The following is a 56,423-nucleotide window of genomic DNA, read 5'->3' on the forward strand; positions in this document are numbered from 1 at the left end:
CAGGGTCAGGCTGCCCGCCAGGGTTGAGAACCAGGCACCACGCGAGAAGGTCAACAGCACATACACCAACAAACCTGCCAGACCGACCAGTACAGGCAACCAGACCCACGCCTTGAGTTCACGTTCCACCAGGACGCTGAGCAGCAGCACGGCGAAAATCCCGTAATAAAGGCCAGCCGGGATGGGGTATGAGAAATCTGCGAAACCATGCCAGCCCAACTCTTGCAGCCGACCGGTGCTTCTGAGTACCTCGTAGGCCAGCGGCTTATCCAGAACGACAAACTGAACCATCAATGTCAGCCAGGCAAAACAGCAGGCGAGCAGCACCGCGAGAGCCAGGGGGATTTCGACCACGCCCTTGCGGACCAGATGAGCGACTGCAAACACATAGAGCAAGATCAGCAGCGCCACCTTCAGCAAGTAGCCAGGCGCCTTCCAGGAATCGTCAAAGCAGCTCCGTAGCACCACCCAGCCCAGCAGGGCCAGCAGTATCAGAGCACTGGGTTGGCGCCACAAGGAGAGCGCAAACCGCTCGGCGATCAGCAGAATCAGCGCCGGTACGAACAGCAACAGGTAAACCTGCGTGGCCTGGCGACTGCCATCGTTATTGAATAGAAAACCGCTCAGTTGAACGAACAGGCCCAGGGCCAACAACGCAAGACCAGGTCGGGACAGCAGAGTACGCAAGGATTCACGAAGCATGACGGCTCCTGCTTTCAGCACTGGGTTCTGGCCTTGGCCCGCGTCGCAAGCTTTATACGGGTAACGGCCAGCAACAGTAAGTAGATGCTGTTGCTACGCACGTAGCGCCAGAGCAGGCGACGAGGCTCCAGCACCAAGCGGAACAACCACTCCATGGCAATCTTCTGAACCCAGCGCGGCGCCCGAGGCAACTGGCCGGAGAGCACGTCGAACGAGCCGCCCACCCCCATGCCCACCCGGACGCCCAGGTTCGGCCAATGGGTTTGCAGCAGCAGTTCCTTTTTGGGTGAGCTGATGCCGACAAACAGGATATCCGCACCGCTGGCGCGCACATCCTCAATCACCTTCGCTTCTTCGCTGGCCGTGAAGTAACCATTGCGCAGGCCGGCAATGCGCAGGCCGGGGTAGCGGGCCAGCAAACACTCTGACGTCGACTCGACCACTTCCTGGCGCGCTCCAAGCAGGTACACCGAAGCACCGCTCTCGGCGGCCATTTCGCACAGCCGCCCCATCAGGTCGATACCCGCGCAGCGCGCTGGCGCCTCGACCCCCAGCGCCTTGAGTCCCAGGGCAATGCCCGCGCCATCGATATGGACACACTCCGCCTCGTGCAGCGCCTGCATCAGGAATGGGGTGGCGCGCGCGTCGACCAGCTTGGCGACGTTGAGCCCCTCCAGGCGCAGGCGACGGCCATCCGTGATGGCGTGCCGAGTCTGCTCGATCATCTCCTGCGGGCTGAGCAGGTCCAGAGGACATCCCAGAAACTCAATGCGGCGGCTATCCGGAGTGCTGTTCATCGATGATGGCTTCTGAGTGGTAGCGAGTGGGCGAGGTGCTGCGTAGCGTGGCTCCGCAAAGCAGCCAGAAGGCGCCAGTGCCGGAGACGGTGAGCAAGTGCTCGGAACTGATCAAGGTGGTGGCCAGGCCCAGCGTCAACCAGAACATCGCCAGCAGCATGGGCTCAGGGTGCCGACGATAACGGTTCCACAAAGTCAGGGCCATGTTCAGGTAGAACCAGAGAAACAACAGGGCAGCGGGCAGGCCCAGTTGGAACGCAATGCTGAAGATTGCCCCTTCGCCGCCACCGATCAACGTCTGTTGCTGCTGGGCCGCCTGCGCGCCCTGGGCGCCGAGCCCGGCCCCCAACAACAGCACCCTCGGCAGATCCAGCAGGTTTTTCTGCAACGCCTGCCAGTGGCCGATGGTTGAGCCATCGAGAAAATTGATGCTCATCTGCACGATGCTGTAGGAGACCATCGCAATCCCCCCGCAGACGCCAGCGGCCACCAACCAGCGTATGGCGCGGTAACGGAACAGCGAGGTCCCCGTGGCCAGGTAACCGATCAGGGCCAGGCTGCCAGCCAACATGGCACCACGCGTTCCCGACATCCAGATTCCCACGAACAGCAAACCACTGAGCAGCAGGCTGAGATAGCCAGCACGTCGCTCCGACCAGGCGATGGCAGCCACAGCCACGACCGCCAGGAACATGCCCTGCGCCAGGGGGGACGCCAGCAGACCCGCAGCCCGCCGTTGCAGGTCGACGCCACCGTAGAAATTCCATGGCAAACCGCTCTCCCAATTGGCGCCCAACATCATGCCCTTGATATCGCGCATATAACGCGGATAGCCAAGGGTCTCGGTCCAAAACGTCGTGTGCTGCTGCTCCCAGGCGCCAAACAATGTGCTGGCAATACCCAGTAGCACCAGCAAGGCGACGCAGCTGCGCAACTGTTCAGGGCGGCGCACGCAGTAGAAACCCAGCAGAAAAAACAGCACGGGAATCATCAGCGTGCCGTAGGACCCCAGCAGGATGCTCGGCGTCATGCTCGCCCGGTTGACCAGCAGGTAGCACAGCGCCAGGGCACTGTAGGCCACCAGCGGCAGCAACAGACGGCTCGGCAAACGAGTGCTGAGTAGACAGCAAGCGGCAAGCACCACCACCAATCCATCACGCAGGTTGCGCAGCAACCCCACGCCCGGCCAGGCACCGTCGCCATACAGCCAGGCACTGCCCAGGTCGCCCAGGTGCACCCAGAGGATGATCAGCAACACAATCCTGAACCTCATCGCCGCACCTGCTCTGCACAGTGACGACGATACTGCCGCCAGCGCTGCCACTCGCCTAGCAAGCCCGGCCCCAACACACGCATGGCCATGGCTTTGAGCAGCGCCTTGATCCAGTCCCTGTACCCCCAGCCGACCCGTGAAATCCACTGATCGACAGCCTCCACCTGCTGTTGCGCCGCCGGCGCCACAGGCTGGCTGACCGGCGTCGTCGGGCGCAACGCCTCCAACCACAGCGTCCCCGCCAGCGCACCGACCGGATGGGCGCCGCAGTACAACACCTGCAGACCGGCCGCTTCGGCCAGGCGCCGCAGGCTGTCGGCGCAGAAGTAACTCAGGTGTGCCGGATGGACGAACAGCCGGGTCTGCCAGTCGCTCATCAGATCCGGCACCTCCAGCCACAGGCGCCCTCCATCGCGCAGTTTTTGCACGGCCTGCTCAAGGAAGTCGCGGGGGTCGATCAGATGTTCGAGCACATGGAACGCCACCACCGCATCCAGGCTCTGTTCCGGCAGGGTTGCCAGGCTCTCGACAAAGCGCACCGATGCCTGCCCGAGCAGGGCCTGACGTTGCGCAATGTCCGGTTCGCTGGCGCTCAACTGCAGATCGGCCCGTTGCTGCGCGGCCTGCCCGAGAAAGGCGCCGAAACCTGCGCCCATTTCGAACAGTTGCCCTTGCGGCGGCAGGTTCGCGTCGATCAGCGCAAACCGTTTGCGCGCCACGTCGGCATCGCCGCGCCAGGCAAAAAAACGCGCCGTGCTGCGCCAAGGGACTTCGGCTGGAAACAGGCGGCGATACGGGCCGGTATAAAAACGCTGCAGCCCGGCCGCGCTGAAACCGGGGGCCAGGTACACCGTGGCGCAATGGCCACAACGCATGAGGGCCTGTCCGGAATGGGCATAGACCTCCGGCCAGAAGTAGCGCTGTGCGACGCTGCTGCCACACACACGGCACTGGCCGGTATCGGCCGCCAAGCCCCAGCCGTGGAAGCGTTCAGGCATAGATGCTCCGGTACCAGAGCGCTACTGACAGTGCCAGCCACAGCGTGCTGTGACATTGCGGCCTGGCCAGATGCCGGCGCAGCGCATTCAGGTCGACAAAATCATTCAATTCCGGGGGCAGATCCTCCAGCAGCTCACGCCAGGGCAACTGCGGCACCAGGAACTGTTCGGCATGGCCGAATCCGGTACTTTTCGGAGTGACCACCAGCCGATTCGGCAAAATCCCCTTGAACGCATCGCGCAGCAGGGACTTGGAGAGCCCGGCCCCTATCCGCTCCAGGGCCGGCGTACGGAACGCCCGCTCGACCAGGCGATGGTCCATGAATGGACTACGCAGTTCGATGCCGGCACTCATGCTGTTGCGGTCGGCCATACGCAGTGTCATGGGCAACAGATTATCCAGCTGGTCCTCGCGTATGCGCTGTTCCAGAGGACTGGACATACGTTGGCGCACTAGCGCCAGGCGTTGCTGCTGAGCCTCCCACAAACCGGCGCTCATCACCCCGACACTGGGACGATGGCGGCGCAACAGCGGCCCTAACAGCGCCAGCGGCAGGTCCCAGACCAGGCGGTTGAACAGCGAACTGACAGGAAACGTGCGCAGTCTCAAGCGCTGGACCACCTGCATCAGGTGCCCGGACCACAGCGCATCCCGGGCAGCCAGGGAGTGATAACGGGCCGAGTATCCACCGAACAGCTCATCGGCCCCTTCGCCGGAGAGCACCACCTTGAATCCCTGTTCGGCGATGGCCCGGTAGGTTCTGAAACTGGCCAGCACCGAGAGCGTACTGAAGGGCTCACCTTGCACCCTGATCAGGCTCATCAGCTCATCCGCCGATGGGATGGGGGCAAAGCGCAGCACGTGATGCCGGTCGCCATGGCCACCTTCGGCCATGAACAGCGCGGCTCGCGCCGACTCATCGAACCCGACCTGCTCGGCATCACGGTAGCCGTAGGTGAACGCCGCATCGAGCCGCTGCCGAGGCTGCTGGCTGGCGTTAAGCGCCACCTGGGTAATGATGGAGCTGTCCAGGCCACCGGACAGCAGGCTGGCCACCGGCACATCCGCCTGCAGACGCAGGTGCACCGCGTCCTCCACCAATTCCCGCAGTTCCCCACGGGACAGCGGCTCGGCACTGCCGGGTTCGGGCCACTGGTGATAGGGCGCCTGACTGAATCGGCCGGTTCGGCTCATGCGCCCGACCACGCCAGGAGGAACGGCGCGCACCCCCTGGAAGAAGGTGGCCGTGCCCTGTTCGGAAAAGCCCGTGATCAGGAAGTCGAACAACTTTTCAGGATTCGGGGCCGGATAACCGCCGAGCATCTGGGCAATGGCGCTGACCTCACTGGCCAGCACCATCTGCTGACCGTCGTGATGCAGGTACAGGGGTTTTACCCCCAGCCGGTCACGGCTATACACCAGGTCGCCACTGGGCGCATCCCAGACCACCACGGCCCACATGCCGTTGCAGCGGGAGAAAATCCCCTCGCCCCAGACACGCCAGCCGTGCAACAGCACCTCGGTATCACCATCAGTCACGAAGACACAGCCAAGCGCACGCAGCTCATCACGCAGCTCGACAAAGTTGTAGATGGCGCCGTTGAACACCAACGCCGTGCCAGTAATCGGGCACCGCATCGGCTGCTCGGCGGCGCTGCTGGTATCGAGGATGGCCAGGCGGCGGTGCCCGAGCAGCGTCGGTGGCGCCGTCTCGACCATCAGCAGCCCCTCGGCATCGGGGCCGCGACGGGCCAGGCTGGCCAATGCCCGACTCGCCCGTTGCTGCAGGTCGGCTGCCGCGCTCAGCGCGCGTACGGCGATCAGCCCGCACATGGCCGGTACTCATGCCTGTTCATCCATCACCCCTGTACGACGTAGTTCGAGATAGCAAGGGCGCCGGCCCAGCAAACCGATCAAGGCCGGGACCGCCAGCATAATGGCCAGGCCAGTAACCCAGCTCGTTTGCGCCGTCGCGCAGGTTACCAACGCACCCGACAAAGCGAGCAGGCCCCAGCGCCCGGGGCGCAGCCTGAGCATGACCAGCAATACGCTCATTACCAACAACATCCCCACAACCCTGGCCCACAACACGGATGCTGGCGCGTCGCTCCAGGCAGCCATGAGCTGCAGCACCGCGCTGGCACCGAGCCCCAGGAGGAACGGCCGCACAAACTGCCCTTCGCGACGCTCGCCAATCAGCAGCAGCACGAGAAAACCGCTGGAGGCGGAAAAGCCCCAGGCCAACACCACCAAGCCTGCCAACGCCAGCCACTGACGCGACTCGATCGGCAGATCCAGACATTGCGCCAGTGTGCCCAGCAACAGCACGTTGACGGTCGCCCAAGCCAGCCACGAAGCCACCGCCACGATCCGCTGGCGACCACCCGCGCTGCTGGCCTGGCCCAGCAACAGGCGGGATAACTGGCCCTGTACGCCAGAAAGGCCACTCAAGACATGGTTCAGCAGCAGAAAGACCGGCATGAACCCGGGTACCAGGGGCGCCAGCAGAAAAGGCGTGAGCCGGTCATGCAAGGTTCCGGACACGCTTAATGCACACAGGTGCAGCGCCGCCCTCAACTGGCCTTTGCCCAACAACGGCAACCACAACAGCCGCTGACCGCTCATGGCGAAATTGACGATGGCCTGGGTGAGATACCCCAGGCTGACCGCCAGCCCTGCGCTGGCAGCCGCTGATAGGGGCAGGCCGACGCTGACCGGCCACCACAGCAGCAACCCGGCCGGCCAGGCGATCTGCGCCGCCACCAGCCCGCGCAGACGCTGGCCGGCCGCGATCAGCGGCGCGGAAAAATTGAACAACGCAAACAGACTGGCGGGGGCGGCGCTGAACAGGTATTGCCGCCCGGCCTGGTCATCGCTGTAGAACATCCAGCCAGTCAAGGCCAGGCTCATCAACACCAGGGTCGCGAGCAGCCGCTGCCCGAGCGCGCAACGCCAGGTCACCAGCCAATGGCTGGCATGGCGGTCTTCTCGCAGGAACAACGAGGCGTAGCCCAGGTCGGCCAGAAAGATCAGGGTCAGCAGTAACAGGTGCGCCAGGCCGACCACTGCGTAGGTGGTCGCTCCCAGCGACTTCAAGAGAACGATCTGGAACGTCAGGTTGGCCAGTTGACCGATGGCAAAGGTCACCGCCGCCAGCACCAACGATTGGCTGAGCGACCCGCCGTTAACTGCGGGCCCCTGTCGCTCTGGAGAAAAGGACGAGCGCGGTCGCGTCGGCCCCACGCTTACGGCACCTGGTCCGGAAACACGACCAGACGCAGGGCCTCGGCAAACGCCAGGCGGGGCTGCCAGCCCAGCAACTCCAGGGTGCGGCGAGGGTCGCCCAACTGACTGGGGCGATCGACCCGCCGTTGCCGGGCCGGATCAACGCCTACCTTGACCTGCACGCCGACGATGTCACCGAGTTGCTGTACCAGCTGCTCGACGGAATGCTCCACCCCGGAGCACAGATTGAACACGTCGAATGACACGTCTGTACGCGGATCGTTCAGCATGGCGATCAGGCCGCGAGCGATGTCATCGGCATGCAGGTAGTCGCGTCGGGGCGTCAGGTTGCCCAGGCGTATGCAGCCATCGCTCGATTGGCGCAATTGCTTGAGCACATCGGGGATCAGATGAGCATTGGGGTCATCATGGCCCACCGCGTTGAAAATCCGCGCCACCCGGCCGATATGCCCACCGCGTCCGCTCCAGAACTGCAACTGTTGCTCGTTGCAGTGCTTGGACAAGGCATAGTTGTCACAGGCTGCCAAGGGGCTGGACAGCTCCGACAGCGGCCCTTCCCGCCACGCGTAGACCGCCCCACTCGAGGCAATCACCACGCGGCTTACCTGCGCCACTTCGGCAGCGGCCAGCAGCCTTTCGGTGCCTACCACGTTGACCTCCAGGCAATGGGCACGCTGATTCTCGCAGGTGGGAATGTGGTGCACCGCCGCCAGATGCAGGATGGCATCGGGGCGCCAGGATGCCAGCAGGTCGGCCAGTACCTGGGCATCGCGAAGGTCACCCTGGACCGACCAACTGGCCTCAGGCGGCATCGAAAGGCCGCTGGAGAGATTATCCAGCACCGCCACTTCACCACCGGCAGAACGCCATTGCCGAACGACACGACGCCCCAACATACCGGCGCCGCCGGTCACCAGCAGGCGCATCACGGCCTTGGCTCCACAATCAGCCGGCTGCGGATCGGGCGTGGCAACCACAGCAGCACAGCGCGCTCCTTATGCAGCGCCACGTAAAGCGCCAGTAGGATGGACAGCGCCACGAACACCAGTAGGAATGCCGCGACGCCCATTATCAGTGGGTTACGCATCGACACTGGCGCCGTGGAAATCGCCGAACGTGTCTTGATGCCGATGGCTTGCTGGCGGGACTCGGCCTGGGTGAGTTTGAGGTTGATGTCCTCGGCGGCTTCCCGAGCGCTGGCGTCCATTGGTGCGGCGTTGGCAAGCAACTTTTCGCGGTTGCCCTTGAGCTTGTCGAGAATGACCTGCCCCGAGGTCGCGTTGCGGATCGTTTCGTCCATGCCAGCCAGCAGTCGCTCGGTCCAGTCGAGCTTGTCCAGTTCACGCTGGGCCGCCCGCGCCTTGGCCTGCAGTTCGGAAACCGTGCTTTCCAGGGCCACGATCTGCGGCAAGGGCGACAGGTATTTGCCACCGCCGTCGCTGACCGAAAACAGGGTGCTGGTTTGCAGATGGCGCAGATCCGGATAGCGCTCCAGCAACTGACGCATGTCAGCGATGCGCTGGCGGTTCTGTTCAATCTCGAACTCGGCCTTGAGCACATCCAGCTTGAGTTGCGGACGATGATCGAGAGCAGCCTGGCTGGTCCTCACCAAGTCGATCAGGCTGTTGGCCAGAAAGGCTTCGCGCACTTGTCGAGCGATGGCATTGATGGTCAGGCTGGCCTGCTCCTCGTCGGGCACCCGCAGGGCGAACTCCAAGCCAAGCCCCGTGCTGCTCTGGATTTGTGCAACAGGAATATCCCGGGCGTCGTCCCGATTGAGAGAGGAGCGATAGCGCACGGTCTGGGCCCAGTACTCGGGATTGAGCGCGCGGTTGCGCAACTGCAGGCGCTTGTGGACGACGTCTTGCTGGTCGTCGCCGAAGGCGTGATCGACCCAGCGTTTGTCCCAGAGAAACGACTGTGCCTGCCGCCATTCTTCAAGCGTTACCTTCGGCACCTCGAGCAGCGCGGACACGCTATACAGCGGGCGACTGCCTACCCAGGCAGCCACGGCAAACGCCGCCAGCAGCGCCAAAAGCAGCAGCAAGCGGCCAAATCGCTGATAGAACTTCAGGGCTCGCAGCGCCAGCTCCGCCAGCGAAATTTCGTCGTAAGGCCCGATAGGTCTTGCTGTGGGCGTTGTATGCATCATTCCAACCTGATGGGCCTGCCTGCACAAACATGCAGGCGGTCTGCTAGTCACGGGGCAAAGTGCGAGAATTTGACACAGCGCCCAGGCCGCTGCAATGCGCTGGCGGTGTTTGATACAACCGATGAATAGAGACAGGTCGTTACCCATTGTCTTGCAGACTGCTAGAGTGCTGCCTCTTTTACGGACTCCTTCGACTCAACGCGGGAACAGGCATAGATGGCATTTTCTCTGCTCAATCAGCTTCGCCAGATCAACCGGCATCTCGTCGAACTTCCCTGCCCTGGCTGCGGGCAATACGATCCACAACTTATCTGGCGATATGACCGTTATTTTCTGCGAGTCAATCTGTCGATCTGCCGACATTGCAACCTGGTTTATCTGGCGCGAGGGATGAAGGACGACACCCAAGCGCGCTTCTACGGCCAGCTCTACCCCCGTCTGATGCGCCAACCACCCACCAGCAAAGCGATGTGGAACTATCGGCTGATCGCAGGCTATCGGTTTAGCGAGATCAGCGCCGTGGTTGGTCAATGCCAATCGGTACTGGATATCGGTGCCGGCCTGGGTTTTTTCCTGGATGCCTGTCGCGCCCACGGCTGTGCACACTACATGGGCCTGGAGCCAGGCGGCCCTCAGCGCGATCATGCGGTACAGGTGCTGGGCTTGGGCGAACACGTTCGCCCAGAGGAGCTCGACGAACAGACGCAAATGCCTTTCGCGCCTCGACTGGTGACATTGTTCCATGTTCTGGAGCATCTTCAGGAACCGGGCAAAGCACTGGCTCGGATAGCCAAGCTGATGGACCCGCAGGGCTGGCTGGTGATCGAGGTTCCGGATATCGAGGCTGACTGGCCCGAGCTTGGCCTGTCGCAGGTGCATGTTTCGCACCGCAGCTATTTCTCTGCGCAAACCCTTGAGACGTTGTTGAACGCCAATGGGTTTTATGCCCACCACTGGCACCAGGAAACTCATGGAATCTACGAAGGCAATCTGCGCGTGTATGCACGGCTCAGCGCTCCGGCCACACCTGCCGTCGCGCCGCCACCATCAGCGGGCAACATCCGCGCTCACATCCTCAAACAGATTCGGCCTCTGAGTCTGCGTAACGGCTATCCGCGGCTGGCGTGGCGGCTTGCTCGTCTCTAGAGGGGGTCGAAACCGTTACACGTTCCGGCTCACTGCGCCCATGACCGCTGCGCAGTAGCGCCATGGGTGTGGCTAGCAGGATAAACAGATCCAGCCAAAGCGACTGGCGCCTAATGTATTCCAGGTCATCGCGCACCCGTGAAACCATGTCGGATACGGCGCGGGTTTCCCCTCGCCGCCCACGAATCTGGGCAAGCCCAGTGATACCGGGCCTGGCGGCCTGCCGCGCGGTGTAACCACAAACCTTGGCGCCGTAATGCAGGTCATGAGCGACCGCGTGGGGCCGTGGGCCGACCAAGGACATATCACCGCGCAACACATTGATCAGCTGTGGGAGTTCATCAATCCCCCAGTGACGCATCCACTTGCCGAGCGGCGTGATACGCGGGTCATCGCGGCACGCCTGTGGCGCTAGCAGGTCACTACCGGCGGCCACCCGCATGCTGCGGAACTTCAGCACGGTAATGATCGCCCCCTGCAAGCCGAGGCGCTGCTGACGAAACAGCGCCGGCCCGCCGTCCTGCAGGCGAACGATCAGCGCGATCACCACCAGCAGCGGCGCACAGCCGCAGAGCAGCAAGGCCGAGCCAAATAGATCGAACAAGCGCTTGGCCGCCGCAGCGCCTGGCGAAAAAGCATGCACATTCTGCAAGGGCGGCGTGGGGCACCCACGTTGTACGCCCTGGAGCGGCGTTGCGTGCAGGCAAGTATCGAAAATCACCACTCGCTTTAACGGCTGTCGGGTTGGCTGCTGCGTCAGCAAGCCCAGGACGTCTTCGCGCGACAAGCGAACGGCAGCCTGCCCAAGCTGTTCAGTGAACGGGCTGACATGTGGGCAAGCGCCTGCCAGCAAGACGTTGGGCATGCCGGGACGCCAGGCTGCGACACGATCATTGCCCACCTCGAGCAAGGCAAGCATGACAATGGCCAACAGCAGCCAGCCCAGCGACCACGACACCGATAATGAATAGCCGAACAGCCCCGCCAGACACGCCAGCACGCCAAGCCCAAGAAGCAGTTGCCCCACGGCCGTTGCCAGGCGGTCGGCCAGGCGATGGTGGGGACGTATCAGCACCCAGTCCAGCCCCATGAACGGCAGCCCAGCCACCATTGCCAGGGCCCAGGTGCCTGGCCAGCCCCCCTCTGAATCAACGACCCAGCCTGCCAACAAAGCGCTGGCGACAACGCTCAGGCCCCGAGCCAATAAACGCGAAAGCGGGATGGCAGAAATCAAACTTCGTGCCCCCGCCGGCGCAATGCCAGCCGGAAAAGACGCACGAACGGATAGAAAAAGCTCAGCCCGCGTGGCAGTGCCAGCCACTGTTGGTCCTTTGCCGTTGGGCTCAACCAGCCCGACAGCGCCTGCCAACGGGCCGGCAGCGTGTCCTGCAAGGCGATGTCCAGGCTCACGCGCTTGAACAGGCCCTGAGCCGTCGCCACCTGGTCATCGCTCAGTGACATGCGCAGCGCATCCAGTGCCAGTTCGACCATCTCCCTGCTTGCCCGGCAAGGCCGGCGTACCTGCTGCAGAGGCGCCGGAACCTGCAGGTCGAACAGCAGGGTCAGCAGGCTGAGGCAGGTATCCAGCATGGCGCAGGTGCCGCTGCGCTTCACCTGGCTGGCGAGTAGCTCAAGGTCCAGGTCGGCGCGCAACAACAGTGCGTATATATCCATCAGCCAGATCAAGCGGCGAAAACAGTGCTGGTTGGCGTGGGCAAGCAAATACGGCAGCGCATAGGCCGGTGCCAGGCAGGTGACGTCGGTGCCTTGCAGGTCGAGCACCTGGGTTAATTGCTGCGGGGCGTGGAGCAAATGCTGGTGACGCAGAAGGCGGCGGTGCAGTTCGATGCGCGGCTGCTGCTCGTGCACCAGCACCAGTTCATGGGTGGCATCGGGCAGGGGCCACTGTTGGCCAGGGGCCATGTGATAGCCCATGTCCCGCAATACACCCAGGGCCTCGGGCCACTGCTCGGCCGGCAGCAGCACGTCCAGATCCACACCGCCCCGTGCGCCGAGATTGCCGTAGGCCTGGACCGCCAGTGCCGGCCCTTTGAGTGCCAGCGGCTGCAGGCCTCGCGCGGCAAATGCCGCGACCAGGCGCTTGAGCCCGGCCCCCAGCGCCAGGGCCCGTATGGCAATACGCTGGCGTTCGACATTCAACGCTGCCATGCAAACGGGGGGCACACTTTGCACCCTGTCGGACTGCAACAGGCCCGCCACCCCATGGTGGCGGATGAACTGGCAAAGGGCGGGTACGGCGGGAGCAGTGAACGGCTGCTCGAACCCCATCAAGAACAAGGTTGCCAGCAGCAGTTCGGCGCCATCGCCATGAATGTCATCAGCGTTCTGCCCGGCGGCACTGGCAGTTAAATGAGCATGAGGTAAGGCCATAACGGGCATATATCCAGTGCACTACTCAAGCGGCTGAGGTAGTTGGCAACTCAGCCGCCTAGCTGTAGCGTGGCGAGCATCAGATAAATCGGATATTACCCCATGAAGTTATCCGACTGGCTACGAGATTCTTCCATGGAGTACGTTGAATACATGCGTCAGCAGTTTGGCTCGGATGCGGCAGATGTTCGCCATGAACTGTTCTACCTGCACGCAGGAAGAAGCCAGGTTGCAGCCGGGATTCGCGCCCTGGCAGCCTTGCTGCGTGATTCCTGGCTATTGCTCAGGTGCACGAGCGCCGGCCTCGGTGCGCAGGGGCACAAGCAAGCCATCCTGTTGACCACTCTGGCAGGGGCCAGTGGCTGGAGCACCCTGCAGCGGACACTGCCCGCCCTGGCAGCAGCAGGCTACGCGCCGCTGGTGGTGTTGCACCCACGCTTGGCCATCGATGATATCTCCCCCGCCCTACCCTGCATCCGACCCGCACGCCCCGGCTTGCAAGCTTGGCGCTCGGCCTTGCGCGTGTTCATCGCCACGCTGAGGCAAGCGCAGCCACTGCTGCTCGCCAGTTGCCTGGCCCGCCGTGTGCTCTGGTCCTCCAGCTTGCGGCGTACCCTGGCAGGCAGCCGTGGCGTCGTGCTGCTGCACAACGATTTCGATCTGATGAGCCGCGCCGCGATTGGTCAGGGGCTGACCAGCATCTGTGTGCAACACGGCATTGCCACGGATGAGTTCTTCCCGACCCAGGCCGACTGCTACCTGGTATGGGGAGACGCCAGCCGTCAGGTGTTCGAGGCCAACGGCACCCCGAGCGCACAACTGGTCGAGGACGCATTGGGTCGGGGTGAGCGGACGGAGCAGGCTACGCGCGCCCCCGAAGGCATTGCCCTGCTCTCGCAAACCCATGCCCGGATACTGGGCGAGGGCATTGGCGAAGCCCTGGCGACCTTTGCCCATGCGCTACTGCAAATCGCCCCGGATGCGCGCATTCTGCTGCACCCCCAGGAAAATCAGCCCTATAGCGGTGCGGCAGCGCGCGCCACTCGCCGCCCACCGCACCCGGAGCTGCGCCCCGGGGCCGCCTTACCGCAACTGGTGGTGGGCTACTGCTCCACTGCCATGCTGGAGGCCGCACTGGCCGGACATTGGGTGGTCGCATTGCAGCTGGAATTGCCGGGAAACCGGGCGGTACGCCAGGCAATGGCGGCGCCTTTGCAGGCCGCGACAGCCATGCAAGTGGCCAGCCTCTACCAGCGCCTGCGTGATGACCCGGCCTTTCGCCAGGCCACCGGACAGGCCCAGGCCCAATGGTTGCGCAGCCACTTTGCCAGGCAAACCAGCGGGCTTGCCGGCTTGCTGCAACGGTTTGAGCAGCCGGCAAAGCTGGAGTCCGTGGCATGACCGTACGAGTACTGCATGTCAGCAAGGAGTTCGAACCCCTGTCCAGCGGCGTGGCCCGTCATATCCAGGGGCTGGCGACGGCGATACAGGCCGATGACACCGCGCGCATCACCATCCTTGCCCCACGGGTCGATGTGGCCGGCGGCGGGCTCGACGTACGCCAGGGCGGTTATCGAAGCCTCTGGTCCGCCCTGGCCGAGCACGACCTCGTGCATGTGCATGGCGCCCGTACACCAATTGCCGCATTCGCCGCCCTGCTGGCCGTCGTCCGTGGCCGGCCGCTGGTGTACACCCCGCACTGTTACTACGACACGGGCTCCAGGTGGCGGCTTCTGCTCAAGCGCCTGTGGGACAGCAGCGTCGAGCGCCTGATGGTCCGCGCCGCCAGCGCGGTCGTGCTGCTGCACAAGGGCTGGGAGGCCGACCTTGCCCGACGCGGCTTGCAGCCCACGCGGGTGCTGATCATTCCCAACTGTATCGATGATCACCGCCAGCCTGTCGTTGCCAACCCGGTGCCGCTGGAGGGGGCGCCGGCCTTGCTGTCCATCGGGCGCCTGGATCCAGTCAAGCGCCTCGAGGATGTGATTGCTGCGCTGCAAACGCCCACCCTGAGCAAGGCCGTTCTGCACATCGTCGGTCAAGGCAATGACCGCGCGCGCCTGGAAACCTTGGCGGCACAATGGGGCCTGTCCTCGCGTGTGCGCTTTCATGGCTGGCAGGACGATGCCGTTACCCAACAGATGATGGCCGGTTGCAAGGCGATGGTGCTGGCCTCCGAGCGCGAAGGCATGCCGACGGTCATCCTTGAGGCATTGCTGGCCGGTGTACCCATCGTCTGCTCGGATATCGAGGGGGGCCGCGCCATCACCGATGTCGTCGGTTGGAACGGTGTGTTCGCCATGGGCGACATCCCGGCCCTGGGCAAGTGCGCCGCTCAGTACGCGCAGAGCCACGTACCGGCCAGCGTGGTAGAGGCCGTTCGCCAGGGCTTCACCTGGCAACGCAAAGCCGCCGAGCTGGTGGACTTCTACCAGCAGGCCGCGCGGCGCTCGCGGTCTACCGGCTGGATGAAAAGCCTGGCGCGCCATTTGACCGACTACGACGACCCGCGCGCGCTCGGTACGCGGCTGCGTAGCCGGCGTATCGGGCCACTGCGGGACATGATCGAGCAAGCCTACGCCCGCCACGGCCATGTCAACCTGCTGGATGTCGGTGGCACCCAGCGCTATTGGAACATCCTGCCGGCGACCTACCTGGCCTCACGCCGCGTGTCCATCACGCTGCTCAACACAACGCCTGTCAGCCAGCCTCCTCGGCCTCCATTCAGCGCACTGTGCGCCGATGGCTGTGACCTGAGCCAGTTCGAGAGCGGCGCCTTCCACATCGTGCACTCCAACTCCGTGATCGAGCATGTGGGCAGTCCGGAGCGTGTCGAACGTTTTGCCCGAGAGCTGGTACGCGTCGCCGAACGCTACTTTGTCCAAACACCGGATTTCTGGTGCCCCCTGGAACCGCACTGCATGACGCCATTTTTTCACTGGCTGCCGCGTCGCCTCAGGGTCGGACTCGTACGTCATGCAGCACTGGGGCACTGGCAACGCGCGGCGAATCACGAACAAGCCGAGATCCTCGTCGATAGCGCTCGTCTGCTGACCCGACGACAGATGCAGGTTTTGTTTCCCTCTGCCCGCATCATCCGCGAACGAATCCTGGGCTTGCCCAAATCCTTGATTGCCGTCAGCCCATGAAACTTGTGAAGCCCTTTGCACTGTTCGACCTTCCACCACGGGCACTGGCCTTCGTCAGACGCTGTGGCGCCAGCACGTCCAGCATTGTGTCGATGCTGGCGCTGCTGCTGGGCAAGGCTGCCGTCGATACGTTCTGTGCGTTGCTGGTGGCGATCCTGTTGGGCTCGCTGCTACCGACGGGACGCACGTCCTCCGGCTGGTATGCGCAGCTCGAGACGCAGTGGTCAGCGTTTGCCGGTAGCGGCGTATCCGCGCTGCCGCTGCTGGTGGTGGCCCTGGTGTTGGGCAAGGGCGTGCTGGCGCCGCTGCTGTCTGCCGCGCGCAGCCGGCTGATCGACGCCTGGACGCTGATGATCTCATTGAGCATTTTCCAGCACGAACTGACCCGCCCCGTCGCGCAGCTCTCAAACACAACGGCGCAGGGCAGCAATGTGGCCGTCAACTACATGGCGCCCAGAATTGTCATAGGCACCCTCTTGCCCAGCCTTGAGCTGCTCACCGAAATGTTGGTGGTCGCTCTCCTGCTCTGCGTTTTGCTGGTCCTGGAGCCTCTGGCGACAGCCATGCTGCTCGGTGCATTGCTGCTGGCCGCCGGTGTTGGCGGTGCCCTGTCGGTGGTGCTCAACGACATCAGGGAAACGCGCAGAGGCGAAAGTCAGGTGCTGATGCAGCGTTGGGTCGCCGACAGCATGGCCTGCCTGCGCGAAATACACCTGTATGGCCGTGTTCAGGCGGTGCTGGAACGCTATTACCCGGTGGCCAAGCGCTTCGCCCGCGCCACGGCCCGCGAACGCACGCTGATGGAGGTCCAGTCCCCCATCATGGAGCTGTTTTTCCTGATGATGCTGGTGCTGTGCGTACTGGTAGCCAGCCAGGGAAGCGGGCAAACGGACCTGCACGCAATGGCCTTGTTTTCAGCCGTGGGCTTGCGTTTGCTGCCAGGTTTTCGGCGTGTGCTGTTCAGCCTGCAGACGCTGCGCTTGTCACGCCCGTATTTTGAGGAGTTGACCTCGCCCGACTCGCCTTCCCGAACAGCTCCAACGGCTGCCCAGCAGCACGCGGCACCGGCTTGCGCCCCACTCCAGCCGGTGCTGCTGTGCAAGGCCCTGGAGTACCGTTACCCCCAGGCCAGCCAGGCGGTTATCCACAACCTGAACCTGAGCATCGACCAAGGGGAGTGGCTGGGCCTGGTCGGCGAATCGGGCGTGGGCAAATCGACATTGGTGGATGTCCTGATCGGTGAACTGCAGCCCAGCCACGGCTCGCTACAATGGCTCGACCTACCAGCCGAGCGCCGGACCATCGGTTATGCCGCCTCTGGCACCACGCTGATTCCAGGCACGCTGCGCGACAACGTGGCCTTTATGGGCAGCGGTGCCGATTCGGTGCTCAGCGAGGCACTGACCATTGCCGGTGTCGACACCCTGCTGAACCGCCTTCCCCAAGGCCTGGACACTCCAATGGAGGCGTTCGAGCAACAGCTATCAAGCGGCGAGCGGCAACGCATCGGGCTTGCTCGCGCGGTTGCCCATGCCCGGGTGATGCTGGTTCTGGACGAGGCCACGGCAGCACTGGATCAACTGAGCGAGAGCCGCTTTCTGCAAGCACTGCGTGCCGCCAGGCCCGAGCTTGCCGTGGTGCTGATCACCCATCGCCTCACCGCTCTGCGCCATACCGACCGTAACGTGCTCATGGCCGACGGCGCGCTCACAGACTTCATTTGTTCGCCCGAGCCCGATCCGGCTATCGACTTTGCAGAGCGGTCCCACTCATGCATCTAGCGTTTGTATTGGGCACGCGCCCCGAAATCATCAAGCTTTCCTCGATGATTTGTGCCTGCCTCCAGCGCGGTATCCGCTATACGCTGATCCACACCAACCAGCACTACACCGCGACCATGGACAGGCTGTTCTTCGAAGAACTCGAACTGCCACTCGCGCATTTCAATCTAGGGGTTGGGTCTGATGTCGCTGGCTTGCAAGTGGCGCGCATGGTCATGGGAATCGAACCGGTATTGCGGGCCGTGAAGCCGGACTATGTGATAGTCCAGGGCGACACCAACAGTTCGCTGGCCGGAGGGCTCGCTGCGCGCAAGGCCGATATCCCGATTGCCCATGTCGAGGCTGGTTTACGCAGTTTCGACAAGTCCATGCCGGAAGAAACCAATCGGATACAGCTGGACCACATGTCCAGCTTCTGGTTTTGCCCTTCGACACTGCAAGTCGAGCTACTCGCCAGTGAGGGCATCCACGGCGCCAATGTGCATGTCACAGGCAACACCGGCAACGATGCCACTCTGCGCTATGCGCACACCTCCCGGGCACGCTCGGGAATCCTGGAGAGCCTGGGGGTGCAAGCCGAAGGCTACCTGCTGCTGACCTGTCACCGGCCTTCCAATACCGACGACACCTCGCACTTCGCCAAACTGATCGAAGCCGTGCAGCGCCTGGCTAAAGCGCGCAACAGGCCGGTGATTTTCCCCGTCCACCCACGGCTGGGCCTGGAACACTGGAAAATCATCGACAGCTCGTCGCATATAAAGACCACAGATCCCCTTGGCTATATCGACATGCTGGCCTTGCTACAAGGCGCCGATCTGCTACTGACCGACAGTGGCGGCCTGCAAGAAGAGGCCTGCGTGCTGCAGCGCCGCTGCCTGGTGCTGCGAGCCAATACCGAGCGACCGGAAAGCCTCGACAGCGGAGGCGCCAGGCTGGCGCCCGTGGTGACGGAGAACAGTCTGATCGAGGCGGCAGATGAGCTGCGCCATTCAAGCGTTACCTGGAACAATCCATTTGGCGACGGTCTGGCCGGGCAACGAATTTTGCAGATATTGCTGGACGACTTCGGCACAGGCCGGGCATAGCGCCAGAGGACTCCAGCGGAGAACCCTGCAGTTCAAGGCTGCGGATAAGCGCTATCGCGCCATGTTCGATGAGGCAAAGGCTGCTGGCCGCTTGCGGTAGATACCGTCATCCCCCGGTACACCGGGCAGCAGGCGGTCGTCTCGTCCGTAGATCGGCGAACCCAGCGCCGCCTCGCCGCGCAAGCACTCAAACAGGCCCGCCACACTCGTGTCGCCGAAACGGAAGTTGGCATGGCGGATCACCAGCAAACCACCCGGCTTGAGCACCCTGGCCAGGTCGCCAAGCACCCGGTCAAAGTCGCTGAAGCGAATCCAGGCAGAACAGTCAGCGGGGCTCTCCCCTAACGCGCCATGACGGAAGACGGCCATCGCCATCACCAGGTCATAGCTGGCGGTCGGCTCCAGCGCCACATCACCCGCACAGGCGAAGCTCAGGCGGGGCTCTCGTCCTTCACGCAGCCATCGCGCCCGGCACCGTCCAATACGGCCCGTGTCGATATCCACGCCACGGATGTGGGCCTGCCGAAAGTAGCGAGCCAGGCTGAACACTTCCTCGCCCGTAGAGCAGCCGAACGACAAGAGGCGCGTTTGCGCAGTGTCTGCCAGAACCTGATGGATCGACTGGAACAGCTCGGGATAGCGATCTTCTCGCGTCGTGCCATATGGCTGAAACAAGCCTTGTGGACGCCGTCGCATCAGGAGTGCAGAACTCCGCCGCTCGCCGCCACGCAAAACTTGCACCATGAAACGCACCCATTCGTGGAACAACCAAAGACTCCTCATTTCGCTTTACCGTAATCTCTATGACAAGGAAACTGTCCCCCGGCAAACGATGCGGAGCGGGTTAACTTGGCTACCACGAGCACGAACTTTCTGAACCTCAAATTGGGCAAGTCCACTATTGGGCAAAATCTCCTGATCGCGCGCGAAAGAGGCGATGTAGTTCTGCATGAAGATGACACTTGGGAACTGTCGCGCTCTGTCCAATTGAATGAAACCTGGGTAGTTGGTCCCATCCGCACACCCTTCCCCTGCAGGAAGCTCCTGGGCTTCCTGTTCCGTCAAGCCTATGGTCGAGCGGCCGTCCCGGTAGGCTGCCGCCACTGCTTCAAGGTCCAGATACGCCCAGCCACCTTGGAACAGCTGATTGCGACCCAGAAGATCGCGCATGACCTACCCTATGCCTACAAGGCCGGCGCCAGCCTGAATGCACGCTACCAGGCCGGTCCCTACCGAGTCCTGCTCCATCTGGATGGACTGCAGAATGCCCGCGAAGCTTACCAGCAAGTACTTGAAAAAGTACTCGATACACCTGAGCTTGGCGCCAGCGTCTCGGTCAGCATAAAGCGTGGCTGCTCCGAATATGAGATCCACTGCGGCCCTTCAAGCGAATTCACCTTCAGTGATGATCTCGCCGCGGCCGAGTCGGAGTTGCTGAAGCGACTGCGTCAGCCTGCTCCGCCAAAGCCGAAGCAGCACACGCTGACGATGATGAATTGGATGCAGGTTGCCTATCAGTTGGGTGACGAAAGCTACAAGAAATTCACCCAGGGCAGACCTTTGTACCCCGAGCCTGTCTGCTACTCTGCACAACCTTAGCCAATCCCCAATTGCCAAAATATGAGCAGTTGATATAGCTTGACCACCGGACTTACAGGAGCAAGAAGATGGCCGAACAAGACACTAACGAATCCAACGAGATCGAGTCCCAACGTAAAGCCTGGGAGAAGCCAGAAATCGTTGAAGTCTCCATATCGGATGTAACCTCCTCTATTTTCGCCACAAGTGGCAATGACGGTACGTTTGGCTTTTCCAACGTCTCTTGACCGGCATGCTCCGTCACTCTAAGTCCCTGGCTCATCGATGAGCGCATTTGCCGGTCTGCTTTCCGCTCAGGCCATACCTGCGGAACTACCTGAGCATTTTGCAGCCGCACTGGATGCGCCAGGGCTCGAGCAACCTCGTCACTGGTCTCACCCGGGCCTTCACTTCACCCATCGTCTACGTATAACAGCCCCGCAAGATCGTCAGGATCATCAGCCGGTCATTCGCAATGATGCACCTCTGGTCTTGATATTTGATGGTTACCTGATCAATCGCGTCGAGCTGATAGACGCTCTGGCACTGCCCAGAGAAGCACGGGATTGGGCCGACAGCGCCATTGCCTTTGAAGCGATGGCGCGCTGGGGAGAACGCGGTCCCGAGCGCATGCTCGGAGATTTTGCGCTAGTGGTGTGGAATGTTGCTGATCGTAGCCTGCTGCTCGCACGTGACGCCGTGGGTCAGCGCCCTCTGTATTATCACGAGGGAGATGGGCTCTTTGCGTTTGCCACGAACCCGGCAGCCCTGCTGGCAGTTCCCGGCATTGATCGCGAGCTGGACGAAGACTACTTCGTCGCACAGCTATCGGACTTGCCCGTGGCCGATAACGGCACACCTTACAAGCATCTGCGCCTTCTACCTGCTGGCTCGGTGGCGATATTGCGCTCGGGCCAACTCAAGCAACGCTTCTACTGGACGCCCGAGCAACGAACCGAGCTGCGCTTGCCCAGCGAAGAGGACTACGTCGAGGCAGCGCGCGAATTATTCGAACGCGCGGTCAAAGACTGCCTGAGGATCGAGGGCCCTGCATTTTCCTCTCTCACAGGCGGATTGGACTCCTCCGCCGTGTCGGCGACGGCGGTGAAACACCTGCCAGGCAATACATTGACCACCATCACCTGCCTGCCCGACGCCAATATCGAGCTACTGGATTCAGATCACCACTACATGAGCGAGCGACGCTATGTAGCGAGCATCTGCGAACAGACACCCGGTTTGCAGCCTCTGTTTTTCAATGGACCACTGCAGCACCGATGGGATACCGACTGGCTAAAGATGTTTCAACTGACAGGCGTCCCCTGGCGAAATGTGATGAACCTGGCCTGGATGGGCTCCGCCCGGGATCACATAAGGCAGCAAGGAGGGCGCGTACTGCTGGCCGGAGCGCTCGGTAACGTGACTTTGTCCTGGGACGGACAAGGCACCCTGACTGGCTTGATGAGGGAAGGCCGCTGGCTGAAGGCCTTTCAGGAATCATTCGCCCTGGCCCGCGCGAGCGGACAAAATGCTGCCATTGCGCGCCAGATATGGCGCTCCACCCTGGCACCGTTTACGCCAGACATCATTCAACAGTGGAAAGCAAAACTGTACACAAGATCGAGCGCTTCCCAGTGGGGACATCAAGCTCCCATTGCGCCGACGATAAAGACACGTATTCGAACCGAAGAGGGGGTCAGGCGCCGCAAGCAAATGGCTTCCATGGCCAGCTGGCAGCTACGCCAGGCATGGTTCAGGGAGCGCCAGTCAGCACTGCAGGCATCGGGACTTGTCCGCGCCCTGCATGGCTTCGAGGTTCGCGACCCCATGGCTGATCGACGCTTGCTGGAGTTTTGCTTTTCACTTCCCGATAGCCTCTACCTGCAAGGCGGCGTAACTCGCCTCCTCGCCCGTCGAGTCACAGCGGATCGCCTGCCCAGCGAGGTGGTCAACAACCGCAAACGCGGCATGCAATGCCCTGAATACCTTCATCGAATGAGCCTGGTGCGCCCTTTTCTAGGCGAGCGACTCGAAGAGTTGGAGGCTTCCCCGCTGGCCCAACGCTTGCTCGACCTGAAACGCATGAGGACCCTCCTTTCGAACTGGCCAAACCGACCCGCAAGCCCGGAGCACCTGACCTTTCTGCACCGAGGTCTACACTTCGGCGCATTCTTGCGCTGGATCGAAACGGGCTGCCCGTCCCAGGGTTAACGACTCAAACGCCCAGGCGCTTGCTAGCAATAAGCAAGACGCGCTCTTACCGGCTCGCTGGCCTCTTCAATACGGCGCAGCTGCACTTCGTTCAATCGCTCACGCCAGGCCCCGGCACGCCCCTCCCGGAAGAAGCGAGCGGCGCGTTGCGGACACTCACTGAAGCCATGGCTGGCCTCCGCAGCCTGCAGCCGGTCGAACCGAGTGGCATCCAAGGCTTGCTCCAGGCGCTCGTCATCCAACGGCCAGCCACAATATTTGATGACACAGGCAAAGCTCTCATGAGGCTTGGCCAACATGTCTTCATAACGAAGGAGCAAAGGGCTCCAAGGCGCCGGCAGATCGATCCAACTCAGCACATGCCGACTCCAACTGCCCAATCGTTGAGGCAGCTGATCCTTGAGCCCGAGCTTTTGGTCAGACAGGATGGCGCGCTCGTCGAGGAGAATGTCAATCGCCCTATCCACACTGAAACCGATGTGCCCGGCCAACGACAACACCACATCCCGGGGATCGCGCACGATATAGATCGCACCCAGGGTACTGGTGGCGGGGAACAGTGGCTCCCCCCCTGGAGTCAATTGCCAAGCATCATGCACCTTGTTGAACAACGGTTCGCGCGCCTCGGTGGCTTGCAGCTCATACATGCGCGGACGCAACGTCATCAGCTCATCAGGCAGCAAATCAGACGAGGCGACGCCCAGAAGCTCGTCGAAGCGGCGACGACTGCTGGCAATCGGAGCGAAGTTCTGCTTCTGCGAGAAGTCTGGCTTCGATCCGCCCAGACGATAACTGTTGAGGACCAAGCGCAGCCAGGTGTTACCAGACTTGGGGTAGGACGCCAGCCAGTAAAAGCCACTCATGCCGGATGGGCCGTCCCGGCGTGGAACGCCACGATGCGCTGGACAAGTTCATCCAAATGTTCAAAGCCAGAAAGCTGTCGAACCAGAACATGTCGCGCAACGCCAGCCGCCAATCGCGTTACCAATGAGAAGTGGGCGCCCTTACCAGAGGCAACCGTCATGAGAATCCGCTCCTGATACAGGGCCTTGGAAAACCGAACCGAAGCCGGTAGACCACCGACCTCCTCCAGCCCCGCATGCTTGGCATCCTCGACTCGCTCAAGGTGGTACAGCGCTGCCAGCCGCAAAGGAGCGCCTACGGCGAAGTGCTCTGTCCCCAAGCCGACGGAAAATTTGTCCATCCCCTGGCGTACACGCTCTGCGCCAACCATGGCATGGCCAAACTGGCCCATTGCATCCTGCCAGAGCTTGACCCTGGGAAAGGTTGGCAACGCAACGGCACCTCGCTCCTGGTCAAGGCTCAGCACCGTGACATCGTCTGCCAGAATCGGGTAACCCCGCCGCATGAAGGCTGATGCCAGGGTCGATTTACCGGTTCCCGAAGGCGCAGTGAAGGCAACCGCAATATCTCCCTGGGGAGAAGGCAGTTTCACGCAACAGGCATGCAGAGGTATGACGGTACGGCGCTGGCAAACGATGGCAAACACGGTGCCGAACAAGAATGTCCTTACTGCCGGGATATCCGCCGGGAGGCTGGGTTGTACTCGAATCGTGCGGCCATCGGGCGCTATACGGTAGGTCGCAACGGACTCGATCGTGAAACGACAGGTTCCATTAGCGCCCATTTGCAGAACGGGGCCGTCGTACTGAAGGTCCGGCAGTTGTGCCTCGACCGCTCCGAGCTCGATCTGCAGGTCGATCGGAGCCTGTAGATCCCCTGTCCAGGGCATTAGCTCCGGCAACGGCAAATCACTGCGCACGCGCCAGCCGCAGAGATAGTAATCGTCATGCATGATGTGACACCTAACCTTGCTGCCGCAGAGCGCGAACATTACCGATATTCTCTGCCCCGCAAACGATCCCACCGTCTTGCCCAGGCAGTACCAGCCAGGCATGTGCGCCTATGGATTCACCTTCTCGGCGCACACCCAGGCACAGTACGGAACGTCTCCCGCGCAGGCGCAACATGCAGGCAGCCACCAGCGCTTGGCGCAAACAAAGAGGTTTCCAGGGAAGGCGCCTGGCCGCAACGGCCACCGCGTCTCCCACTGCACGAGCCATCGGCGACAAGACGGGATTCAAATCAGACGATGCCGGCTCAATGCGAGCCCCGCTCAAACTCAGCAAAAAGCGCCACGAAAACAGACGATCCAAGACAGGCGTGAGCAAAAAAAACAGGGCGGCTTCGACAACGCGAAGACGGTGAGCGTTGATCAAGCCTGAACCTCGATGAGTTCACGACTCGCCAGCTTGCTCAGCAGCTCCATGACATCCTGACGAATCACCTGGATGTCTCCGTCATATTCGGCAACCAGTGCCTCACACAAGGCCTCCACCCGCACCGGAGACGCAAGTCGCTCCCAAATATCGCTGGCCACGGAGTTGAGGCCGAAATAGTGCCACTGGGACACGCTCATCAGCACCAGCTCTCCACCGATTTCGGCGGCGAGCACGCTAGCATTCCTGAAAACGGTCGCCTGTCCCGTGATATCGCTCATTCCTAGCTCCGTCGCCCCAGTCAAACGCCGCTCATAATGCCGAGCCTTCCATGGATCTACAAGCCCGCAGAATGGCCGAGCCAGGGCGTGTCAATGCTGGCCATTACAGGCCTGGCCGGCACTCGACCTTCCTGCCAATTCAACAGCAAGCACATCCGACTGGCCGACTGCCGCAGAACCTACTTTTCCCACAAAATCGGCCGATTGCAGCCTACTAGGCTCGCTCCTCAGCCTGACGCTCTCCTGCGCAATGCCAGAAGCCCTGAATCAGACCAAACCAACAAAGAGTTGCTTCAGAAACTGGCTCTTCGGTCTACCGACACACCACAGGCCTCCCAGTTAACAAGGAATCATAGTTTGCCATCCGGGAAACCCTGCCCCACATTCAGCCAGCGAACCCGCGTGACTGTTCATTATCGACACGCTTCGTGCGGTCCACTTCAAACAAACCGCCCCGCCCTAAGCGCCTTCAAGAAGGTATAGGACGCATGGTTCAACGTCTCCCGCGGGGCGGTGATCACGCTCACCGAGCGCACGATGCGCTGGTCTTCCAGGCGCAGGAAATTCAGCTGGTCCCCCGCCGCCGAACGGCTCAGCAGCTCCGGTAGCAGGGTCACGCCCATGCCTTGGGCCACCAGGGCCAGCAAGGAGGTGGTGTTTCTGACGCTGAGAGTCGAGTGGTCGCGGATGTGCCGGAACTCGGCGGCGTTGATCTCGGCGCCCAGGCCGCTGTTGATAAAGGTCTGCCCGTCGAGGTCGCTCCAGCGCAGCGGGCGCGCCAGGCGGTTGAGGGGGTTGTCGCTGGTGCAGACCACGCAGAAGGCGTCGGAAAACAGAAAGTCCTGGTCGATGTTGGGAATGCTCGCCGGCACGGTGGCGATGCCGATATCCACGTCGCCGCTGAGCACCGCTTGCACCACTCGCTCGGAATCCATGTCGCGGATATCCAGGTGGAACTGCGGGTGCTGTTCATGGAACTGCTTGAGCAACGGCGGCAGCAGGGTGATGGCGAAGGACGGCACCGCCGCAACCCGCACCAGGCCGGTCTCGGCCTTGGCATAGGTCTTGATGGTGCTGATGGTGCGGTCGAAATGCGCCAGTTCACGCTGGGCTTCCAGCAGCACGAAACGCCCCAGGGGGCTGAGCTGGTTCTTGCGTTCACCTTCGAACAAGGCGCCGCCCAGTTCTTCTTCCAGTTGCTTGAGCGAGAGCGACACCGCCGCCGGTGTGCGGTGCAGGCGCTGGGCGGCCTGGGTCAGGCTCTGGCTGGTGGCCACCGCGACGAAAAACTGCAAATTGGAGATCTTGATGCTCATGGCGGCGCGTCCTGCTGGCAAAGACAAAGCTTAAATTTTACTTAATCAACCTTAAAATTTATTAGATTTACTTAATACAAGGCCGACTCATAATCCTCCCAGAACCGCACAAAGGCAACGCCCCGCCTGGCGTGCCGCCCTGGAGGATTTCATGAGCGACCACCATCACAACTACATCGCCGGCCAATGGCTCAAGGGCGCCAGCGAGATCGAGAACCGCAACCCGTCGGACACCCGCGACCTGATCGGCCTCTACGCCCAGGCCTCCCGGGCGCAGTTGGACAGTGCCATTGCCACCGCCAGCGAGGCCCAGCGAATCTGGGCCCGCAGCGGCATCGAGCAACGCTACAAGGTGCTGATGGCCATCGGTCAGGAGCTGATGCAGCGCTCCGCGGAAATCGGCAGGACCCTGTCCCGGGAAGAAGGCAAGCCGATGGCCGAGGGCGCCGGCGAGGTGTACCGCGCCGGGCAGTTCTTCACCTACTACGCTGCGGAAACCCTGCGCCAGTTGGGCCAGACCGCCGACTCGGTGCGCGACGGCATCGAGATCGATATCCGCCGTGAACCCATCGGCGTGGTGGCGATCATTTCGCCGTGGAATTTCCCCATGGCCACCGCCTGCTGGAAGATCGCCCCGGCCCTGGCCTTCGGCAACGCCGTGGTGTGGAAGCCGGCCAACCTGACCCCGGCCAGCGCGGTGATTCTCAGCGAAATCATCGCCCGCCAGGACTTGCCCAAGGGCCTGTTCAACCTGGTGATGGGCGCCGGTTCCGAGATCGGCCAGGCGCTGATCGAGCACCCGGGCATCAGCGCCATTTCCTTCACCGGCTCGGTGGACGTGGGCAAGGGCATCGCCGCCTCGGCCGCCGCCAACCTGACCAAGGTGCAGCTGGAAATGGGCTCGAAAAACGCCCTGGCGGTGATGGACGACGCCGACCTCGACCTGGCGGTGAGCTGCGCGGTGAATGGCGCTTTTGGCGGCACCGGGCAGAAGTGCACCGCTTCCTCGCGGCTGATCGTGCATGAAGGCATCCATGATGCCTTCGTGGAAAAACTGCTGGCGGCGACCCAGGCACTGAAGGTCGGCCATGCCCTGGAAGCTGGCACCCAGATCGGCCCGGTGGCCAGCGCCGCGCAATTGGAGGCCAACCTGGCGAACCTGCAACTGGGCCAGCAGGAAGGCGCCGAACTGCTCACCGGCGGCCAGCGCCTGGAGCTGGAAAGCCCCGGTTACTACCAGGCACCGGCGCTGTTCATTGGCGGCAGCAATGCCATGCGCATCAACCGCGAAGAGCTGTTCGCCCCCATCGCCTGCGTGATCAAGGCCGGCAGCTACGAAGAGGCCCTGAGCCTGGTCAACGACACCCGCTTCGGCCTCACCGCCGGCATCATGACCCGCTCCCTGGCCCGTGCCAGCCACTTCCGCCGCCATGCCCGGGTCGGCTGCGTGATGGTCAACCTGCCCACCGCCGGCACCGACTACCACGTGCCTTTCGGCGGCCGTGGCGACTCCAGCTACGGCCCGCGCGAGCAGGGACGCTCGGCGGTGGAGTTCTACACCCACGTGAAGACCGGCTACATCGCCGCGGGGGCGCCACTATGAGCCTGCCCCAGACCTTCGCCAGCCGCGGCCCGCGCATCGATGCCATGCAGTACGACAACTGGTCGGAAAAGATCTTCCAGCAGATGCGCGAAGGCGGCGTCGACGCGGTGCACGTGACCATCGCCTACCACGAGACCTTCCGCGAAATGGTGGCCAATATCGAAGCCTGGAACCGCAGGTTCCAGCGCTACTCGCACCTGATCCTGCACGGCAAGTGGGCCAGCGACATTGCCCTGGCGCGGCAGACCGGGCGCACGGCGATCTTCTTCGGCTTCCAGAACCCCTCGCCCATCGAGGACGACATCGGTCTGGTGGAAGTGGTGCACAGCCTCGGCGCGCGCTTCATGCAGCTGACCTACAACAACCAGTCGCTGCTGGCCACCGGTTGCTATGAACAGGAAGACCCGGGCCTGACCCGCATGGGCAAGCAGGTGGTGCGGGAGATGAACCGGGTCGGCCTGGTGGTGGACATGTCCCACTCCGCCGAACGCTCGACCCTGCAAGCCATCGAGCACTCCGAGCGCCCGATCGCCATCACCCACGCCAACCCGGCGTTCTGGCACGCGGCGCTGCGCAACAAGTCCGACACCGTGCTCAAGGCCCTGGGCCAGAGCGGTGGCATGTTCGGTTTCTCGCTGTACCCGCACCACCTCAAGGACAAGAGCGCCTGCAGCGTGCAGAGCTTCTGCGACATGATCGCGCGCACCGCCGAGCTGATGGGCGTCGAGCACCTGGGCCTGGGTTCCGACCTGTGCCAGGACCAGCCCAACAGCGTGGTGGACTGGATGCGCGTCGGCCGCTGGACCCTGGATGTGGACTACGGCGAAGGCTCCAAGGCGCAGCCGGGCTTCCCCGACCAGCCGGCCTGGTTCCGCGACAACCGCGACTTCCACAACATCGAGTCGGGCCTGCACGGCGTGGGTTTCAACGCCCAGGAAGTGGCCGCGATCATGGGCGGCAACTGGCTGCGCTTCTTCGAGAACAATTTTGTTCCGGCCAAGGCCCAGGCAGGTGCCGCCGTCCACCCTCACGAGATCGCGGTCTGAGGCCCCCGACTGTTTCCCGATTGTCCTGACGTCCGGCCTGAACAAGGTCATCGCCACGCACTAACAACAACAAATGCGCCCATAACAATTATTAGCGATCGACAACGCAACACGGAGGCACCATGGAAATTCCGAGCGAAATCAACGCGGGGATCAACACCCGCGCGCTGGGCAGCCGCGCCGCTGGAACCCTCGACTGGTCGATTTTCTGGATCAGCGGAGGCTTCTTCCTGCTGTTCCTGGTCATTGCCCTGATAGACCTGAACACCCTGTCCAGCCTGATTGGCAGCGCCTTCACCTGGAGCACCCGGTTCTTTGGCCTGTACTGGCAGGTACTGATGCTGGCCACCTTCGGCGCCAGCCTGTACATCGGCTACACGCGCCTGGGTCGGGTGCGCCTGGGTGGCGTCGGACAAACCCCGAGCATCAGCACCTTCAATTGGGTGTCGATGATCATGTGTGCCCTGCTGGCCGGCGGCGGCGCCTTCTGGGCCGCGGCCGAACCGATGATGCACTTCATCAACCCGCCACCGTATTTTGCCGCCGTGGCCAAGACCGACGGCGCCGCCGTCGCCGCGCTGTCGCAATCGTTCCTGCACTGGGGCTTCATGGCCTGGGCGGTGCTCGGCAGCCTGCTGACCGTGGTCTACATGTACCTGCACCACGAAAAGAACCTGCCGCTGATGCCGCGCACCCTGCTCTACCCGCTGCTGGGCGAGCGGGCCCTGAAGGGCCCGATCGCGGTGTTCGCCGACGCCTCGGCGATCATCGCGGTGGTGGCCGGCACCATCGGCCCGGTGGGTTTTCTCGGCCTGCAGATCGCCTTCGTCCTGCACTCGGTGTGGGGCGTGCCCAACACCATCATGGTCCAGGCCATGGTGATTCTCTCGGTGACGGTGATCTACACCCTGTCCTGCGTGGTGGGCCTGGGCGGCCTGCGCCTGGTGAGCAAGGTCCATGTGTGGCTGATGCTGGGCCTGGCGGCGTTCCTGTTCATCTGCGGCCCGACCCTGTTCCTCAGCGAGACCTTCGCCCAGAGCCTGGCGGTGCACGTCACCCACTTCTTCCAGACCGCCCTGTACCGCGACGACAGCGCCTGGCTCAACAGCTGGACGCTGTTCTACTGGGGCTGGTTCATCGGTTACGCGCCGATGATGGGCATCTATGTGGCCAAGGTCTCTCGCGGGCGCAGCATCCGTGAGGTGATCACCCTGATGTCGGTGGCCGCACCGCTGATCACCATGCTCTGGTTCACCCTGGTGGGCGGCACCGGAATGGGTGTTGAATTGCAGACAGCGGGCAAGGTCATCAGCCACGGCGTGCAACCCGAAGCGCTGCTGCTCGGCGTGGCCCAGTCGATGCCCCTGCCGAACCTGATTTCCGCGCTGTTCCTGTTCCTGAGTTTCTTTTCGGTGGTCACCAGCGCCGGCTCCATGTCCTACACCGTGGCCATGGCCATCAGCAGCGACCACGGCGAATCCCCAGCCTGGCTGCGGGTGTTCTGGGGCGTCGGCATGGGCTTGGTGGGAGCCACCCTGATCACCCTCGGCGAGGGCGGCATCAGTGCCCTGCAATCCTTTATCGTGATTACCGCGGTGCCGGTGTCATTGCTGATTCTGCCGGCGGTGTGGGACGCGATCCGCATCGCCCGGCAGATGGCCCGTGATCAGGGGGTGCTCTGAATGAACCTGCGACCACCCGCCAGCGTCATGAAGGCGGCGCGCCTGGGGGCCTTCCACCAGTCCCGGCTGTCGTTCATGCGCCAGTTGCTGCGCCGGCTCAAGGCGGAAAACTGGCAGTTCCAGCGCCCGCTGTGGACCCTCGACAGCCAGGGCGTGGGCCGTGCGGTGTACACCGCCACCGGCCCGCAGCGCAGCTACAGCCTGGTGGCCTTCGCCCATGACCTGGACCCGGCACTGCGCTCGGACCGGGTCATCGCCACCGCCTGGGATGCCACCTTCGCCCTGTTCGACGGCATCCCCGACGCCGCTGACCTGGACCGCCTGGAGGCCAATGTGCCGAAGCAGGAAGCCGGGCGCATTTCCTCCCGCGAGCTGTGCATGGCCCGGGCCAACCGCTCGGTGCGGCTGTTCGAGCATGTGATTGAGGCCCTGGCTGCCGGCCGCCAGCCGCAGCGCGAGTTCATCGATGAAGTCGGCTACCTGATGCGCACCACCGCGGTCTACGGCAGCGGCAAGTTCGGCGCCGCCGACCGTGAAAGCATCGCCCAGCGGCCGGAGCTGGCGGCACCGTTCCAGGCGGAAATGCTCACCGTGTTCCTGATCCGCGCCTTCACCCTGGACCTGGTGGAACACCTGGCCCAGGCCCGCGCGCCCCAGCAGGCGGTGACCCTGGAACCGCAACTGCGCCGGCGCCTGGGCATCGGCAACTCCACGGGGCTGGGCATGGCGCCGTTCCTGCTGAACCATCCGGTGCTCTTGAACAACTGGGTGCAGGCCCGGGAAACCGCCCTGCAACGGGTACGCGCCGTGCGCCAGCCATCGGTTGCGGAGCGCCAGCAGTTCGCCGAATTCCTCGCCCGGGCCCAGGCCGGCATCGGCCACTGGCACTCCGAGCACGAACTGCAACACGGCCGCATCCTGCAACTGCAAAGCGATCTGCAGCGCCTGGAACACCGTCTCGCCAGCGGCATCCTGGAGCAGGATTCCCCCTGGGACGAACTCTATCGCTGGGCCGAAGGCGCGCTGGCGCTGGAGGCCCAGGAATGCCTGGTGTCGCTGCTGCTGGAGCCCTACGGGCACCTGGTGGACGAGCTGGGCGCCGGCATGCAGGCCGATGAGCAGGCCAGCTTCAGCGTCGACGGCAGCATGAGCATCGGCCGTCTGCGGCAGATACTCGATGAGCATTATTCCTGGGTCGCGGCCATCGACTTTTCCAGCGAAGCCAGCCGCGCGCTGTTCTGGTACGTCTCCGAGGAAAAACTCGAACCGCGGATCGGCCAGCGCTTTGCCGAGCCCGGGCAAGACCTGGAACAGCCCCTGGCAGTGGCCCGGGACATCGCCCAGTTGCAGGCCGCGCTGCCGGGCTGGAGCGACTCGCAATGCGTCGCCAGCTTCCTGCTGCGACACCCGGAACACCGCCACAGCTTGCGCCGGGTGCAACTGGCGCCAGCGTTCCCCTACGCCGACATCCAGGACAACCTGATCGACCAGGCGCTGCTGCCCATCGACCTGCTGCGCTGCAAGCTGTCGTTCTTCGGCGCCACCCACTTCGACCCGCGCTCGGATCGCTGGGTACGCATCACGCTGTACAAGAACGCGCCCTTTCCCCATGAGCTGGGGCAGGTGGCCGCGGATGACTGGTCCTACCCCAACCTCGACAGCCAGGAGCAACGCCGTGCATGCCTCGTTGAATGAAATCGAAAGCCTGTGCAAGAAAGCCGCCCGCGGTGCCGGGCTGTCCTGGGGCCTGGCCGAGGAAGCCGGCAAGGCCGCGCGCTGGCTCTCGGCCCACGGCCTCGACGGGCCCGGCTTGCTGGCCACGCAGCTGCGACAGAATGACGGCTGTGCCTACCAGCAACTGGCCCCGGATGTCAGCGCCGAGCCCTGGCAGGTGCCGGGGCATGCCCTGTGCCCGCTGATCGCCGGGGCGACCCTGAGCGACCACGCCTACCTGCTGCGCAGCAACGGCCGCATCGAACTCCGGCAGGTGGCGCACCCGCAACTGCTGCTGCCCTTTGCCAGCGCCACCGCGCGCCAGCTCGGCCTGTGGCTGGAGCTGTCCTGGAACGGCTGCTGCCTGAAGTTTTCGCCCTCGGGCGAAGCCTGGCTGGTACGTGCGCAAAACCTCGGCGCCGCCACAGCCGCCCAGGTGCGCTGCTCTTGCGCGGCCACTGGCGGCACCCTCGGCAAGCCTCTGGCGGGCAGCATTCCTGACCTGGGCGACAGCCCCCAGCACGACCTCGACCACCTCGCCGCCCGCACCTACGTGCCGGCCTCCGAAGCCTCGCGCCTGCTGGGCGCCGGGGCCGGCCTGAGCGACAACAACTGACCTTTCCACCCTTGAACCCACGGACCTCGACATGACCTCATCCCTCCAGCGAATCGGCACCACCGCACGCTTCAGCCAAATCGTCATCCACAACCGGACCGTCTACCTGGCAGGCCAGGTTTCACAATTGACCGAAGGAGACATCGGCGCCCAGACGCAGGACGTGCTGCAACAGATCGACGCCCTGCTGGCCAAGGCTGGCACCGACAAGGGCCACCTGCTCAGCGCGCAGATCTGGCTCAAGGACATGGCCGACTACCCGGCCATGAACCTGCTCTGGGATGCCTGGCTCGAAGGAGTCCAGGCACCCGTGCGGGTTTGCGTGCAGGCGCCCATGGCCAAGCCGCACTACCGCATCGAAGTGTTGGTGATTGCTGCACAACCGGCCTGAATCAGCTCAGCCCTGACCCTGTCTCGGCGGCCACCAGCGCCCGCTCCATGATCAGCGTCAGCTCTTCGCCCTCGTAATGCTCTCGCACCCCGACAAACCCCAGGCGTGCATAAAAGCCTTCGGCAGTGACCGACGAGGGCACCACCAGCGAGGTCAAACCCGAGTCCAGTGCCGCCTGCTCGACCGCGGCCATCAGTTGCCGGCCCAGGCCATGGCCGTGGTAGGCCGGGTCGACAAACACCGAACGCACCGCGCGCCCGTCGAGGCTGGCGGTGCCGCGCAATGCCCCGTCCACCAGGGCGACGAACATCTGCCGGCGCTGCATCAGTTGGCGCACAGAATCGGTGGTGAAGCTGGCCTGGACCCGCTCGATCACACTGGCGGGATAGTCCTGGGCATTGCTGGTGAGCAGGGCCGCCAGGATCACTTGGCTGACCCGCGCGGCATCGGCCTCCAGGGCCGGACGAACTTGGCATTTCATGACCACTCCCTGGTTTCAACGCGGATCGCAGTGGCCAAAAATATGACCCGCACCACTTGCTGCCAAGGACTTACTGCAACTGAAACACCAAACAGGGATTGTCATTCAAGCGCCCTTCATACACCGGCTGCTGGTTTTCCAGCGAGGTGCCCTGGAGCATCCCTCGATCCTTGCGCGCCACGATCACCCAGGAACCGTGGGGCAGTGCGTCCAGCTCTCCGGGGGTGTCGCCGCGAACGAACAGCGGCTGCTCGTCGTGGTCCAGGTTCATCATGTAGCGCACGGCCCAGGTGTCCTGGCCCAGGTTGAAGAACACCAGGGGCCCGTGTTCGGCCGCGCGCAGTTGCTCCACATCGCGGACAAAACCCTGGGTGTCGAATTGCCGGTCCTTGGCCGGGTCCACCACCGCTACCAGTAGCGTCCATTGCGCCGCCAGGGCCAGGGCGCTGAGCAGCACCAGGCGCCGCCCGAAGCTGCCTCGGGTGCGGCGCCAGCAGTACAGCGCCAGCAGTTGCAGCAGGGCAAAGATCGCGATCAGCAACGGCATGGATACCGGCGGCCAGTAGCCGTGCTTGTGCCAGTTGTGTTTAAGGACGAACAGCACCAGGATGCACAGCCCCGGCAGCACGCCCACCAGCCACAGGTAGGCGCTGCGCACCTTGCTCATTCTGCCCCGGGCCATGAGCAGGCCGTAGGCCGCCACCGCGGCGAACATCGGCACCATGGGCAGGATGTAGTAGGCGCGCTTGAAGTGCGGCACCGACAGCCCCAGCAGGATCATCAGGCCGCAGGCGCCAAGGCGCAGCACCAGGCGCAGTTGCGGGTCGGCATGGCGCCGGAACACTTGGCTGCGCAACATCCACAGGGTCACCAGGGCCAGGGGCACCACCGGGAAATAGCGGTACAGCGCCAGCTGGAAGTAGAAGTAGAACGGCTCGCCGCTTTCATCCAGGCGCCCGCTGACCTGCATGTTGTAGACCTGCTGCACAAAGGCTTCGCCGCCGCTGACATAGGCCAGCTTCATCAGCAGCCACCAACAGCCTGCCAGCACCAGCAGGCCGCCGAAGCCGTAGCCAAGCACGCGCTTGAACAAGGTCCGGCGCGCCTCCTGGGTGCGGCTGTCGCCCAGCAGCCAGTAGGTGCAGACCACGCCGCAGACTTCCACCAGCCCCAGGGGCCCGCGAATGGCGAAGGCCAGGACGAACAGCGGTAGCACCAGCCATGGCCGCAGCCGCGAGCCACGCTGTTCGCCACTGTGCAGCAGGTAGAAGGCCCCCAGGCACAGCAGCGAGATCATCTGGTCCAGGCACACCGAACGGGACTTGTCCAACAGCTGGCTGGTCAGCGCCGTCAGCAGCACCGCGAGCAGCGCCCAGGTGCGGCCCATGGGCGCCAGCAAGCGGTACAGCAGCGCCAGTACCCCCGCCGAAGCCAGGGCCGTGGGCAGGACATTGGCCAGGTGGTTGGGCGCGCCGAACAGCTGGGCGCACAGATAGCTGAGATAGGTCGCCGTGCCCGGGTAATCCGGATACGGCTGGCCATAAGTGGTGGGGAACAGGCTCGGCCCGTGACGGAACATCTCCTGCAGAAACAGCGCCCAGCGGCCGTCGAAACCCTGGGGCTGCTGGTCCCAGATGCCAAAGGTGAACAGCAGCAGGGCCACCAGGTAGATACCCCAGGACTCCATCCCGATACGCGTTTCTCGAACCATCTTCGCCCCGTCAGAAAGTGCCGTGCCATGAGCTCGGCGTAAGGCTGGACATGGTGCGCGCGATACCCCTGAACGGTGACTGAACGAGGATAAGAAACCCGCCTGCGCCAGCGACTGTAGCCGCTGCCGAGCCCGCGAGGCTGCGAAAAGGCCCGCAGGGCCTTGCCTGACGGTCTCCAGGCAAATCTCCAATGGCCTCAAGCCCCCCGCATCGCCTGCGACGGAGTGCCGCCCAGAGCGTTCGCAGCCTGCGGCAGCGGCTACAGGGACCGGCGGTGCAGGGCCGAAAACCGGCGCCAGTCGAACTGCCCCACTGCCAGCGCCAGCAGGATCAGGCCCATAGATACTCCATCATCGATCCCCACCGGTTGCCCCAGGATCAACACCGACCCGGCCATGCCGAACACCGGGATCAGCAGCGACAAGGGCGCCACCCGGGAGACCGGGTACTCGCGCAGCAACAAGTTCCAGCCCCAGTAGCAGAAGTGGGTCGCGACATAGACCTGGAACATCAGCGAAAGGATCGCCGTCGCGGACAACTGCCCGGCCAGTTGCAGAAACGGCGCACTCCCATGGCTTATCCAGGCCAGTGCCAGCAGCGGCAACGGCGCAAACAGGCTGGCCCAGACCACGAAGGCGAACACCTCGCGAACCCCGCAGCGCTTGATGATGACGTTGCCCACACTCCAGCTGAACGCACTCACCAACAGCAAGGCGTAACCCAGGCTGGTGGCGTGCCCGGGGCTGTCGCCGATGATCCGCAGCAGCCCCCACAAAGCAATGGCCGTGGCCAGCACCTGTTGCCAGCGCAGGCGCTCGCCGAACAGCAGCACGCCCCAGCCCAGGGAAAAAAAGGCGCTGAACTGGATCAACAGCGCAGCCGTACCTGGGGCGACGCCCTGCTCGATCCCGAGGTTGATCAGCGCCCACATGGCCACGCCGAAAATCAGCCCGTAAGCCGCCAGCCAGCCAAACCCTACCGCTGGGCGCGGCACTAAAAATACCCAGGGCAAGGCCGCCAGGGTGAAACGCAGGGCGGTGAGCAGCAACGGATCGATACTCGCCAAGCCAAGCTTGGTGAGGGGAAAGTTCAGGCCCCACAAGGCCGTCACCAGCAGGGCCAGGAACAGGTGTTTGTTCTGCATGTCGCGCGGTCCAGGAAAGGTGGCCGCGGATCATTCCCCGGCCGGGGCCGAACTATCGCTCCGGCGCGGCATGGCCCGCTTGCAGTATCAGGTCAACTATCAGTAGATTCGGGCCATGCACCCTATCGCTATCGATCCCTACGAAAACATCCCCCGAGACGCGCTGGTCACGGCCATCGACTATGCGGACGGCCAGCACTTCGCCGAACACCAGCATCGACGCGGGCAGTTCGCCTACGCCGCCACCGGAGTGATCAGCGTCTTTACCGAGCAGGGCAACTGGGTGGTGCCGCCACAGCGGGCAATCTGGGTGCCGGCCGGGGTGACCCACGCCATGCTCATGCGCGGGCCGGTGACCCTGCTCAACACCTATGTGCGTCCCCGGGCGGCAAAGCGCCTGGGCTTGCCGCAGCAATGCGAGGTGCGGGAAGTGTCCGAGTTGCTGCGCCAACTGCTGCTGCGGGCCATGCACCTCCCCGCGCTCTACGCCAGGGACGGCGTGCCGGGGCAGTTGATGAACCTGCTGCTGCATGAAATCGCCAGCATGCCGGCCCTGACCCTCAACGCCCCGCTGCCGGACGAGCCGCGGCTGGCCAGGGTCTGTCGCGAGCTGCTGGAACAGCCATCGCTGGAGTTGGGGATCGATGCCATAGCCAAGCGCGCCGGCATGAGCCGTCGTACCTTCACCCGGCTGTTTCGCCAGCACACCGGCATCAGTTTCGTCGAATGGCGCCAGCAGGCCTGCCTGTTGGCGGCCGTGGTGCGCCTGGGCCAGGGCGAGGCCGTGACCCGGGTCGCCAGCGACCTGGGCTATAGCAGCCCGAGCGCCTTCAGCAGTGTGTTTCGCAAGGTCCTGGGCGAGGCGCCCAGTCGTTACTTTGCCCGGGCCCGGGCCTGAAGGACCCGAGCCGGAGCGAGGCCGTGCTACAGGAACACGGCAGACAACATCCCCAGCGCCCCGAGGCAGCAGCCAATCAAGGCACCGCGCCCGGGCGCCTGCTGGAACAGCGCCCAGATCACCAGCGGCTCCAGAAGCAGCAGCGACGTCACCGAGACCACGGTGATGATCCAGATATCGCCCACCGCCACGTAACCCAGCCAGTAGGCCGCCAGCAGGCAGATACCACCCAGGCACATGATCAGCACCGGCAACGCCAGTTCGGCACCGGAGGTGTTGCCGGAATGGGCCAGCCGCGCCACCACCACTTCACTGTAGATGGCGCAAAACTCGCCCAGCACCATCAGCCCTACAGCAGAAACTCCGAGTAATTCTTTGGACATGTAACAAACCCCTTGGTATTGAGAGCCCGATTTTTCAGCTCCCAGGCATTGATCGCTCCGCTGACGGAGCCGGAATCACGATGCGCAGGGGTACGGGGCAACTCAGTCATAGTCAGGAACTTGAACATGTCCATCTCCTTCTGGGTGGGGGATGCAAACCAGGCCCGTGAACTGTCGACGGGCCGCTGCCTGTATAAGGGATTTGCGCCCCCGGCGTCATCCGCCACGCGCATTCACCGCGAAAAAACCACGCAAACTCCACAATCAAAAGGCCTGCCTACCGATAGCCTGGGTCCGGTCATCCTCAGCCTGAAGCCCGTGCCCACCATGTCCCAAGCGCCCCAATCCGTTCGCCCCCTGAACCGCGGTCACTGGATCGCCACCTACTTCTTCGGCGTCGCGGGGCTGGCCCTGGCCCTGATGCTGGTGGTCAATCTGGTGCTGCTGACCAGCAGCCAGAACCCTTGGCAAGCGCTGCTCGACTCCCTGTCGTTCAGCGTGGCGGTGCTGATGGTGAGCCTGGTGCTGATTACCCTGATCGCCGCCTTGCCGTGCATCCTGTTCTTCTGGCTGGCCCAGCGCTTTGCCTGGCGCCAGTTGTGGATCTACCTGGTGAGCGGAGCCCTGGCGGCGCAGTTCGCCATTCCCGTGATGACCCAGCTGCTCCCCGAACTCTTCAACCTCCCGCACGGCGTCAGCGCTGCACTGCACTATTTACAGCTGGCATCGATGTTCGGCGGCTGTGGGGTGTTCATGGGGGGGCTGTTCTGGTGGCGCAGCGGGCGTCACTTGCGCTGAACCGGACCTTTACTCAGCACCGGCCCGACGCCCAGCAACCCGCCCCTTGAGCAGGGCCAAAGCAGCCACCCCTAGAGCGATCTTTTCCATGTCCGTAACAACTCCACCCCAACGCAGCGTGCAGCCGGAAGACTGGTTCGCCGCTTACTTCATCGGCGTCACGGCCCTGGCCACGGTGCTGGCCTTGCTGCTGATGCTGGCGATGTTGGCCAGCGCCGGCTCGTTGAACGCAGACATCATTCTCCAGACGCTGTTCGTCGGCCTGCTGACCCTGGTGGTCAGTGGCGTGCTGACCGGCATTCTCGCGGCCCTGCCTTGCGCGCTGTTCTTCTGGCTGGCCCAGCGCTTTGCCTGGCGCAACGTGCTGATCTACCTGTTCAGTGGCGCCGTGGCCGCGATGCCGACCATCCCGGTGGTGGCGAGCCTGGCGCCCTCCAGCTTCTATACCGACCGCGACGAGGATCAACCGCCACCTGACGGTTTGCCGCGCTACCTGCCGCTGGCGCCATTGTTCGGCTGCTCGGGGGCTTTTCTGGGGCTGGTTTTCTGGTGGCGCAGCGGCCGTCACCTGCGCTGATCCTCAAGGCAACCGCCCACGCCGATACCACGCCCTGCGGTAGGCGCCGGCTCGCCGGCGAAGGGTCCCTCCGCTCCTGCGCCAGACGTGACGAGGCCCTCGCTGGCAAGCCAGCAGCCAATCAGCGCCGACCCACCCAGCGCCTACAAGGAGGCGCTGGGCCCGGCGTCGCGGGCTACCACCACCTTGCCCAGCACGCCACCTTGCTCGACGCGGGCATGGGCCCGGCGCAGGCTGACGGCGTTGAAGGGGCTGATGACTTCATTCAGGGTGCTGCGAATCACGCCCTGGTCCAGCAGCTGCGCCAGCCGGTTGAGGATGTGGTGCTGCTCGATCATGTCCGGGGTCTGGAACAACGCCCGGGTGAAGACCATTTCCCAATGCAGGGACACACTCTTGCTCTTGAGCGGCACCGCATCGAGAAAGTCGTGGTCGTCAATCAGGGCGATGTGTCCATGGGGCGCAATGATCTGGGCCAGCTCGGCAAAGTGCCGTTCGGTGTGGGTCAGCGCGGCGATGTGGGTCACCTCCGGCAGTCCCAGGTCGGCACATTGCTCGACCAGCGAGCGGGAATGATCCAGTACCTGATGCGCCCCCAGGTCCAGGCACCACTGGCGGCTGTCAGGGCGCGAAGCGGTGGCGATCACGGTCATCCCGGTCAGCTGACGGGCCAGTTGGATCAGCACCGAGCCCACCCCACCGGCGCCGCCGATAATCAGCAGCGTACCCTGCCGTGACAGGTCGCCGGGCACCCGGCCCAAGCGTTCGAAGAGCAATTGCCAGGCAGTCAGCGCGGTCAACGGCATGGCGGCCGCCTGGGCAAAGGACAGGCTTTTGGGCTTGTGCCCCACAAGGCGCTCATCCACCCGGTGCAGCTCGGCATTGGCGCCATCGCGGGTGAAGGTGCCGGCATAGAACACCGCATCCCCGGGGGCGAACAACGTCACCGCGCTGCCCACCGCGCGGACCACCCCGGCGGCGTCCCAGCCCAGGGTGTGCACAACGTCCGGCACCGCCACCCGGCCGGCGCGGACCTTGGTGTCCAGAGGGTTGACCGACACCGCCTCGACCGCCACCAGCAGGTCGCGGGGTTGCAGTGGCGGCTCGGCCCGATCCACCTCATACAGGGCTTGGGGATCGGACAGTGACGAGCCTTTGAGATAGGCGATGGCCTTCATTGCAGCGCTTCCTGAGGGATTGAAAGCGCACACTTAAATCCTTCATGCCCGGCGCGCACAAGTACGGTACTTTTGCGTACCTGCTACGCAAAAGGACCGTCAGGCGATGAAAAACAAACACTACCAGGACATTCCCGGCTGCCCGGTGGAGGTCACCCTGGACTTGATCGACGGCCGCTGGAAAGGCGTGATCCTGCATCAATTGATGGCCAATGACTTCCTGCGTTTCAACGAGCTGCAACGCCGCCTGCCGGGCATTTCCCAGCGCCTGTTGACCAAGCAGTTGCGTGACCTGGAAGGCGCCGGGCTGGTCTTGCGCACGGTGTACGCCGAGGTGCCGCCGCGCGTGGAATACCGCCTGAGCGCCGAAGGCCAATCGCTGCAACCGGTGATCGAGGCACTGTCCGCCTGGGGCCACGGGCGGATCAGCCGCCAACAGCGGCCAGGCACTGTCGAGCCATCGCAAGCGACAGCCCCGGTGCTGTGAGTTTGCAGCCCTCGCCCCCGCGGCGCTTGCCGGATCTACACCCGAGGAAGAGCGCCTGCGCCCCTACCTGACTTCGGCCTGGGGCAGCAGGCAACCCTTGGCCAGCCACCGGCACTGGCGCTGCCAGCGATAGCGCTGCTCGGGGGTGCCGCGCTCGTCGTAGAACACCAATTGCAGTTGCTCGGCACTGAAATCCAGCTTGGCGAAACCGGCCCGTGCCGAACTGAACTGGCGGTCGTTGATCACGTCGGGCATCTCGTAGAGCTTCTGCCCACCGGCTCCGGAGATCACCCAGGCGGGCTCTCCGGGCTCCAGCAGCAACTGCTGATTGTGCTCATGCCCGGCCAGATAGAGATCGACCTGACTGCGCTGCAAGGCCGGCAACAGATCCTGCAGCAATTGCTCATCATTGCCGTGGCGACCGGCGCTGCGCAGTGGATGGTGAGCCGCCACCATTCGCCAGACCGGCCGCGGGCCGGGCTGGGCAAACGCCTGCTGGAGAAAGGCCACCTGCTGCGCCAGGGTTTCCCGCGGGGCCGCGGTGTCGAGGAACACCACCCGCAGCAACGGACGCCCCTGCACCTGGCCGAAATCCTTCTGGTAATAGCGCGCCGGCATCTGCCAGCGCCCCGAACCCTTGTGCTCCTGGCTGTAGTCGAGCTCGACCTGCTGCGATTCCGGGTAATCGTGGTTGCCCAGCACCGCGTAGAACGGCACGTGATTGAGCCAGCGCCCCCAATAGACGCGCTCGAACTTGAGCTGCCAGCTCATATCGCCGGTGCCGCTCAGGGGCGGCCCGTAGAAGTTGTCCCCCAACAGAACCACCAGATCCAGGCGCCGGTCGCGGGCCGCCACCCGCTCCATGGCCCGAGCCACCCGCCATTGCTGCAAGGCTCCGCTGCCCTGGTCGCCCAGGGCAATCAACGCGATCTGTTCCGGGGGCGCCGCGACAACAGGCACGAAGGCCTGGGGCGGCGCGATCAGCCAGTACCCCAGGGCCAGGCCGAGTCCTGCCAGCAGACACAGCGCAACCCACAGCCAGGGGCGCCGGCGTGTCGATTCAACCGCGGACTCTTTCTCACAGGGTGCTTTCAAGGAGGCTCAACTCCGGGGGGGCAAAAGGAAGAAGCACGGGTGGACGCGCACTAGACCATAGCTCTTGTTCACAATTTGTTAAGAGTCCTCGCCGTATACTTTCGCGCTTGCCCGCAGCCCGTTGCCTGCGCCCCTCGACCTGGTAGCCAAAAACTCATGTCACGACCTGCTCCGCTGTTGTTCCTGCTGGCCTGCCTGCTGTTCTTCTTCGCCCTGGGCAATCACCAGTTGCAAGGCTCCACCGAAGCCCGGGTGGCCGGGATCGCCATGGAAATGCACCTGGATGACGACTGGGTCACGCCGCGCCTGTTCGGCACGCCGTTCCTGGAAAAACCGCCGCTGAGCCTGTGGCTCGACGCCAGTGCCATCCGCGCCTTCGGCGGCACGCCCCTGGCGGTGCGCCTGGCCTCGGCCTTTGCCGGGCTGTTCAGCGTGATGCTGCTGTACGCCATGCTGCGCCGTTTTGGCCGGCCGGCCACCCTGGCGGCAGTCGCCGGCTTGATGCTGGCGACCATGGCCAGTTACTGGAGCAACGTGCGCGGCGTGGGTGAGGATGCCCTGCTCAGCCTTGGAGTGACCCTGGCCCTGCTGGCGTTCTTTCAGGCCCAGCGCCGTCAGGCCGAACAGCAACCGGCGCGGCTGGCCTGGCTGGCCTTCGCCGTCGGCATCGCCATCGCCACCCTGAGCAAGGGGGTGCTGGGCCTGGCCATGCCGGGGGTGGTGATCTTCGCCTACCTGCTGGCCGACAGCCTGATCGAAAAACGCTTCAGCTTCAGCCAGTGGCTGCGCCCCGGATTGCTGACCCTGCTGGGCCTGGTGCCGCTGATGATCTGGCTGTACATGCTCTACCAGCGCGGCGGCCTGCAAGCCCTGGGCGAAGTGCTGTGGACCAACAGCGTCGGGCGCTTCGACGGCTCCTTTGTCGAGGCCGGGCACTACGAGCCCTTCTATTACTACCTGGCCAAGCTGCCCCAGGCCTTCCTGCCGTGGAACATCCTGGTCTACCTGGGCCTGTGGCACTTTCGCAAGACCCTGGTGCAGAACCGCTACCTGCTGTTCTTCAGCCTCTGGTTGCTGGCGCAGTTCACCCTGCTGTGCCTGGCCTCCAGCAAGCGCACGGTGTACCTGATGTCCCTGACACCGGCGGCGGCGGTGCTGGCGGCCGAGTACGGCGCGGTGCTGTACCAGCGCCTCGCGCAGCGGGCCCAGGGAGCGGGGTTCTGGAGTGTGGTGGGGCGCCGGCGTCGGGCCCTGACCATCGCCATCATGAGCCTGATGGTCTGCGCCTACCTGGCCAACGCCCAATGGGCCGCGCCCCGGGCCGACCGTGAACTGTCCTTCGTCCCGGTGACCGACCAGATCATCGCGCTGCAGGCCAGCGGGCATCAGCTGGCGCTGTATCAGGCCAACGAGCGCATCGCCGGGGCCAGCGTGTTCTACACCCAAAGCCTGCTCAAGGACCTGCAGACCGAAGCGCAGTTGCAGGCCTTTCTCGCCGAATCGCCGCAGCATGTCGCCGTCATCGGCGGCGACCAGACGCCCAAGCCGCCGTTGCAGATCCTCAAGACCATCATGGTCAGCCGCCAGGCCTACCACTTCGTCAACCTGGCGCCGGGCCAGTGACCCACCAATGAAAACGGCACCTGAATCAGGTGCCGTTTGTCTATCCGGGCGAGGCTTACTGTGGGTTCTTCAGCTTGACCACATCGCCGGAGACCTTGGTGGTGTAGCCGCTCAGGACCCAGGCCCAGAACCAGTTTTCCTGGATTTGGGTATTGATCAGCGCATCGCCGCCCTTGGCCTTGATCGCCGCGGTCTGCGCGCGGACGAAACGGCTGTTCTGCTGGATCGGGATCACTCCGAACAACATGATGCCGGTGGCGGTCGCTTCACTGTGACCGATGACGGTGTACTGGCTGCTGTCCAACTGCTGGGTTTTCATCGGGGTGCCGGTGCAGCCCGCAAGAACCAGACCGAGACAGGCAGAGGCAACGACTTTGCTGATGTGTTTCAAGGCTTAACTCCATGAAAAAAACATCCGGGATTCATTTCCCGGGCGCGGCACTTTACTCGCGAGGGGTAAAAATGCCCATCCCGAAATCGCTTCCCCTTGAACCCTTTCCCGCTGATACCCGCTCACCGCCCTTGAAACCATGACTCCTGCCCATTGACGGGCATTTCCTCAAAGGAGTCAGTCATGACCATCACCGTTACCAGCACAACCCTGGACCAGGCCGTCGCCCAGAAGCGTTTCGACGATGCCTGCCGCTACCTGCGCCAATCCGACCTGGCCAACTTCCTGCTCGACGAACTGATCGCGGTCAAGGAAGAGCTGATCGTGGAAGTCACCAACTCCTCGGCCCCGGACAAGACCGACCGCTGGATTCCTCCGGCCGCCAACTCCACCACGTCCGCCGGACGCGTGGTGTGGAACCTCAAGTCCCAGGTGTACGCCATCGAGAAAAAATACAAACAGCCGGACCTGAGCAACTTCCAGAAATTCCTCGCGCTGTTCAGCAGCGACCGGGTCGAGCGGCTGTCCCCGGCCCTGGTGCTGATGCATGAGCTGGGGCACGCCTGCCAGTTCCTCACCAACAAGGCCGAGTTCCGCAAGCAACTGGCGAACAGGAACATCCTCGAAGTGGAAAACATCAACGTCAACGCCATCGAAAACACCGTGGCCAAGGAGCTGACGGCAAAAAACAACAAGGAAGGCCTGCGCTGGGACTACCTTGATGCTCGCTAAGCCCTGCTTCCCCGGCGGCACCCTGTCGCCGGGGGACTTCCCGCTGTTCGTGCCGGGCCGTTGCGGCCTGGAAAAGGAGATATTCCCATGTTGATTCTGCGTTCACTGATCCTCGGACTGACCCTGCTGGCCGGCGCTGCCCACGCCCTGGAAACCACCCACCTGCCACCCGCCACCCTCAAGGCCTACGCCGCCACCCTGAACAGCGTCGCCGGCAACAGCCAGTGGCAGCAACTGTGGAAACGCTCTCGGGACCAGGGCGCGTTCACCCACCAGGGCGAGCAACCGCGCTTTACCGTCAGCCAGGACAAACTGCCGGATATGGTCCGCACCACCTTGCTCAATGCCAGCAGCGTGTCCGCGCAAAACACCACCCAGGCGCTGTACCGCTACGAGTTTGCCAACCCCATTGGCCAGGCCAAGGGCATTGCCCTCAAGGCCATGTGCCTGTTGGTGGACTGGCGCTCGCTGCCCAGCGGCACGCCACCGGACGACACCAGCCACATGGGCAACGCCAGCCTGCTGCAAACCTACCCCTGCCTCTGACAGCGGCAAGCCGCCCAGGCCTTGAGCCTGGGCGGCGAGCACTTACGAGGTTAGCTGCGAGCCCAGCAGATCGGCCTCCTTGCGCCGACGAGTGCCGTAGCTGTCGCCAAAATTGCGCAGGTTGGCCAGGGCACTCTTCCAGTCGCGGGCCACCACCTGGGCCCAGAAGTTCGGCGTGCGAGTGGCCAGGTTGCCGTACTGAAAGGCCACCGAGGCGATCACCGTCTGCATCGGCGCCGGCAACTGGGCGAAATCCACCCCGCTGGCCTGGGTGTAGGCCGCGGCCAGTCGATCGACGAAGGGCGCCTTGTACGCCTCATCGATCAGCTCGGCCTCGGCGCTGCTGATGCTCAGGGGCTGGTCAGTGAGAAACTGCTTGGCCTTGAGCCCCGTCAGCCCCAGGTAGGGCGTCAGCCGCCGCACCAGATCCGCCGGCAGGTTCAGCGCCTGCAGATCCTGGACCCCGCGCTGCCCCAAGTCGAACCCGGTGCCCACCGTGACCCCGCTCTTGCTATTGGCCGCATCGGGCACATAACCGCGAGTCATGGCACCGCCTTCGAGGGCGGCGATAAAGCTGAAATCAATCGCATAACGTGACATGGATATTTCCTCCAACAGTTGAAGAAAATCCAGTGCACCACCGGCGACCGATACAGCATCAGGATGTAATAGTTCCCCTTAATAAGGGGGAAATTTCCCACTGAACAACGGACGAGGCACCTCCTTAGGATCGAACCAGCGTTATCCATAATTCCAAGGAGGTACCAAATGGACGTGAAAGACCTCAGTCTCATCGATGTTCGTCAACTCCCTCACTCGCTCCAGGCCCTCATCGACTGCATCGGCCTGGAGAACGCCTACCGCCTGACCCGAGAGTACGGCGGCCGCCCCAAGTACATTCCCAAGCACGCCGAACGCACCTCGCTGGCCCTGATCCTGCCTCCCGACGCCCTCAACGCGCTGATCGAACGCTTCGCCGGACTGGCCCTGGAAATTCCCAAGGCCGATCACTTCTGCCGGCAGATCCGCAACCAGCACATCCAGCTGGAAAGTCTCGGCGGTATCTCTCGCAGCGTGCTGGCGGACAAGTACGGCCTGAGCCTGCGGCAGATCGGCAACATCCGTCGCCTGGAGGCCAACACTCACCGGTAATCGATTCCCGCTGAATCGGCCGCCGCGGCTTTCTTAAGGTGCAGGGGCGCATTTCGCGCAACGAAGAACAAGGAGCTAGACCATGGCAGATATTGATAAGGGCTTGATCGGCGGCGTGATTGCCGCGCTGCCCCTGGACAAGATGATCACCGGTCCGCTGATGGCGATGATTCAGGCGCAAGTCGCCGCGAGCAAAGCCTATGCGGACTTCCTCATGGGCGTGTGCATCAAGGACGGCCAGGCGGTATCGGTGCAGTTCGACTACGACGAAACCCTGGTGGATGAACAGGGCGTCTACAAGGGCACGGTGAAGAAGTCGATGCGCATTCCGCTGCTGGCGGCCATCAGTCACCCCAACATCACCATCGAGGAAGGCTCCATCGAGTTCGAGCTGACCATCAGCCAGATGGCCGAGGACACCAGCAGCACCGAAGCCTCCGGCAGTTTCGAGGCGAAGCTGGGCTGGGGCCCGTTCAGCGTTTCGGTCAAGGGCGCGGCGAGCCACAAATCCACCCAGACCCGCAAGACCGACACCCGCGCGCGCTACGCCATCAGCACCAAGATCGTCCGCCAGGACCCACCGGAAGCCCTGATGCGCGTCATCGACTTCCTCACCGACGCGGCCACCAAACCGGTGCGGCTGCCGAGCACGCAACCGACCGACCCGGACAAGCTGCCAACCGCTAATACGCTGGCAATGCCGGACGCCCCGGCCGAGAAGAAAACCGGCACCGGCGGTTGATCCACGCGGCACCGTCGCCCCAGCAACCCGCCCCGCCTTCACGGCGGGGCACCTCAGCCACCGAACAAGGAGCGTGATCCATGGCGTTTTTTTCCCGCAGCAAGGAGCCCATGTCGGCCAGCGACCTGAGCCACATCACCCGAGGCATGCACCAGGCCGCCGCCGCCACTCACAACCTGATCGCCCAGCAGTACATCAAGTTGTTCGACCAGTTCTTCGATTACAACGTCAACGACCTGGGCACGCCGATGAAGGCCAAGATGGTCGAGGTGGCGCTCAACGATGACCACATCATCAACGTGCCGCTGATTGCCCTTGTTTCGCCCAAGGGCCTGGCCCTGCACAAGATGACCGTCGACCTGTCGGTGCGCATGCAGGCCACCGAGCTGCAGAAGGCCAGCCACGACCTGGAGAATGGCGAGCTGCAAAGCGAGAAGTTTTTCGTCACCTTCGGCAGCGGCAAGCGTGATGGCCAGGAACGCGACCCGGACGAAGTTCAGATCAGCATGGAGTTTCGCGACTGCCAACCGCCGGAAGCGATCCAGCGCCTGATCGAAGAATTCACCAACCTGATCAGCCCGCAACGCATCAATGAAGGCCCGGCCCCGGCCGCAGCGGCTGGCGCTGCGCCTGCCGACCCGGACTTGCTGGCCCCCTGAGCCCCGGGCCCGCCCGGCTGGCCGCAGCGGTCAGCCCCAAGGCGCCTCAAGGCTTGAGGTTCACCGAACGCCAGTCGCTGGCCTCGATCAGCCCAAGCATCTTCGGCGCGCCGTTGAGGGTATCGGTGGTGATGAACAGCGAGGCGCCGTAGCCCAGGGTCGGGGTCGCCAGCTTCAGCTCCTGCTCCAGTTCATCCATGCATTCGCTGTGGGTCACCAGCACCAGGTTGCGCCCGGCGACCTTATGCGCCAGGGCGTCGCGCAGCATGCTGCCCTTGCAGTTATACAGCCAGCCATCGCCACTGCTGACCTTGCTGAACATGTAGCCGGCGGTCTGCGCGGTGCGGGTCATGGGGCTGTTGTAGATCTCGGTGCGTGCAAGGCCCAACTGCTCGAATCGCGCGCCGATGGCCACCGCCACTTCCCGCGCACGATCGGTAATGCCATCGGCGGGCCCCAGGCAGGGGGCGCTGGAACGGTCGCAGCGCTCGACATGCCGCACCAGGACAATCGTGTCGCCCTTGGCCCAGCTGCTGGTCAGGGCCTTGATCCCGGCCACGTTGCCATGAGCCAGATCGGGCACCGCCGCCGGACGCCAGCAAAACAGGCACAGCGCAAGCAGCGACAGAGCCGCCAGCAGCAAGGCCAGGCGGTTCTTGTAACGCGTCAGGCCGCTCATCGCGAATGAGCGTTTGACCGGCGGCAAAGCAAGTCTTGTGGCCACTGAGCAACCGCCCCTCTGAGAATGATCCGATGTGTTGAGCAACTCGCCATCAGGCTAGCGCCTGCTGATGACAATCGAGTGCCGGCCAATGCCTGTGGCATCGACTCATCGGACTCTAGGGCGGCAAGCGTGGGGCGCGGGTGAAATGAATGTGAAAAAAAGCTCAACGGACCGACGGTGATCCCGCAAAATAACCGTCCATCGCCTCAAACATTGTCCTGGGACAATACCGACGAAATCGTTTCAGCTATGGGCCATGCCGCCGATACAGCCCCTACAAAACACCTTGCTGGTCACCAACAACAACAATCTTCCAGCCAACTCAAGATCAAGAAGAGCTACGTTCCTGGAGGAATTCAATGAGTAGTTGGTTTGCCAACATCAGCGTCAACCTTAAGCTGGGCCTGGGTTTCGGCCTGGTCCTGGCCCTCACCACCGTCCTGGCACTGACCGGCTGGACCAGCCTGGGCAGCCTGATCGACCGCAGTAACTGGATGAGCGACATCACCCAGCTCAACAGCGGCCTGACCAAACTGCGGGTCACCCGCCTGCAGTACATGCTGGCCAACGGCGACGAAACCGCGGCCCAGGGCGTACAGAACACCCTCGACGATTTCAGCGCGCAGCAGAAAAAGCTCCTGGCCTCGTTCCAGAGCCCGGACAACATCAAGCTCCTGCAGGGCCTGGGCGCGACCATCAGCGCCTACCAGGATTCGCTGAACAAGATGCGCAACGCCTACCGCACCGGCGACGCCGCGCGCCAGGCCATGAACCAGAACGCCGAGCACGCCAACGACCTGATCAACGCCATCAACGCCCGGGTCAAGCAGATGCCCCTGAGCGATGAGCGCTTTACCCAATTCCAGGCCATCACCCAGGCCAAGGAAGCCTTCCAGCTGGCGCGCTACGAAGTGCGCGGCTACACCAACACCAGCAACCCGGACACCGAACAGAAAGCCGTGACCCAGCTCAATGCGGCGATTGCCGAGCTGGACCAGCTCAATGCGCACTTCGGCAGCACCCAGCGCGAGGCCCTGCAACAGCTGGAAAGCGCCCTGAGCGGCTACCGCAGTTCGCTGCAGGCCTTCAAGGTCGCCTTCACCGACGCCGTGCAGGCGCGCAAGGAAATGACCGACCAGGGCGCCGACATCGTCAGCCGCAGCGACGCCCTGTACCAGATCCAGCTGGACCGCCGCGACATCGAAAGCGCCCAGGCCCGCAGCCTGCAATTGATCAGCACCCTGCTGGCGCTGCTGGTGGGTGTACTGGCCGCCGTGATCATCACCCGGCAGATCACCCGCCCGTTGCAGGAAACCCTGGCCGTGGTCGAGCGCATCGCTTCCGGCGATCTCACCGAAAACCTGCGGGTCACCCGTCGCGATGAACTGGGCGTGCTGCAACAGGGCATCGCGCGCATGGGCGTGACCCTGCGCGAGCTGATCGGCGGCATCCGCGACGGCGTGACCCAGATCGCCAGCGCCGCCGAAGAACTGTCCGCCGTGACCGAAGAAACCAGCGCCGGGGTCAACAGCCAGAAAGTCGAGACCGACCAGGTGGCCACCGCCATGCACGAGATGACCGCCACCGTGCAGGAAGTCGCGCGCAACGCTGAACAAGCCTCCCAGGCCGCGGCCGCCGCCGACGGCGAAGCCCGCCAGGGCGACAAGGTGGTGGCCCAGGCCATCGAGCAGATCGAGCGCCTGGCCAGCGAAGTGGTGCGTTCCACCGACGCCATGACCGTGCTGCAACAGGAAAGCGACAAGATCGGCAGCGTCATGGACGTGATCAAGGCCGTGGCCGAACAGACCAACCTGCTGGCACTGAACGCCGCCATCGAAGCCGCCCGCGCCGGTGAAGCCGGCCGTGGCTTTGCCGTGGTCGCCGACGAAGTGCGGGCCCTGGCCCAGCGCACCCAGAAGTCCACCGAAGAGATCGAAGAACTGGTGGCCGGCCTGCAGAACGGCACCCAGCAAGTGGCCACGGTGATGAACAACAGCCGCAGCCTGACCGACAGCAGCGTCGAACTGACCCGCAAGGCCGGTGCCTCGCTGGAAAGCATCACCCGCACCGTGTCCAACATCCAATCGATGAACCAGCAGATCGCCGCCGCGGCCGAACAACAGAGCGCCGTGGCCGAAGAGATCAGCCGCAGCATCATCAACGTGCGCGACGTCTCCGAACAGACCGCCGCCGCCAGCGACGAAACCGCTGCCTCCAGTGTTGAACTGGCGCGCCTGGGCGGTCAGTTGCAGATGATGGTCAGCCACTTCCGCGTCTGATTTGCAGCGCGCCCTTCGGTCCCGTCGCCGCTGCCGCAGGCTGCGACAAAGACCGAAGGGCCTTCCTAGGCCCTCAAGAGCGGCGTCCCCTTCGGGGCCGATCGCAGCCTGCGGCAGCGGCTACAGAGGGTTGTTCGGCACCGTCGAGCAGCGCATCCACCACCGCCCGCGCCATCTCCACCGAATGAATCGAAGTTGAACCGCCACGCGTCGCTACCAAACGATCAAGGTGGCGGCTATACGCAGGTTGGTAGACCGGGACTCCAGGAAACCCAGCGCACACAAGGTGCCCTGCGCAGAACCGCCATAACACGTCGACAGATTAGGGCCTGTCGAAAGTCAGCGACGGCCGAAGACTAGCCCTGGACATTTCATAGGCACAAGCCATGCAAACAGTCGAAATGTAACGAGGGGACTCTCGCGGAAATGCCCTACAAATCAAAGCGAAAATCCGCCATCAGAGGCAAACTTTATCGCATCCCCTGTAGCCGCTGCCGCAGGCTGCGACAAGGCCCGCAGGGCCTTCCGAGGCCCTCAAGAGCAGCGTCCCCTTCGGGGCCGGTCGCAGCCTGCGGCAGCGGCTACAAGAAGCGCGCAAGAAGCGCGGGCGCAGGCCATTTACAGGACTTGGGGTTTGCCCTTACCTTTCCCGGTCTTCGTCCTGCTGTCCGAAGGATCTGTCACCAGGAATACCTCGATGCCCAGCCTCGGTTTTACTTCGGTCCCGCCCCTGCTGAAATACCTGCTCTATGCGGAGCAATTGGGTATTGCCACCGAGCCGGCGCTGGCGGCGGCCGGGCTTAACACCGCGCAGTTGAACGACACCAGCCTGCGCCTGCCGATGGAGGTGCATGAACGGCTGCTGGACTATTTCTGCCAGCACTCGGGCGATCCGCTGTTCGGGCTCAATTCGGCGCGCTTCGTCAAACCCAGCTCGTGGAATGTGCTGGGCTACATCACCATGAATTGCGCGACCCTGGGCGAGGCCATGGGCCGCATCATGCCGTTCGAAAAACTGGTGGGGGACATGGGCACCAGCCGGGCCGAGGTGGCCGGCGATCAGGTGCGGCTGATCTGGAGCTGTCGCCATCAGCGCCCGGACATTCGCCGGCATCTGGTGGAAAACGTCCTGGCCTCCTGGCTGTTGTATGCGCGCTGGATCGCCGATTCGCAGTTGTCGCCCAGCGCAGTGTGGTTCGAGCACGCCCTGCCGGAACCCGCCGAGGCAGCGCAGTACGAGGCATTGTTCGGCTGCCCGGTGCTGTTCCAGCAACCCTGCTCGGCGCTGGTGGCGCCACTGGAGTACCTGCAGTTGCCCCTGCGCCAGGCCGACGCGCGCCTGCTCAAGACCCTGGAAGAACATGCCCAGGCGATGATGGCATCACTGGGCGATGCGCCCCTGGCGTTGCAGGTGCAGAACGTATTGCGCCAGTTGCTCAAGGACGGCCTGCCGCGCAAGGAGCAGGTGGCGGAGCAGTTGCAGATGTCCGAACGCACCCTGCAGCGCCAGCTGCAACAGGCCGGCACCTCCTACCAGCAGATTCTTGATGACCTGCGCCAGGAGTTGGCCGAGCACCACCTGCGCCACAGCGCCCTGTCGATCCAGGACATCGCCGATTGCCTGGGCTACAGCGAATCCCGTTCCTTTCACCGCAGCTTCAAGAACCGCACCGGGCTGACCCCGGGGCAATTCCGTCAGGCCACGCTGGGCGCCGACAAGGCCTGAGCCCGCTCAGACGCTGATGGCGTTGGTGAACACCAGCCGATTGCCGAACGGATCGCTGATGGTCATGTCCTGGCTGCCCCAGGGCATGGCCTGGATCTGCGGATGGGAAAACCGATAGTCCTTGGCAAGCAATTGCTGCTGGAAGGCTTCCAGCTCGTCGGTTTCGATGCGCAGCGCCGCGCCCGGGGTGCAATCGCCGTGATGCTCGGACAGGTGCAGCACGCATTCGCCCCGGGACACCTGCATGTACAACGGAAAGTCATTCTCGAAACGATGCTGCCAATCCAGGTTGAACCCCAGGAAGTCGAGGTAAAACTCCCGGGCCTTGGCTTCATCGAAGATCCGCAGGATGGGGGTGGTTTTGCCAAAACTCATTGCACGACTCCCTGACCGAAATAAGCCGCCTGAACCGACGGTGATTCCCAGCACTTCGGCGCCACCCGGGGATTCTTTAATGGCACCGCGCCATCACTGTGACGAAGGTCAAAGAATCAGACTGCGGATGTGAAGCCACGGCGCAAATCCCCCTCTCGCGGTAAGAAACGTCCCGAGCGTTGACCGTTGGCCTGGCCATCGGCGTAGCTGCGCACCCCGTTGACCCACACCCCGTCGATCCCTTGCGCCGCTTGCTGCGGGTGCTTGAAATCGGCGACGTCGCGCACTCGCGCCGGGTCGAACAGCACCAGATCGGCCCAATGCCCTTCGCGGATCTCGCCGCGCTGCTGCAGACCGAAGCGCGCGGCGGAAAGCCCGGTCATCTTGTGCACCGCGGTGTGCAGCGGGAACAGGCCCAGGTCGCGGCTGAAGTGGCCCAGCACCCGGGGAAAGGCGCCCCACAGACGCGGATGGGGGAACGGGTCTTCCGGCAGGCCATCGGAGCCGATCATCGACAACGGATGGGCGAGGATGCGCCGCACATCGCTTTCATCCATGCCGTAGTACACCGCCCCCGCCGGTTGCAGGCGCTCGGCGGCGGCCAGCAGGCTGACGCCCCACTCGCTGGCGATTGCGCCCAGATCACGCCCGCCCTGCTCCGGGTGCGGCGTCGACCAGGTGATGGTGATGGGATAGGCATCGGTGACCTGCTTGAGGTCCAGGGTCGAGGAGCTGGCGGCGTAGGGGTAGCAGTCGCAGCCCACCGGGTGGTCCTGGGCCGCCTGCTCCAGGGCCGCCAGCAGTTGCGGGCTGCGCCCCCAGTTGCCGGCCCCGGCGCATTTGAGGTGGGAGACGATCACCGGCGCCCGGGCCGCGCGACCGATCCGGAAGGCCTCGTCCATGGCTTCCAGCACCGGCTCGAACTCGCTGCGCAGGTGGGTGGTGTACACCGCGCCGAAGGCCGTCAGTTCCTGGGCCAGTTGCAGCACTTCGTCGGTCTCGGCGCAAAACGCGCTGGCATAGGCCAGCCCGCTGGACAGGCCGAGGGCGCCATCTTCCAGGCTGTCGCGCAGTTGCTCGCGCATGGCCGCGATCTCGGCACCGCTCGCAGTGCGATAAAGGTCCGCAAGCTGATTGCTGCGCAGCGCCGTGTGCCCCACCAGGGCCGCGACGTTCACCGCCGGACGCGCCTCATCCACCGCCGCGCGGTAATCGCGAAAACGCGGATAGACGAACATCGAGCGCTCGCCCAGCAGGTTCATCGGATCCGGCGGGTCACCCTTGAGGCTCACCGGCGCGGCGCTGATCCCGCAGTTGCCGACGATCACCGTGGTCACCCCCTGGCTGAGTTTGGGCAGCATCTGCGGCTGGTGAATCACCACCGTGTCGTCGTGGGTGTGCACGTCGATGAAACCCGGGGCCAGCACGCGCCCGGCGGCATCGATATCGACCTCGGCCGTCGCCGTGGACAGATCGCCCACACAGGCGATGCGGCCGTCGAGGATCGCCAGGTCGGCGGGGTAACCCGGGCGGTCGCTGCCGTCGATGATCAGGGCGTTGCGGATCAGCGTGTCGTAGCGCATGTCAGTCTCCCAGGGGCAGGCAGTCTTCGCCGCCACGGTAATGGTCCAGGGCCAGCTTGATCCGCCGCAGGCGTTCCTGGTTGTCGTCCGGCTGGGCCAGGGCCAGCTCGGTGGCCAGCACGTCGATGGCCAGCAGCATGCCGTAGCGGGCGGCGGTGGGTTTATAGATGAACGGGGTTTCGGCGCTGTGCAGGGGCAGCAGCACGTCCGCCAGTTGCGCCAGGGGCGAGTCGGGCAAGGTGATGGCCAGGATGCTCGCGCCGTAGGTGCGCGCCAGGGTCACCGCCTCCAGCAACTCGGGGGTGATGCCGGTCAGGGAACAGGCGATCACCGCGTTTTGCGGTCCCAGGGCGGCGGCGGTGACCCGCATCATCACCGGGTCGTGACAGGCGGCGATGGGGTAGCCCAGGCGCACCAGGCGCACTTGCAGTTCATCGCTGCACAGGGTCGAGCAGCCGCCGCTGCCGAAGGCGTGAATCATCCGCGCCCGCCCCAGCAGGCGCACCGCGTCGGCGAACTGCGCCTGGGTGAAACCGGCCAGGTGCCGATGCAGCACCGACTCGATGTCGCCGACGATCTGCCGGTAGAAAGCGGACTGTTCCGGCGTACTGCCCGGGTCGAGAAAGCGACTGCCGACGCCGCTGGCCTGAGCCAGTTGCAGGCGCAGTTGGCGCAGGTCGCGGCAACCGACGCTGCGGGCAAACCGCGACAGGGTGGCGGCGCTGACTTCGGCGCGTTGGGCCAGCTCGTCGAGGCTGGCGGAGGCGCCAAAGCCGACGTCGTCCAGCAGCAGACGGGCGATCCGTCGCTCCCCGGCGCTGAAGTCGTTCAGCCCCGCACGGATCTTGTAAAGAATGTCCATCTACAGCAGCTCCGCGAGGCCCAGGGTCAGGCCGAAGGCGATCAGCGAAATCAGCGTCTCCAGCACGGTCCAGGTCTTGAAGGTTTGAGTGACGGTCATATTGAAGTATTCCTTCACCAGCCAGAAGCCACCGTCGTTGACGTGGGACAGAATCACCGAGCCGGCGCCGGTGGCGATCACCAGCAATTCCGGGTGCGGGTAGCCCAGGCCGACGGCCACCGGCGCCACCACCCCCGACGCGGTGGTCAGGGCCACGGTGGCGGAACCGGTGGCGACCCGCATCAGCACCGCGAACAGCCAGCCCATCCACAGCGGCGACAGCTGGAATTCATGGGCCAGGCCGACGATCTGCTCGGTGACCCCAGAGTCGATCAGAATCCGATTGAGGCCGCCGCCGGCCCCCACCAGCAGGGTGATGCTGGCCGTGGGCGCCAGGCATTCGTTGGTGAACTTGAGGATCGATTCGCGATTGATGCCCTGGGCCAGCCCCAGGGTCCAGAAACTCACCAGGGTCGCCACCAGCAGGGCGATCACCGAGTTGCCGATAAACAGCAGGAACTGATTGAGCCCGGTGCCCGGCTCGGCCAGCAGGTTGGCCCAGCCGCCGATCAGCATCAGCACCACCGGCAACAGAATGGTCGCCATGGTCAGGCGGAAACTCGGCAGGCGCGGGCGCGGCTCGCGGGCGATGAACTGACGCTCCAGGGGGTTCTCCGCTGGCAGGTGGATGTGCGGCACGATAAACCGGGCATACACCGGACCGGCGAGGATGGCCGTCGGCACGCCGATCAGGATCGCGTACAGCAGGGTCTGCCCCACCGACGCCTGATAGGCCTGCACCGCCAGCATCGCTCCCGGGTGCGGCGGCACCAGGGCGT

Annotated in this window: 54 protein-coding genes (2 of these 54 running past the window's edge); 26 read left to right on the top strand and 28 right to left on the bottom strand. The window is 63.8% G+C overall.

Going from position 1 to position 56,423, the window contains the following annotated elements:
• From GWQ44_RS20240 to GWQ44_RS20275, 8 genes are all read right to left on the bottom strand, one after another.
• Window positions 1-702: the 5' portion of an O-antigen ligase family protein gene (locus tag GWQ44_RS20240; RefSeq protein ID WP_275928129.1), read on the bottom strand. It extends 516 nt beyond the left edge of the window; the window shows 702 of its 1,218 coding nt (coding positions 1-702); its start codon is at window positions 700-702; the stop codon falls past the left edge of the window.
• Window positions 703-716: 14 nt separating this feature from the next.
• Complete coding sequence (locus tag GWQ44_RS20245; protein ID WP_275928130.1) at window positions 717-1,499, bottom strand: WecB/TagA/CpsF family glycosyltransferase; 783 nt, start codon at window positions 1,497-1,499, stop codon at window positions 717-719.
• Window positions 1,480-2,772, bottom strand: a complete 1,293-nt coding sequence (locus tag GWQ44_RS20250) for a hypothetical protein (RefSeq protein ID WP_275928131.1) — start codon at window positions 2,770-2,772, stop codon at window positions 1,480-1,482. The genes GWQ44_RS20245 and GWQ44_RS20250 overlap by 20 nt, the downstream gene beginning before the upstream one ends.
• The gene (locus GWQ44_RS20255; protein WP_275928132.1) at window positions 2,769-3,770 is read right to left on the bottom strand and encodes a class I SAM-dependent methyltransferase; all 1,002 of its coding nucleotides are present in this window, start codon (window positions 3,768-3,770) and stop codon (window positions 2,769-2,771) included. Before GWQ44_RS20255 ends, GWQ44_RS20250 begins: the two co-directional genes overlap by 4 nt.
• Window positions 3,763-5,604, bottom strand: a complete 1,842-nt coding sequence (asnB, locus tag GWQ44_RS20260) for an asparagine synthase (glutamine-hydrolyzing) (protein ID WP_275928133.1) — start codon at window positions 5,602-5,604, stop codon at window positions 3,763-3,765. The genes GWQ44_RS20255 and asnB overlap by 8 nt, the downstream gene beginning before the upstream one ends.
• Window positions 5,605-5,613: 9 nt before the next feature.
• Window positions 5,614-6,918, bottom strand: a complete 1,305-nt coding sequence (locus tag GWQ44_RS20265) for a hypothetical protein (RefSeq protein ID WP_275928134.1) — start codon at window positions 6,916-6,918, stop codon at window positions 5,614-5,616.
• Between the two features lie 98 nt (window positions 6,919-7,016).
• Window positions 7,017-7,943: an NAD(P)-dependent oxidoreductase gene (locus GWQ44_RS20270; protein ID WP_275928183.1), complete on the bottom strand. Its 927-nt coding sequence runs from the start codon at window positions 7,941-7,943 to the stop codon at window positions 7,017-7,019.
• Window positions 7,943-9,316, bottom strand: a complete 1,374-nt coding sequence (locus tag GWQ44_RS20275; RefSeq protein WP_275928135.1) for a hypothetical protein — start codon at window positions 9,314-9,316, stop codon at window positions 7,943-7,945. Before GWQ44_RS20275 ends, GWQ44_RS20270 begins: the two co-directional genes overlap by 1 nt.
• A gap of 69 nt (window positions 9,317-9,385) precedes the next feature.
• On the opposite strand from GWQ44_RS20275, the gene GWQ44_RS20280 reads away from it, so the two are divergent.
• Window positions 9,386-10,315, top strand: coding sequence for a class I SAM-dependent methyltransferase (locus tag GWQ44_RS20280; protein ID WP_275928136.1), 930 nt, complete (start codon window positions 9,386-9,388; stop codon window positions 10,313-10,315).
• Here the strand turns inward: GWQ44_RS20280 and GWQ44_RS20285 are convergent.
• Window positions 10,245-11,549 (bottom strand): sugar transferase, encoded by a 1,305-nt coding sequence (locus GWQ44_RS20285; protein ID WP_275928137.1) that lies wholly within the window; start codon window positions 11,547-11,549, stop codon window positions 10,245-10,247. The two genes, GWQ44_RS20280 and GWQ44_RS20285, sit on opposite strands and share 71 nt — an antisense overlap.
• Window positions 11,546-12,706, bottom strand: a complete 1,161-nt coding sequence (locus GWQ44_RS20290; RefSeq protein ID WP_275928138.1) for a nucleotidyltransferase family protein — start codon at window positions 12,704-12,706, stop codon at window positions 11,546-11,548. The genes GWQ44_RS20285 and GWQ44_RS20290 overlap by 4 nt, the downstream gene beginning before the upstream one ends.
• A 135-nt stretch (window positions 12,707-12,841) precedes the next feature.
• Between GWQ44_RS20290 and GWQ44_RS20295 the strand changes: the two genes are divergently transcribed.
• From GWQ44_RS20295 to wecB, 4 genes are read left to right on the top strand one after another with little or no spacing between them, the layout of a single operon-like run.
• Window positions 12,842-14,107, top strand: a complete 1,266-nt coding sequence (locus GWQ44_RS20295; protein ID WP_275928139.1) for a hypothetical protein — start codon at window positions 12,842-12,844, stop codon at window positions 14,105-14,107.
• Window positions 14,104-15,855, top strand: a complete 1,752-nt coding sequence (locus GWQ44_RS20300) for a glycosyltransferase (protein WP_275928140.1) — start codon at window positions 14,104-14,106, stop codon at window positions 15,853-15,855. The genes GWQ44_RS20295 and GWQ44_RS20300 overlap by 4 nt, the downstream gene beginning before the upstream one ends.
• A complete protein-coding gene (locus GWQ44_RS20305; protein ID WP_275928141.1) occupies window positions 15,852-17,636 on the top strand; it encodes an ATP-binding cassette domain-containing protein in 1,785 nt (594 codons plus the stop codon). The genes GWQ44_RS20300 and GWQ44_RS20305 overlap by 4 nt, the downstream gene beginning before the upstream one ends.
• The gene (gene wecB, locus GWQ44_RS20310) at window positions 17,627-18,721 is read left to right on the top strand and encodes a UDP-N-acetylglucosamine 2-epimerase (non-hydrolyzing) (protein ID WP_275928142.1); all 1,095 of its coding nucleotides are present in this window, start codon (window positions 17,627-17,629) and stop codon (window positions 18,719-18,721) included. Before GWQ44_RS20305 ends, wecB begins: the two co-directional genes overlap by 10 nt.
• Before the next feature lie 51 nt (window positions 18,722-18,772).
• Here the strand turns inward: wecB and GWQ44_RS20315 are convergent, their stop codons facing one another.
• Window positions 18,773-19,489, bottom strand: coding sequence for a class I SAM-dependent methyltransferase (locus tag GWQ44_RS20315; RefSeq protein WP_275928143.1), 717 nt, complete (start codon window positions 19,487-19,489; stop codon window positions 18,773-18,775).
• Window positions 19,490-19,570: 81 nt separating this feature from the next.
• Here GWQ44_RS20315 and GWQ44_RS20320 point away from each other — a divergent pair, with 81 nt between their 5' ends.
• From GWQ44_RS20320 to GWQ44_RS20330, 3 genes are all read left to right on the top strand, one after another.
• On the top strand, window positions 19,571-20,320 hold the full coding sequence (locus GWQ44_RS20320) for an ATP-binding protein (protein WP_103740562.1): 750 nt from the start codon (window positions 19,571-19,573) through the stop codon (window positions 20,318-20,320).
• Window positions 20,321-20,388: 68 nt separating this feature from the next.
• Window positions 20,389-20,547, top strand: a complete 159-nt coding sequence (locus tag GWQ44_RS20325; protein WP_275928144.1) for a hypothetical protein — start codon at window positions 20,389-20,391, stop codon at window positions 20,545-20,547.
• A gap of 37 nt (window positions 20,548-20,584) precedes the next feature.
• Window positions 20,585-22,510 (top strand): asparagine synthase-related protein, encoded by a 1,926-nt coding sequence (locus GWQ44_RS20330; RefSeq protein ID WP_103740560.1) that lies wholly within the window; start codon window positions 20,585-20,587, stop codon window positions 22,508-22,510.
• 23 nt (window positions 22,511-22,533) lie between these two features.
• Here GWQ44_RS20330 and GWQ44_RS20335 read toward each other — a convergent pair whose 3' ends face one another.
• The 4 genes from GWQ44_RS20335 to GWQ44_RS20350 all read right to left on the bottom strand — a co-directional run bounded on the left by GWQ44_RS20335 (window position 22,534) and on the right by GWQ44_RS20350 (window position 26,347).
• Entirely contained in the window at window positions 22,534-23,373 is an 840-nt protein-coding gene (locus tag GWQ44_RS20335) for a sulfotransferase domain-containing protein (RefSeq protein ID WP_275928145.1), read from the bottom strand.
• Complete coding sequence (locus GWQ44_RS20340) at window positions 23,370-24,326, bottom strand: hypothetical protein (protein WP_275928146.1); 957 nt, start codon at window positions 24,324-24,326, stop codon at window positions 23,370-23,372. Before GWQ44_RS20340 ends, GWQ44_RS20335 begins: the two co-directional genes overlap by 4 nt.
• 420 nt (window positions 24,327-24,746) lie before the next feature.
• Window positions 24,747-25,031, bottom strand: a complete 285-nt coding sequence (locus GWQ44_RS20345) for a PqqD family protein (protein ID WP_275928147.1) — start codon at window positions 25,029-25,031, stop codon at window positions 24,747-24,749.
• A gap of 440 nt (window positions 25,032-25,471) precedes the next feature.
• The gene (locus GWQ44_RS20350; RefSeq protein WP_275928148.1) at window positions 25,472-26,347 is read right to left on the bottom strand and encodes a LysR family transcriptional regulator; all 876 of its coding nucleotides are present in this window, start codon (window positions 26,345-26,347) and stop codon (window positions 25,472-25,474) included.
• 151 nt (window positions 26,348-26,498) lie between these two features.
• On the opposite strand from GWQ44_RS20350, the gene GWQ44_RS20355 reads away from it, so the two are divergent.
• The 6 genes from GWQ44_RS20355 to GWQ44_RS20380 all read left to right on the top strand — a co-directional run bounded on the left by GWQ44_RS20355 (window position 26,499) and on the right by GWQ44_RS20380 (window position 33,398).
• A complete protein-coding gene (locus GWQ44_RS20355) occupies window positions 26,499-27,950 on the top strand; it encodes an aldehyde dehydrogenase family protein (protein ID WP_275928149.1) in 1,452 nt (483 codons plus the stop codon).
• Window positions 27,947-28,996 (top strand): membrane dipeptidase, encoded by a 1,050-nt coding sequence (locus GWQ44_RS20360; protein WP_103740554.1) that lies wholly within the window; start codon window positions 27,947-27,949, stop codon window positions 28,994-28,996. Before GWQ44_RS20355 ends, GWQ44_RS20360 begins: the two co-directional genes overlap by 4 nt.
• 122 nt (window positions 28,997-29,118) lie before the next feature.
• Window positions 29,119-30,678: a BCCT family transporter gene (locus tag GWQ44_RS20365; protein WP_275928150.1), complete on the top strand. Its 1,560-nt coding sequence runs from the start codon at window positions 29,119-29,121 to the stop codon at window positions 30,676-30,678.
• A complete protein-coding gene (locus tag GWQ44_RS20370; RefSeq protein WP_016965028.1) occupies window positions 30,679-32,373 on the top strand; it encodes a hypothetical protein in 1,695 nt (564 codons plus the stop codon).
• Complete coding sequence (locus GWQ44_RS20375) at window positions 32,354-33,007, top strand: DUF3726 domain-containing protein (protein WP_275928151.1); 654 nt, start codon at window positions 32,354-32,356, stop codon at window positions 33,005-33,007. Before GWQ44_RS20370 ends, GWQ44_RS20375 begins: the two co-directional genes overlap by 20 nt.
• 31 nt (window positions 33,008-33,038) lie before the next feature.
• The gene (locus GWQ44_RS20380) at window positions 33,039-33,398 is read left to right on the top strand and encodes a RidA family protein (RefSeq protein WP_275928152.1); all 360 of its coding nucleotides are present in this window, start codon (window positions 33,039-33,041) and stop codon (window positions 33,396-33,398) included.
• Between the two features lies 1 nt (window position 33,399).
• Here GWQ44_RS20380 and GWQ44_RS20385 read toward each other — a convergent pair whose 3' ends face one another.
• The 3 genes from GWQ44_RS20385 to GWQ44_RS20395 all read right to left on the bottom strand — a co-directional run bounded on the left by GWQ44_RS20385 (window position 33,400) and on the right by GWQ44_RS20395 (window position 36,735).
• Window positions 33,400-33,879, bottom strand: coding sequence for a GNAT family N-acetyltransferase (locus tag GWQ44_RS20385; RefSeq protein ID WP_275928153.1), 480 nt, complete (start codon window positions 33,877-33,879; stop codon window positions 33,400-33,402).
• Between the two features lie 70 nt (window positions 33,880-33,949).
• A complete protein-coding gene (locus GWQ44_RS20390) occupies window positions 33,950-35,590 on the bottom strand; it encodes a glycosyltransferase family 39 protein (protein WP_275928154.1) in 1,641 nt (546 codons plus the stop codon).
• Window positions 35,591-35,850: 260 nt separating this feature from the next.
• The gene (locus GWQ44_RS20395) at window positions 35,851-36,735 is read right to left on the bottom strand and encodes an EamA family transporter (RefSeq protein ID WP_275928155.1); all 885 of its coding nucleotides are present in this window, start codon (window positions 36,733-36,735) and stop codon (window positions 35,851-35,853) included.
• Window positions 36,736-36,850: 115 nt separating this feature from the next.
• Here GWQ44_RS20395 and GWQ44_RS20400 point away from each other — a divergent pair, with 115 nt between their 5' ends.
• Window positions 36,851-37,633: a helix-turn-helix transcriptional regulator gene (locus tag GWQ44_RS20400; RefSeq protein ID WP_275928156.1), complete on the top strand. Its 783-nt coding sequence runs from the start codon at window positions 36,851-36,853 to the stop codon at window positions 37,631-37,633.
• A 26-nt stretch (window positions 37,634-37,659) separates the two neighbouring features.
• Here the strand turns inward: GWQ44_RS20400 and GWQ44_RS20405 are convergent, their stop codons facing one another.
• Window positions 37,660-37,977: a hypothetical protein gene (locus GWQ44_RS20405; protein WP_016965022.1), complete on the bottom strand. Its 318-nt coding sequence runs from the start codon at window positions 37,975-37,977 to the stop codon at window positions 37,660-37,662.
• Window positions 37,978-38,343: 366 nt separating this feature from the next.
• On the opposite strand from GWQ44_RS20405, the gene GWQ44_RS20410 reads away from it, so the two are divergent.
• Window positions 38,344-38,814 (top strand): hypothetical protein, encoded by a 471-nt coding sequence (locus GWQ44_RS20410; protein ID WP_235436943.1) that lies wholly within the window; start codon window positions 38,344-38,346, stop codon window positions 38,812-38,814.
• 88 nt (window positions 38,815-38,902) lie between these two features.
• Entirely contained in the window at window positions 38,903-39,391 is a 489-nt protein-coding gene (locus GWQ44_RS20415) for a hypothetical protein (protein ID WP_047301632.1), read from the top strand.
• Window positions 39,392-39,534: 143 nt separating this feature from the next.
• Here GWQ44_RS20415 and GWQ44_RS20420 read toward each other — a convergent pair whose 3' ends face one another.
• Window positions 39,535-40,569, bottom strand: coding sequence for a zinc-binding alcohol dehydrogenase family protein (locus tag GWQ44_RS20420; RefSeq protein WP_047301629.1), 1,035 nt, complete (start codon window positions 40,567-40,569; stop codon window positions 39,535-39,537).
• A gap of 106 nt (window positions 40,570-40,675) precedes the next feature.
• On the opposite strand from GWQ44_RS20420, the gene GWQ44_RS20425 reads away from it, so the two are divergent.
• Window positions 40,676-41,056, top strand: coding sequence for a helix-turn-helix domain-containing protein (locus GWQ44_RS20425; RefSeq protein ID WP_047301627.1), 381 nt, complete (start codon window positions 40,676-40,678; stop codon window positions 41,054-41,056).
• Between the two features lie 63 nt (window positions 41,057-41,119).
• On the opposite strand, the gene GWQ44_RS20430 is transcribed toward GWQ44_RS20425, so the two are convergent.
• Complete coding sequence (locus tag GWQ44_RS20430) at window positions 41,120-42,151, bottom strand: metallophosphoesterase (protein ID WP_016965016.1); 1,032 nt, start codon at window positions 42,149-42,151, stop codon at window positions 41,120-41,122.
• 156 nt (window positions 42,152-42,307) lie between these two features.
• On the opposite strand from GWQ44_RS20430, the gene GWQ44_RS20435 reads away from it, so the two are divergent.
• A complete protein-coding gene (locus GWQ44_RS20435) occupies window positions 42,308-43,774 on the top strand; it encodes a phospholipid carrier-dependent glycosyltransferase (protein WP_275928157.1) in 1,467 nt (488 codons plus the stop codon).
• A 55-nt stretch (window positions 43,775-43,829) separates the two neighbouring features.
• Here the strand turns inward: GWQ44_RS20435 and GWQ44_RS20440 are convergent, their stop codons facing one another.
• On the bottom strand, window positions 43,830-44,165 hold the full coding sequence (locus tag GWQ44_RS20440; protein WP_016965014.1) for a hypothetical protein: 336 nt from the start codon (window positions 44,163-44,165) through the stop codon (window positions 43,830-43,832).
• Window positions 44,166-44,348: 183 nt separating this feature from the next.
• Here GWQ44_RS20440 and GWQ44_RS20445 point away from each other — a divergent pair, with 183 nt between their 5' ends.
• Window positions 44,349-44,897 carry a hypothetical protein gene (locus GWQ44_RS20445; protein ID WP_235436941.1) on the top strand — a complete coding sequence of 183 codons (549 nt, stop codon included), beginning with the start codon at window positions 44,349-44,351 and terminating at the stop codon, window positions 44,895-44,897.
• Window positions 44,898-44,984: 87 nt separating this feature from the next.
• On the top strand, window positions 44,985-45,443 hold the full coding sequence (locus tag GWQ44_RS20450; protein WP_179598278.1) for a hypothetical protein: 459 nt from the start codon (window positions 44,985-44,987) through the stop codon (window positions 45,441-45,443).
• A gap of 42 nt (window positions 45,444-45,485) precedes the next feature.
• Here the strand turns inward: GWQ44_RS20450 and GWQ44_RS20455 are convergent, their stop codons facing one another.
• On the bottom strand, window positions 45,486-46,043 hold the full coding sequence (locus tag GWQ44_RS20455) for a pesticin C-terminus-like muramidase (protein WP_275928158.1): 558 nt from the start codon (window positions 46,041-46,043) through the stop codon (window positions 45,486-45,488).
• A gap of 168 nt (window positions 46,044-46,211) precedes the next feature.
• Here GWQ44_RS20455 and GWQ44_RS20460 point away from each other — a divergent pair, with 168 nt between their 5' ends.
• The 3 genes from GWQ44_RS20460 to GWQ44_RS20470 all read left to right on the top strand — a co-directional run bounded on the left by GWQ44_RS20460 (window position 46,212) and on the right by GWQ44_RS20470 (window position 47,996).
• Window positions 46,212-46,595 carry a hypothetical protein gene (locus GWQ44_RS20460; protein ID WP_016965010.1) on the top strand — a complete coding sequence of 128 codons (384 nt, stop codon included), beginning with the start codon at window positions 46,212-46,214 and terminating at the stop codon, window positions 46,593-46,595.
• Between the two features lie 82 nt (window positions 46,596-46,677).
• Entirely contained in the window at window positions 46,678-47,337 is a 660-nt protein-coding gene (locus GWQ44_RS20465; RefSeq protein WP_016965009.1) for a DUF2589 domain-containing protein, read from the top strand.
• An 80-nt stretch (window positions 47,338-47,417) separates the two neighbouring features.
• Window positions 47,418-47,996 (top strand): DUF2589 domain-containing protein, encoded by a 579-nt coding sequence (locus GWQ44_RS20470; RefSeq protein ID WP_016965008.1) that lies wholly within the window; start codon window positions 47,418-47,420, stop codon window positions 47,994-47,996.
• Between the two features lie 46 nt (window positions 47,997-48,042).
• On the opposite strand, the gene GWQ44_RS20475 is transcribed toward GWQ44_RS20470, so the two are convergent.
• On the bottom strand, window positions 48,043-48,720 hold the full coding sequence (locus GWQ44_RS20475) for a histidine phosphatase family protein (RefSeq protein WP_275928159.1): 678 nt from the start codon (window positions 48,718-48,720) through the stop codon (window positions 48,043-48,045).
• A 359-nt stretch (window positions 48,721-49,079) separates the two neighbouring features.
• Here GWQ44_RS20475 and GWQ44_RS20480 point away from each other — a divergent pair, with 359 nt between their 5' ends.
• A complete protein-coding gene (locus GWQ44_RS20480) occupies window positions 49,080-50,999 on the top strand; it encodes a methyl-accepting chemotaxis protein (protein ID WP_275928160.1) in 1,920 nt (639 codons plus the stop codon).
• Between the two features lie 697 nt (window positions 51,000-51,696).
• Window positions 51,697-52,725: an AraC family transcriptional regulator gene (locus GWQ44_RS20485; protein WP_275928161.1), complete on the top strand. Its 1,029-nt coding sequence runs from the start codon at window positions 51,697-51,699 to the stop codon at window positions 52,723-52,725.
• A 6-nt stretch (window positions 52,726-52,731) separates the two neighbouring features.
• Here GWQ44_RS20485 and GWQ44_RS20490 read toward each other — a convergent pair whose 3' ends face one another.
• The 4 genes from GWQ44_RS20490 to GWQ44_RS20505 form a co-directional block, all read right to left on the bottom strand.
• On the bottom strand, window positions 52,732-53,100 hold the full coding sequence (locus GWQ44_RS20490; RefSeq protein ID WP_179598288.1) for a glyoxalase superfamily protein: 369 nt from the start codon (window positions 53,098-53,100) through the stop codon (window positions 52,732-52,734).
• A gap of 116 nt (window positions 53,101-53,216) precedes the next feature.
• Window positions 53,217-54,683, bottom strand: a complete 1,467-nt coding sequence (locus tag GWQ44_RS20495) for a D-aminoacylase (RefSeq protein ID WP_275928162.1) — start codon at window positions 54,681-54,683, stop codon at window positions 53,217-53,219.
• A gap of 1 nt (window position 54,684) precedes the next feature.
• Window positions 54,685-55,545, bottom strand: coding sequence for a MurR/RpiR family transcriptional regulator (locus GWQ44_RS20500; RefSeq protein ID WP_016964403.1), 861 nt, complete (start codon window positions 55,543-55,545; stop codon window positions 54,685-54,687).
• Window positions 55,546-56,423 carry the 3' portion of a gluconate:H+ symporter gene (locus GWQ44_RS20505; protein WP_103740536.1) on the bottom strand. It continues 472 nt past the right edge of the window, so only the last 878 of its 1,350 coding nucleotides appear in the window; the start codon falls outside the window, past its right edge; its stop codon occupies window positions 55,546-55,548.

Source organism: Pseudomonas sp. 3MA1 (assembly GCF_029237275.1).
GTDB classification, from domain to species: domain Bacteria; phylum Pseudomonadota; class Gammaproteobacteria; order Pseudomonadales; family Pseudomonadaceae; genus Aquipseudomonas; species Aquipseudomonas fluorescens_AP.

Coding starts and splice junctions, on each gene's coding strand:
- GWQ44_RS20245 (WP_275928130.1), bottom strand. CDS start 1,499: ATGAACAGCACTCCGGATAGCCGCCGCATTGAGTTTCTGGGATGTCCT.
- GWQ44_RS20250 (WP_275928131.1), bottom strand. CDS start 2,772: ATGAGGTTCAGGATTGTGTTGCTGATCATCCTCTGGGTGCACCTGGGC.
- GWQ44_RS20255 (WP_275928132.1), bottom strand. CDS start 3,770: ATGCCTGAACGCTTCCACGGCTGGGGCTTGGCGGCCGATACCGGCCAG.
- asnB (WP_275928133.1), bottom strand. CDS start 5,604: ATGTGCGGGCTGATCGCCGTACGCGCGCTGAGCGCGGCAGCCGACCTG.
- GWQ44_RS20270 (WP_275928183.1), bottom strand. CDS start 7,943: ATGCGCCTGCTGGTGACCGGCGGCGCCGGTATGTTGGGGCGTCGTGTC.
- GWQ44_RS20275 (WP_275928135.1), bottom strand. CDS start 9,316: ATGGGTAACGACCTGTCTCTATTCATCGGTTGTATCAAACACCGCCAG.
- GWQ44_RS20280 (WP_275928136.1), top strand. CDS start 9,386: ATGGCATTTTCTCTGCTCAATCAGCTTCGCCAGATCAACCGGCATCTC.
- GWQ44_RS20290 (WP_275928138.1), bottom strand. CDS start 12,706: ATGGCCTTACCTCATGCTCATTTAACTGCCAGTGCCGCCGGGCAGAAC.
- GWQ44_RS20295 (WP_275928139.1), top strand. CDS start 12,842: ATGGAGTACGTTGAATACATGCGTCAGCAGTTTGGCTCGGATGCGGCA.
- GWQ44_RS20300 (WP_275928140.1), top strand. CDS start 14,104: ATGACCGTACGAGTACTGCATGTCAGCAAGGAGTTCGAACCCCTGTCC.
- GWQ44_RS20305 (WP_275928141.1), top strand. CDS start 15,852: ATGAAACTTGTGAAGCCCTTTGCACTGTTCGACCTTCCACCACGGGCA.
- wecB (WP_275928142.1), top strand. CDS start 17,627: ATGCATCTAGCGTTTGTATTGGGCACGCGCCCCGAAATCATCAAGCTT.
- GWQ44_RS20325 (WP_275928144.1), top strand. CDS start 20,389: ATGGCCGAACAAGACACTAACGAATCCAACGAGATCGAGTCCCAACGT.
- GWQ44_RS20330 (WP_103740560.1), top strand. CDS start 20,585: ATGAGCGCATTTGCCGGTCTGCTTTCCGCTCAGGCCATACCTGCGGAA.
- GWQ44_RS20335 (WP_275928145.1), bottom strand. CDS start 23,373: ATGAGTGGCTTTTACTGGCTGGCGTCCTACCCCAAGTCTGGTAACACC.
- GWQ44_RS20340 (WP_275928146.1), bottom strand. CDS start 24,326: ATGCATGACGATTACTATCTCTGCGGCTGGCGCGTGCGCAGTGATTTG.
- GWQ44_RS20345 (WP_275928147.1), bottom strand. CDS start 25,031: ATGAGCGATATCACGGGACAGGCGACCGTTTTCAGGAATGCTAGCGTG.
- GWQ44_RS20350 (WP_275928148.1), bottom strand. CDS start 26,347: ATGAGCATCAAGATCTCCAATTTGCAGTTTTTCGTCGCGGTGGCCACC.
- GWQ44_RS20355 (WP_275928149.1), top strand. CDS start 26,499: ATGAGCGACCACCATCACAACTACATCGCCGGCCAATGGCTCAAGGGC.
- GWQ44_RS20360 (WP_103740554.1), top strand. CDS start 27,947: ATGAGCCTGCCCCAGACCTTCGCCAGCCGCGGCCCGCGCATCGATGCC.
- GWQ44_RS20365 (WP_275928150.1), top strand. CDS start 29,119: ATGGAAATTCCGAGCGAAATCAACGCGGGGATCAACACCCGCGCGCTG.
- GWQ44_RS20370 (WP_016965028.1), top strand. CDS start 30,679: ATGAACCTGCGACCACCCGCCAGCGTCATGAAGGCGGCGCGCCTGGGG.
- GWQ44_RS20380 (WP_275928152.1), top strand. CDS start 33,039: ATGACCTCATCCCTCCAGCGAATCGGCACCACCGCACGCTTCAGCCAA.
- GWQ44_RS20385 (WP_275928153.1), bottom strand. CDS start 33,879: ATGAAATGCCAAGTTCGTCCGGCCCTGGAGGCCGATGCCGCGCGGGTC.
- GWQ44_RS20390 (WP_275928154.1), bottom strand. CDS start 35,590: ATGGTTCGAGAAACGCGTATCGGGATGGAGTCCTGGGGTATCTACCTG.
- GWQ44_RS20395 (WP_275928155.1), bottom strand. CDS start 36,735: ATGCAGAACAAACACCTGTTCCTGGCCCTGCTGGTGACGGCCTTGTGG.
- GWQ44_RS20400 (WP_275928156.1), top strand. CDS start 36,851: ATGCACCCTATCGCTATCGATCCCTACGAAAACATCCCCCGAGACGCG.
- GWQ44_RS20405 (WP_016965022.1), bottom strand. CDS start 37,977: ATGGTGCTGGGCGAGTTTTGCGCCATCTACAGTGAAGTGGTGGTGGCG.
- GWQ44_RS20410 (WP_235436943.1), top strand. CDS start 38,344: ATGTCCCAAGCGCCCCAATCCGTTCGCCCCCTGAACCGCGGTCACTGG.
- GWQ44_RS20415 (WP_047301632.1), top strand. CDS start 38,903: ATGTCCGTAACAACTCCACCCCAACGCAGCGTGCAGCCGGAAGACTGG.
- GWQ44_RS20420 (WP_047301629.1), bottom strand. CDS start 40,569: ATGAAGGCCATCGCCTATCTCAAAGGCTCGTCACTGTCCGATCCCCAA.
- GWQ44_RS20425 (WP_047301627.1), top strand. CDS start 40,676: ATGAAAAACAAACACTACCAGGACATTCCCGGCTGCCCGGTGGAGGTC.
- GWQ44_RS20435 (WP_275928157.1), top strand. CDS start 42,308: ATGTCACGACCTGCTCCGCTGTTGTTCCTGCTGGCCTGCCTGCTGTTC.
- GWQ44_RS20445 (WP_235436941.1), top strand. CDS start 44,349: ATGACCATCACCGTTACCAGCACAACCCTGGACCAGGCCGTCGCCCAG.
- GWQ44_RS20450 (WP_179598278.1), top strand. CDS start 44,985: ATGTTGATTCTGCGTTCACTGATCCTCGGACTGACCCTGCTGGCCGGC.
- GWQ44_RS20455 (WP_275928158.1), bottom strand. CDS start 46,043: ATGTCACGTTATGCGATTGATTTCAGCTTTATCGCCGCCCTCGAAGGC.
- GWQ44_RS20460 (WP_016965010.1), top strand. CDS start 46,212: ATGGACGTGAAAGACCTCAGTCTCATCGATGTTCGTCAACTCCCTCAC.
- GWQ44_RS20465 (WP_016965009.1), top strand. CDS start 46,678: ATGGCAGATATTGATAAGGGCTTGATCGGCGGCGTGATTGCCGCGCTG.
- GWQ44_RS20470 (WP_016965008.1), top strand. CDS start 47,418: ATGGCGTTTTTTTCCCGCAGCAAGGAGCCCATGTCGGCCAGCGACCTG.
- GWQ44_RS20480 (WP_275928160.1), top strand. CDS start 49,080: ATGAGTAGTTGGTTTGCCAACATCAGCGTCAACCTTAAGCTGGGCCTG.
- GWQ44_RS20485 (WP_275928161.1), top strand. CDS start 51,697: ATGCCCAGCCTCGGTTTTACTTCGGTCCCGCCCCTGCTGAAATACCTG.
- GWQ44_RS20490 (WP_179598288.1), bottom strand. CDS start 53,100: ATGAGTTTTGGCAAAACCACCCCCATCCTGCGGATCTTCGATGAAGCC.
- GWQ44_RS20495 (WP_275928162.1), bottom strand. CDS start 54,683: ATGCGCTACGACACGCTGATCCGCAACGCCCTGATCATCGACGGCAGC.
- GWQ44_RS20500 (WP_016964403.1), bottom strand. CDS start 55,545: ATGGACATTCTTTACAAGATCCGTGCGGGGCTGAACGACTTCAGCGCC.